The 43306-nt window shown below is 69.8% G+C and carries 36 protein-coding genes and 4 pseudogenes (1 of these 40 only partly in view); 16 read left to right on the forward strand and 24 right to left on the reverse strand.

What is annotated here, in order from left to right; translation table 11 throughout:
• Positions 1 to 539, forward strand: the 3' portion of a protein-coding gene (locus BMZ82_RS04265; RefSeq protein WP_037750376.1) for an SDR family NAD(P)-dependent oxidoreductase. 220 nt of this gene lie to the left of the window's left edge; 539 of the gene's 759 nt are visible here — the last part of the coding sequence; its start codon lies off the left edge, out of view; it ends in the stop codon at positions 537 to 539.
• Here the strand turns inward: BMZ82_RS04265 and BMZ82_RS04270 are convergent.
• Positions 524 to 2335 carry a CocE/NonD family hydrolase gene (locus BMZ82_RS04270; RefSeq protein WP_256251750.1) on the reverse strand — a complete coding sequence of 604 codons (1812 nt, stop codon included), beginning with the start codon at positions 2333 to 2335 and terminating at the stop codon, positions 524 to 526. The two genes, BMZ82_RS04265 and BMZ82_RS04270, sit on opposite strands and share 16 nt — an antisense overlap.
• A 174-nt stretch (positions 2336 to 2509) precedes the next feature.
• Here BMZ82_RS04270 and BMZ82_RS42625 point away from each other — a divergent pair.
• A pseudogene (locus BMZ82_RS42625) lies at positions 2510 to 3328 on the forward strand (alpha/beta hydrolase domain-containing protein); the annotation flags it as partial.
• 141 nt (positions 3329 to 3469) lie between these two features.
• On the opposite strand, the pseudogene BMZ82_RS04275 reads toward BMZ82_RS42625, so the two are convergent.
• The 6 genes and pseudogenes from BMZ82_RS04275 to BMZ82_RS04300 all read right to left on the reverse strand — a co-directional run.
• Positions 3470 to 4924 (reverse strand): annotated as a pseudogene (locus BMZ82_RS04275) (glycoside hydrolase family 3 protein); the annotation flags it as partial.
• A gap of 232 nt (positions 4925 to 5156) precedes the next feature.
• Positions 5157 to 5363: a hypothetical protein gene (locus BMZ82_RS41165; RefSeq protein ID WP_037750391.1), complete on the reverse strand. Its 207-nt coding sequence runs from the start codon at positions 5361 to 5363 to the stop codon at positions 5157 to 5159.
• A 124-nt stretch (positions 5364 to 5487) separates the two neighbouring features.
• Positions 5488 to 5721: a hypothetical protein gene (locus tag BMZ82_RS04285; RefSeq protein ID WP_093771754.1), complete on the reverse strand. Its 234-nt coding sequence runs from the start codon at positions 5719 to 5721 to the stop codon at positions 5488 to 5490.
• A gap of 117 nt (positions 5722 to 5838) precedes the next feature.
• Positions 5839 to 7683 (reverse strand): sulfatase-like hydrolase/transferase, encoded by a 1845-nt coding sequence (locus tag BMZ82_RS04290; RefSeq protein ID WP_093771756.1) that lies wholly within the window; start codon positions 7681 to 7683, stop codon positions 5839 to 5841.
• A gap of 215 nt (positions 7684 to 7898) precedes the next feature.
• Entirely contained in the window at positions 7899 to 8078 is a 180-nt protein-coding gene (locus BMZ82_RS04295; protein WP_093771758.1) for a hypothetical protein, read from the reverse strand.
• Between the two features lie 71 nt (positions 8079 to 8149).
• Positions 8150 to 8663: pseudogene (locus tag BMZ82_RS04300) on the reverse strand (NAD(P)-dependent oxidoreductase); the annotation flags it as partial.
• A gap of 155 nt (positions 8664 to 8818) precedes the next feature.
• Here BMZ82_RS04300 and BMZ82_RS04305 point away from each other — a divergent pair.
• Positions 8819 to 9427: a TetR/AcrR family transcriptional regulator gene (locus tag BMZ82_RS04305; RefSeq protein WP_093771900.1), complete on the forward strand. Its 609-nt coding sequence runs from the start codon at positions 8819 to 8821 to the stop codon at positions 9425 to 9427.
• A 98-nt stretch (positions 9428 to 9525) separates the two neighbouring features.
• Here the strand turns inward: BMZ82_RS04305 and BMZ82_RS04310 are convergent, their stop codons facing one another.
• From BMZ82_RS04310 to BMZ82_RS04320, 3 genes are all read right to left on the reverse strand, one after another.
• Positions 9526 to 10053 carry a tannase/feruloyl esterase family alpha/beta hydrolase gene (locus tag BMZ82_RS04310; protein ID WP_177244373.1) on the reverse strand — a complete coding sequence of 176 codons (528 nt, stop codon included), beginning with the start codon at positions 10051 to 10053 and terminating at the stop codon, positions 9526 to 9528.
• Positions 9978 to 10958, reverse strand: a complete 981-nt coding sequence (locus BMZ82_RS04315; RefSeq protein ID WP_177244374.1) for a tannase/feruloyl esterase family alpha/beta hydrolase — start codon at positions 10956 to 10958, stop codon at positions 9978 to 9980. Before BMZ82_RS04315 ends, BMZ82_RS04310 begins: the two co-directional genes overlap by 76 nt.
• A gap of 150 nt (positions 10959 to 11108) precedes the next feature.
• Positions 11109 to 11723, reverse strand: a complete 615-nt coding sequence (locus BMZ82_RS04320; protein WP_037750410.1) for a TetR/AcrR family transcriptional regulator — start codon at positions 11721 to 11723, stop codon at positions 11109 to 11111.
• 383 nt (positions 11724 to 12106) lie between these two features.
• On the opposite strand from BMZ82_RS04320, the gene BMZ82_RS04325 reads away from it, so the two are divergent.
• Positions 12107 to 12514, forward strand: a complete 408-nt coding sequence (locus BMZ82_RS04325) for an MFS transporter (RefSeq protein ID WP_177244375.1) — start codon at positions 12107 to 12109, stop codon at positions 12512 to 12514.
• Positions 12515 to 12597: 83 nt separating this feature from the next.
• Here the strand turns inward: BMZ82_RS04325 and BMZ82_RS41575 are convergent, their stop codons facing one another.
• The 5 genes and pseudogenes from BMZ82_RS41575 to BMZ82_RS04345 all read right to left on the reverse strand — a co-directional run bounded on the left by BMZ82_RS41575 (position 12598) and on the right by BMZ82_RS04345 (position 16679).
• Positions 12598 to 12777 carry a hypothetical protein gene (locus tag BMZ82_RS41575; protein WP_256251751.1) on the reverse strand — a complete coding sequence of 60 codons (180 nt, stop codon included), beginning with the start codon at positions 12775 to 12777 and terminating at the stop codon, positions 12598 to 12600.
• A gap of 142 nt (positions 12778 to 12919) precedes the next feature.
• Positions 12920 to 13063: pseudogene (locus BMZ82_RS41580) on the reverse strand (transposase); the annotation flags it as partial.
• Between the two features lie 331 nt (positions 13064 to 13394).
• On the reverse strand, positions 13395 to 14372 hold the full coding sequence (locus BMZ82_RS04335; RefSeq protein ID WP_093771766.1) for a formylglycine-generating enzyme family protein: 978 nt from the start codon (positions 14370 to 14372) through the stop codon (positions 13395 to 13397).
• Entirely contained in the window at positions 14369 to 15109 is a 741-nt protein-coding gene (locus tag BMZ82_RS04340; protein WP_093771768.1) for a GntR family transcriptional regulator, read from the reverse strand. Before BMZ82_RS04340 ends, BMZ82_RS04335 begins: the two co-directional genes overlap by 4 nt.
• 46 nt (positions 15110 to 15155) lie before the next feature.
• A complete protein-coding gene (locus BMZ82_RS04345; protein ID WP_093771770.1) occupies positions 15156 to 16679 on the reverse strand; it encodes a sulfatase family protein in 1524 nt (507 codons plus the stop codon).
• Between the two features lie 88 nt (positions 16680 to 16767).
• Between BMZ82_RS04345 and BMZ82_RS04350 the strand changes: the two genes are divergently transcribed.
• From BMZ82_RS04350 to BMZ82_RS04375, 6 genes are all read left to right on the forward strand, one after another.
• Entirely contained in the window at positions 16768 to 17760 is a 993-nt protein-coding gene (locus tag BMZ82_RS04350; protein WP_093771902.1) for a nucleoside hydrolase, read from the forward strand.
• Positions 17760 to 18761: an adenosine deaminase gene (gene add, locus BMZ82_RS04355; protein ID WP_093771772.1), complete on the forward strand. Its 1002-nt coding sequence runs from the start codon at positions 17760 to 17762 to the stop codon at positions 18759 to 18761. Before BMZ82_RS04350 ends, add begins: the two co-directional genes overlap by 1 nt.
• A gap of 154 nt (positions 18762 to 18915) precedes the next feature.
• Complete coding sequence (locus tag BMZ82_RS04360) at positions 18916 to 19905, forward strand: ABC transporter substrate-binding protein (protein ID WP_177244376.1); 990 nt, start codon at positions 18916 to 18918, stop codon at positions 19903 to 19905.
• The gene (locus BMZ82_RS04365; protein WP_093771776.1) at positions 19902 to 20708 is read left to right on the forward strand and encodes an ABC transporter ATP-binding protein; all 807 of its coding nucleotides are present in this window, start codon (positions 19902 to 19904) and stop codon (positions 20706 to 20708) included. Before BMZ82_RS04360 ends, BMZ82_RS04365 begins: the two co-directional genes overlap by 4 nt.
• The gene (locus tag BMZ82_RS04370; protein ID WP_093771778.1) at positions 20687 to 21466 is read left to right on the forward strand and encodes an ABC transporter permease; all 780 of its coding nucleotides are present in this window, start codon (positions 20687 to 20689) and stop codon (positions 21464 to 21466) included. The genes BMZ82_RS04365 and BMZ82_RS04370 overlap by 22 nt, the downstream gene beginning before the upstream one ends.
• A 98-nt stretch (positions 21467 to 21564) precedes the next feature.
• Positions 21565 to 22719 (forward strand): esterase-like activity of phytase family protein, encoded by a 1155-nt coding sequence (locus BMZ82_RS04375; protein WP_218159008.1) that lies wholly within the window; start codon positions 21565 to 21567, stop codon positions 22717 to 22719.
• 287 nt (positions 22720 to 23006) lie between these two features.
• On the opposite strand, the gene BMZ82_RS04385 is transcribed toward BMZ82_RS04375, so the two are convergent.
• The 3 genes from BMZ82_RS04385 to BMZ82_RS04395 all read right to left on the reverse strand — a co-directional run bounded on the left by BMZ82_RS04385 (position 23007) and on the right by BMZ82_RS04395 (position 27200).
• Positions 23007 to 23219, reverse strand: a complete 213-nt coding sequence (locus BMZ82_RS04385) for a hypothetical protein (RefSeq protein ID WP_093771782.1) — start codon at positions 23217 to 23219, stop codon at positions 23007 to 23009.
• A gap of 428 nt (positions 23220 to 23647) precedes the next feature.
• Positions 23648 to 26101 carry a glycoside hydrolase family 2 TIM barrel-domain containing protein gene (locus tag BMZ82_RS04390; RefSeq protein WP_093771784.1) on the reverse strand — a complete coding sequence of 818 codons (2454 nt, stop codon included), beginning with the start codon at positions 26099 to 26101 and terminating at the stop codon, positions 23648 to 23650.
• A 484-nt stretch (positions 26102 to 26585) separates the two neighbouring features.
• Positions 26586 to 27200: a TetR/AcrR family transcriptional regulator gene (locus tag BMZ82_RS04395; protein WP_093771786.1), complete on the reverse strand. Its 615-nt coding sequence runs from the start codon at positions 27198 to 27200 to the stop codon at positions 26586 to 26588.
• 164 nt (positions 27201 to 27364) lie between these two features.
• Between BMZ82_RS04395 and BMZ82_RS04400 the strand changes: the two genes are divergently transcribed.
• The 4 genes from BMZ82_RS04400 to BMZ82_RS04420 all read left to right on the forward strand — a co-directional run bounded on the left by BMZ82_RS04400 (position 27365) and on the right by BMZ82_RS04420 (position 33560).
• On the forward strand, positions 27365 to 28831 hold the full coding sequence (locus tag BMZ82_RS04400; RefSeq protein ID WP_177244377.1) for an MFS transporter: 1467 nt from the start codon (positions 27365 to 27367) through the stop codon (positions 28829 to 28831).
• Between the two features lie 45 nt (positions 28832 to 28876).
• Positions 28877 to 31117, forward strand: coding sequence for a glycoside hydrolase family 3 C-terminal domain-containing protein (locus BMZ82_RS04405; protein ID WP_093771790.1), 2241 nt, complete (start codon positions 28877 to 28879; stop codon positions 31115 to 31117).
• A 287-nt stretch (positions 31118 to 31404) separates the two neighbouring features.
• Positions 31405 to 32607 (forward strand): family 1 glycosylhydrolase, encoded by a 1203-nt coding sequence (locus BMZ82_RS04415; protein WP_093771794.1) that lies wholly within the window; start codon positions 31405 to 31407, stop codon positions 32605 to 32607.
• Positions 32604 to 33560, forward strand: coding sequence for an alpha/beta hydrolase (locus BMZ82_RS04420; RefSeq protein ID WP_093771796.1), 957 nt, complete (start codon positions 32604 to 32606; stop codon positions 33558 to 33560). The genes BMZ82_RS04415 and BMZ82_RS04420 overlap by 4 nt, the downstream gene beginning before the upstream one ends.
• A gap of 72 nt (positions 33561 to 33632) precedes the next feature.
• Here BMZ82_RS04420 and BMZ82_RS04425 read toward each other — a convergent pair whose 3' ends face one another.
• Entirely contained in the window at positions 33633 to 34208 is a 576-nt protein-coding gene (locus tag BMZ82_RS04425) for a TetR/AcrR family transcriptional regulator (protein ID WP_177244378.1), read from the reverse strand.
• Between the two features lie 80 nt (positions 34209 to 34288).
• Here BMZ82_RS04425 and BMZ82_RS04430 point away from each other — a divergent pair, with 80 nt between their 5' ends.
• Positions 34289 to 35056, forward strand: coding sequence for an SDR family NAD(P)-dependent oxidoreductase (locus BMZ82_RS04430; protein WP_093771800.1), 768 nt, complete (start codon positions 34289 to 34291; stop codon positions 35054 to 35056).
• 55 nt (positions 35057 to 35111) lie between these two features.
• Here BMZ82_RS04430 and BMZ82_RS04435 read toward each other — a convergent pair whose 3' ends face one another.
• Positions 35112 to 36416, reverse strand: a complete 1305-nt coding sequence (locus BMZ82_RS04435) for a sensor histidine kinase (RefSeq protein WP_256251752.1) — start codon at positions 36414 to 36416, stop codon at positions 35112 to 35114.
• Between the two features lie 80 nt (positions 36417 to 36496).
• Positions 36497 to 37228: a response regulator transcription factor gene (locus tag BMZ82_RS04440; protein WP_093771802.1), complete on the reverse strand. Its 732-nt coding sequence runs from the start codon at positions 37226 to 37228 to the stop codon at positions 36497 to 36499.
• A 208-nt stretch (positions 37229 to 37436) separates the two neighbouring features.
• Here BMZ82_RS04440 and BMZ82_RS04445 point away from each other — a divergent pair, with 208 nt between their 5' ends.
• A complete protein-coding gene (locus tag BMZ82_RS04445) occupies positions 37437 to 39665 on the forward strand; it encodes an MMPL family transporter (RefSeq protein WP_093771804.1) in 2229 nt (742 codons plus the stop codon).
• A gap of 86 nt (positions 39666 to 39751) precedes the next feature.
• Here the strand turns inward: BMZ82_RS04445 and BMZ82_RS04450 are convergent, their stop codons facing one another.
• The 3 genes from BMZ82_RS04450 to BMZ82_RS04460 form a co-directional block, all read right to left on the reverse strand.
• Positions 39752 to 41101, reverse strand: coding sequence for an alpha/beta hydrolase domain-containing protein (locus tag BMZ82_RS04450; RefSeq protein WP_093771806.1), 1350 nt, complete (start codon positions 41099 to 41101; stop codon positions 39752 to 39754).
• A 26-nt stretch (positions 41102 to 41127) separates the two neighbouring features.
• On the reverse strand, positions 41128 to 42855 hold the full coding sequence (locus BMZ82_RS04455; protein ID WP_093771808.1) for a CocE/NonD family hydrolase: 1728 nt from the start codon (positions 42853 to 42855) through the stop codon (positions 41128 to 41130).
• A gap of 46 nt (positions 42856 to 42901) precedes the next feature.
• On the reverse strand, positions 42902 to 43306 hold a 405-nt coding region (locus BMZ82_RS04460; RefSeq protein WP_143098823.1), incomplete at its 5' end, for an SDR family oxidoreductase.

The following is a 43306-nucleotide window of genomic DNA, read 5'->3' on the forward strand; positions in this document are numbered from 1 at the left end:
TCGAGGCGGCCGAACGGCACTTCGGCCGCCTCGACGTGCTCTGCAACAACGCAGGCTTCGGCGGCCCCCGCAAGCCGATCACCGAGCAGGACGAGAGCACCTTCGACGAAGTCCTGGCGGTGAACCTCAAAGGCGTCTTCCTCGGCATGCGGTACGGCATCGCCTCGATGCTGCGCACCGGCGGCGGCTCCGTGGTGAACACCGCCTCCGCCGCGGGCCTCGTCGGATGGAAGGGACACTCCCTGTACGCCGCTGCCAAGGGCGGCGTCGTACAGATGACGAAGTGCGCGGCACTCGACCACGCGACGCAGAACGTACGGGTCAACGCCGTGTGTCCCGGTATGACGTGGACCGGTCTGGCAGGCGCCACGGCGGACACTCCGGAGCCCCCGCCGGACGCGGTGATGAAGGCCCAGCCCATGCACCGCTGGGGCCTGCCCACCGAGTTGGCCGCCGCCATGCTGTTCCTCGCGAGCGACGAGGCGTCGTTCATCACCGGCGCCGCGCTCCCCGTCGACGGCGGCTACGTCGTTCCCTGACCTTCTGCGGGGGAGCCGACAACCCCCAGGACAAGGCGACTTGGCTGCTCCGGCCCGGTGAGCACGGCGTTGCGGGCGACGACGGCCTTGTCGATGCTCTCCTGGCTGATGATCCCGCCGGTGTTGGTGTTGCGGTCGAACCGCGGGAAATTGCTGCTGGAGACGTCGAGCCGGACGCGGTGTCCCTGCCGGAAGACGTTGGCCGTCGCCGCCATGTCGATGTCGACCTCGTACACCCGTCCGGGCTCCATGAGTTGGGGGTGGCGTAGGGACGTGCGGTAGCGCATGCGGAGGATTCCGTCGCAGAGGACTGCGGCCCTTCCGTCCGGGTGGACGTCGATCAGTTTGGCGGTGAAGTCCGTGTCGAGGGCGTCCGAGCGGACGAACAGGGTTGCCCTGACATAGCCGATGACCGCGGTGTCCGCCGAGAGCGGCTCGGTCCGGAAGGACACGATGTCCGTACGGCCGTCCAGGGCACGCTGGTCGGTGGGGCCGGTGAATCCCCACGCGGGCGGGATCTGCGCACCTCCGGTGGTCGGGACCGGGTCGGACGGGACGTACGTGTACTCCCATGCCCGGACGGAGGCCGGCGGGCTCGTGCTCAGGGTGCCGCTCCGCAGACCGCTCTCGTCGCCCGTATCGCTGTCATCGCCGTCGGCCGCGAGGAAGAACTCGACGGGCCGGGCGTCCGGCGGGGGCCACTCCGCGAAGTCGCGCCACTCGTCGACGCCCATCACGAACAACCTGACCCGGCTGGGCGGGACTTGGGGCGCTGCGTCGTCCGGTGTCAGCCACCGTCGGAAGTGGCGGATGTGCTCGCCGGTCAGATCGGTCGCGAACGCGCTCGCGCGAATCCCGAAGTCGTGGTCGCTGAAGCGGCCCGTGAGTGTGGGTTCGTGGTCCCACGGACCGACGATCAGCCGGGAACCCTCGCGCGCCTCGGCCGAGCCCGCCGAGGCCCGGTACGACTCGAAGTCGCGCAACTGCTGCGCGATGAACAGGTCGTACCAGCCCGCCGTCAGGAGCGCCGGCGGGTTCATCTCCGGTATGTCCCGGGAGAAGTCGCGCGCATCCCAGAACGCGCCGTGGTCGGGACGCGCGACGAACTCGTCGAACGACCCGAGTCCGGCGAGAAGCGGATGCTCGGCGACCGGGGTGTGGTCGCTCAGCGAGAGCACATCGGCGAGCGCGGCGCTCAGCGCCATGACCCGCGCCATGTCACCGCCCCCTCGGCCGAGGGCGCGCAACTCGTCGTTCAGCGACATCAGCGCGTGCCATGTCGTGACGGCACTCAACGACAGCGCGCCGCCCGGGTGGTACCAGAGCCCTTCGTAGCAGCGCATGGTGGCCTGCAACGGCGCGATCGCGGCCAGGGCCGGATGACCGCCGGCGGCAGCCGCCCACTGCGCAATCCCGAGGTAGGACGCGCCGTACATGCCGACCGTGCCGTTCGACCACGGCTGGGCGACGATCCAGTCGATCGCGTCGTATCCGTCGCGCGTGTCGTCCGCCTGAGGAGTGAACTCGCCCTCCGAGCCGAACGTGCCACGCGCCTCGACCCATACGACCGCGAAGCCCGCGTCCACGAGCGCGGTCGCGTGGGGGACGGCCGCGCCGGTACCCGCCATGCCGGTCTGCGGTGACGCCGCGCCGTAGGGGGTCCTGACGAGGAGAGCCGGGGCTGTGCCCGTCGAGGGGCGGAACACGATCGCGTGGAGCCGCGTCCCGTCCCGCATCGGGACGGTGACCTGGCGCTCGTACATGAACGTGCGCGGAGTCTTCGCCGAGGTGTCCATTGAGCGTCCTTCAGCAGGGATTCAGTGGGTCGGGCGCGACTCTAGTCGTTAAATTTTAGTACTGCTAGATTTTGAACTCGCCGGATCCGACACCCGGGGAGAAGCGACCCCCGGGGCCAACCGGCACCCAGGGAGAGACCGACTTCGTACCCGCAGGTATCCGCTAGGAGCGCCATGGACGTCGTAATCCCCGCCGTTCTTCGACGATCGCCGCAGAGCGCCACCACACCCTTCGTCCCGCACGGCACCGACACCCCGCCACTCACCGAGTACGACTTCGTGCAGGAGGAGTGGATCGCGACCGGCGAGGAGGAGGGCCACTCCTACTCCACGACGGTGCTCGTGCGCCGCCCCCGCGATCACGCCCGCTTCAGCGGCACCGTGATCGTCGAGACCCTGCATCTCTTCGGGATCGCGCCGATATGGATCTACAGCGGCGCGTACATCATGCGGAGCGGGCACGCCTGGGCGGAGGTCACCTCGCAGCGGACGACGCTCGACATGCACGTCAAGGCGTCCGACCCGCAGCGCTACGCGTCCCTGCACATCGAGGGACCCGAAACCGGTGACTTCGACGCGAAACTGGACCTCAACGACCGTGCACGCTCAAGGGCGTTGTGGTCCGAGCTGGAGCGCCGGAACCGGGCGTCCAGCACGATCCTCGCGCAGGTCGGCGCCGCCATCAAGGCGTGCCAGGGTCCCTTCGAGGGCGCGGGAGTCGCCCACGTCCTCCTCACCGGACACTCGCAGACCGGCAGCGTCGCCACGTACTACATTCGCGACGCCCACCATGTACAACGCCTCGCGGACGGGTCGTCCGTCTACGACGGCTACTTCCCCTCGGGCTTCCCGTTCGAGCCCTTTCGCGAGGTCGGCGTTCCGGTGGTGCAGATCATGTGCGACGGCGACATCGCCCAGCCGGACTTCGCCTTCCGTCCCGGCTACGAAGGCCGCCGATACCGCCGTGAGGACAGCGACGAGCCCGGCGACCGGTACCGCCTGTACGAACTCGCGGGCGTCCCGCACATGGGCTCCCGCCAAGCGCCGTACGACGACCCGGCGTTGTGGAGGCGGACGCACCCGGACGCGGACGGTCGACTGGCCCTCGCCCGCCGTGTTGTTGCCGACCCAGCCGGTACGTTCGCCGACCACCGCGACGACCACGTCGGCGTCGGCCACGGCGGCCTCCACGACCGAGGCGTCGAGCGGGTCCCCGGCGTCGCGCTCGAAGCGGCCCAACTGCGCGAACTCGATCTTGGAGTCCAGTTCGCGCAGTGCGTCGAGCACGGTGGAGGCCTCGGGGTGGAGCTTCCTGGCCGCGCTCTCGAAGGCGGGATCCATACCGGGCATGCGCGGCTGGAAGATGTCGGTGAACACGAAGGTCGCCGGGTCGATCCCGGGAACCCTGCCCTCCATGACCGCCCGCATGCCGAGGGGCATCTCGGCGCTCGACACCGACGTATAGGCGCCGAAGTGGATCCGCAGCTCGTCGGCGGCAGGCCCGACCACGACTACGCGGCGCTCGCCGGGGGACAGGGGCAGCGTGCCGTCGTTCTGGAGCAGCACCATGGCCCGCGCCGCGATCGCGCAGCGGACCTCCGCGGCCTCCGTGCGGTCCGGAGGCGCCGCCGCTGCGGGCCGCGGACCGACACCGGGAATCAGGCCGGTCCTGGCCTTCACGGCGAGAACCCAGGCCACGGCCACGTCGACGACCCGCTCGTCGAGACGTCCGGCGGCGACCTCGTCCACCAGGTGCGCGTAGTTCGGACTGCCCGGCAGTTCCACGTCCAGCCCGGCGGACAGCGCCTGCACAGCCGCCTCGCCCTCCGTACGCGCGGTGTGGTGGGCGGTGCGCAGCAGGCTGATCGAGTCGTAGTCGCTGACCACCAGGCCGTCGAACCCGAGCGTGTCACGCAGGAACTCGGTGAGCAGCCAGCGGCTCGCGGTCGCGGGGATGCCGTCGATCTCGTTGTACGCGTTCATCATCAACGCCAGACCCGCCTCGGCGATCGACCGGCGGAACGGCTCCGCGTACTCGTCGACCAGCGCCCGGCGCCCGAGCTGGGTGACGGCCTGGTTCAGCGCGCCCTCCGAGGCCCCGTACCCCAGGAAGTGCTTGCCGGTCGCCAGTACGCCGTTCTCCTGCTCCGCTCTCTGCACCCCGCGCACGAACGCGACGGACACCCGCGCGGCCAACTCCGGGTCCTCGCCGTACGTTTCGTGCACACGCCCCCAGCGCGGATCGCGGTTGATGTCCATGACCGGCGAGAACAGCAGCTGGACACCGGTGTCCCGCATGTGCGCCGAGGTGACCGCCGCCGCCCGCCTGGTCAGTTCCGGGTTCCAGGTCGCCGCCTGCGCCCACGAGGTGGGGAACTGCGAACCGGAGGCGTGCAGAAACCCGTTGATGCCCTTGTTGTGGACCAGCGCGCCGATCCCGAACGGGGACACCTCGCGTACGACGGTCTGGATCGCCGCCAGTTGCTCGCGCAAGCTGTTGGCGTCGTCACCGAGAAACCACGCCAGGGAGAGGTGTCCGACACCGTGCGGACGCAACTCCCGGAGGTGCCTCGCGTCGATCACGGCCACCGGCTCGCATCCCGCGACTCTGTGAACACTTCGGAGGCGATCAACCCGCCGAGCTGTGCCACCTTCTGATTCAACATCAGGCGGGAGACCAGGCTGCGAATGCTGCCGGGACTCGATGCACCAGTGGCCATGTCACGTGTCTTTCGTCTGGGCTGGGGCAGGCCGGTTCACGAACGGGGCAGCCTGGACGACGAGTTCGTCGGAGAGCCGCACGACGACCATGACGGCGCGGCTACTCGACGGTGACGACGACGTCCACCGAGTCACATCCCGGCGCCGTCGCGGTGAGGCGAATCTTGCCGGCCGAGGTGGGGCGCAGCACGGCCAACGCACGTCCCTCGTAGGTGTGCCGCTCGGTGGTGTCGAACCGCTCCTCGGTCGAGGGGTCGGCGCTGCCGAAGCCGAGCAGGACTCCGGCCCCGGAGACCTCGACACTCACCGGTCGGTCGGCGGCTGTGTGGCAGGTGCCGTGCGCGTCGGGCGTTGACCCGCGTAGTTCCCGTTGATGAACACGGTGGCGCCCCGGTACACGCCCTCGAACTCGATGAAGATCCGCTTGCCCCCTACTCCTCGGGAACAGAGAAGGTCTTGCGGTACTCAAAGACCCCACCCGGGAAGTACGCGCCGGCTCCGCCCTCCATGGTGGCCTGGTCGTTCGGATCGGCCCGCTCCTGCCCGATCAGCGCGTCGTGGGGCAGCGTCCCTGGCCGGCAGGGAACCGTGTGGCCCGACAACTCGGTGAACGGGTTGACCTTGGGCCGGGCTTCCCAGCCTTCGTTGAAGGATGTGCCGATCATGTGGACTCCGTGAGTTGGCAGGCCTTGCTCCGGTCTCCTGTCGACTGTACGGAGGCCGGTCCGCCATGAAAATCTATCATCTATAAAAGTTTGAGGCCAGGTGTGAGGGAGCCGTGGTCAGGCTCTGCCGACGGGCCCGGTGGGGTGCACGCCGGCGGCGCCGGACACCTTGGCCACCAGGTGGGCCCAGTCGAGCACTCGGGACGAGGGCGTGTAGGTGCCGTCCAACTGCAGGACCAGATAGCGCCCGGCGGAGCGGACGTACTCGTCGTCGCGGATGGCAGCCGCTTCCACGACACCCCTGTGTGGGCGGACCAGTTCGAGATCGATCCTGGTCAGTGCATTGACGGCGGCGAGGCTCACCGGGGAGGGCCGGTCGTCGCCCGTGAGGCCGGCCAGTGTGGCCACGGCCGGTTCGTCGCCCGTCAGGTGGGCGAGTGTCTCGCAAACCGGCACGAGCACATGGGGGGAACTCTCGGTGAGCGCCGATGCCCGTAGCGCGTCGAGGGCGGGGCGCGCGCTGGGGCCGCGGGCGAGCAACCCGATGGCGGCCCAGCGCCGCATGGTGAAGTCGACGTCGCCAAGTGCTGTGGTGAAGCGCGGCACGGCGATGTCGTCGGGCAGCGCGAAGGCGTCGGTGAGATCCAGCAACCGTTCCAGGGGGTAGACCCCGTCGGCCCGGCTGGCGTCGTAACCCGTCATCGGGACACCCTCGGGCAGGAAACCGTTGTCGTGGACCTCGATCATGTGACTGCGCAGCGCGTCGCGCAGCCGCTTCTCCGCCTCGGCGTACGCCGGATCGCCTGAGAGGTTGTGCACCTGGTCGGGGTCGGCGACAGTGTCGTACAGCTCGACGACCGGGCGCGGTCTCCAGAACGCGGACTGGGCCTCGTTCAGCCGGCCCGCTCGGTACTCCTCCTCCCAGGACTGGTAACCGGCCGCCAGCCAGCCGAAGGCCTGGTGCTGGCCGCATGGCAGGTGGGGCATGTAGTTGCGGATGTAGCGGAAGCGTGCGTCGCGCACGGTGCGGACCATGTCGATGCGTTCGTCCATGCGACCTCGCATGCCGAAGGCGAGGGAGGACTCCGGTGCGAACTCGGCGTGTACAAGACTGGCTTCGGACATATGGGATGGAATCTCCGCCCCGGCCAACTCGATCAGGGTGGGCGTGATGCGGACGTTGGACACCGCTGCTGTGACTCTCGTCCCCGGTGCGGGGAAGAAGCCCGCGTATTTCTGCGGAGCCGCCACGATCAGCGGGACATGAAGGCCCTCGTCGTAGCAGTGGCGTTTGGAACGCGGGTTGACCCCGCCGTGGTCGGACGTGTGGATGACGACGGTGTCGCCGGTCAGGCCGTCCTCGTCGAGCTGTGTCAGTAGCGAGCCGACGAATCCGTCCATGTCGGTGATGTGGCCGTAGTAGCGGGCGATGTCCTCACGGATGGCCGGGGTGTCCGGCAGGTACGCAGGCAGGCGGATCTCTGTCGGGTCGACGGCGCTCTCGCGCTGGGAGAACACGGCGCTCTCGTGCGTCGGGTCGTAGTTGAACACCGCGAGAAACGGCACGCCCTCGGGACGGTTGCGCCAGTGCGCCGAGGGTGAGCACTCGTTCCAGATCGCGTGCTCGTCGATGGCCGCGTTGTAGTCGGTCTTCCTGTTGTTGGAGCAGTAGTACCCGAGGTCGCGCAGGATTTCCGGATAGGTGCGCATCCAGGAGGGGACCGGCGCCACGGCGCGCATCTCGTTCGCGGGTGCGTGGCTCTCCGGGCTGATGCCGGTGATCAGGGAGAACCGGGACGGCGCGCAGACCGGTGCCGAGCTGTAGGCGTGCTCGAAGAGGGTGCCGCGTCCGGCGAGGGAGTCGAGGTGGGGCGTGTGGGCCAGTGGGTCGTCGTAGCAACCGAAACGCGGCGGGCAGTCCTCGCTGACGATCCACAGGATGTTGGGGCGTGTGGTGGTCACGTGGCGGATGTCCTTCGTCGGGTGGCAGGGTGCTGCGCTGCTGCCGTTGAAAATCTAGTAATGATAAAAAGTAGAGACTGTATCGCCTTGGTACGCAAGTGCTCTGCGTGCAGTTGCGCCTTGAGCCGCCCGGACGAGCCGTGTGTGTCTCGCTCACGGATCAGGGCGCTTGGGGCTTGGAGTCCTGTGCCACTGTCCGGTTGAGGCCGACGCCGTTACCTCGGACGTCGAACCGGGTCCGGCCAGGCGCGGGGAAGCGGCACCCGCAGGGCTTCTTCCGTGACGGATGTGTGCTCAGCGGCCGCGTGCAGCCGCCCGTCGCGCAGGACGACGGTGGCGTTGCGGAGCATCGTGTCGACGAGTTCGGCGGTGAGTGCCTCGGATGTCCGGCCCAAGAGCCGAGCGGAATCTGTCAGCCAGGCTGGTGCGTGCAGGTAGGGCTCGACGCCGGCGGTGGGAATTCCGGCTTCATCAGCAGCGCGCCCGGTACCGGTCCGCAGCCGAGAAGGTCTCCCGGCGCATGGGGGCGAGTAGGGGGGGCGTACGGACGCCACGGCCTCGTCGTCACCCGCCAGCATCCCCACCAACTCTCCCTGCTCGGCCGGAACACGGGAACCGGAGACCGGGGCCTCGACGTATCTCCCGCCCGCCGCCCGGATGTCGTCCTGCAGGCTGCCCGAGTACTCAACCGAGGTCGTGCCCATGTGAACGACGGTGTGCCTGGCGACACGGGAGGTGAACTCCGGGGTGCCACGCCCCAGGACGGTGTCGAGGGCGGTCTCGTCGGCGAGAATCAAGAGCACGGTGGCGGCGCGCTCGAAGACCTGGGCGGACTGCGCGGCCACCTCGGCTCCGGCGGCGCGCAGGGGTTCGCACCGGGCGGGCGTCCGGTTCCACACGACGAGGGGCGTTCCGGTGCGGACGACGTTGAGGGCCATGGGCTGTCCCATGACTCCGAGCCCGATGAATCCCACGTCCACCACGATGCACCGCCATGTCCGTTCCGAGCCGGGGCCGGATCGTGGTGGCCGCCGGTTATGACAGCGGTTATGACGGCGGACATGGTAGCCGTACCTATGACGGCGGTCATAGGATGGGTTTCCGGAAGGCTCATGGATCGGTGGTGGAGGTCGGGATGGCGGCGGCGGAGACATCCGGGCGTGGGCCGCGTGAGCGCATGGTCTTCAGCGCGGCCCAGCTCATTCGGCGGGACGGCGTCGCTTCCACCGGAATGAGAGAGGTCGCCGTGCACGCCGGGGCGCCGCGCGGTTCACTCCAGCACTACTTCCCCGGCGGCAAGGAGCAGCTGGTCAACGAGGCAGTTGGCTGGGCGGGCCGGTACGCGGGCAACCGGATCGCCCGCTTCTTGGCCGCGCTGCCCGAGCCGACGCCCAGTGGGTTGTTCGCCGAGATGGTGCGCCAGTGGACCGACGAGTACGAGGCCGCGGGCTTCGCGGGCGGCTGCCCGGTGGCCGCCGCCACGGTGGACTGCGCGGAGTCCACCGTGTCCACGCGGGAGGCGGCGGCCACCGCGTTCGCCCGCTGGACCGGTCACGTGGCCCTGGCGCTGGCGGACATGGGTGTTCCACGAGAGCGGGCCGGGGCCCTCGCCACACTCATGATCGGTTCCCTGGAGGGAGCGATCCTCATCGCCCGGGCGGAGCGGGACGTCCGCGCCCTGACGATCGTGGCCCGGGAACTCGGCCCCCTCCTCGACGCGGCGGTGGTGGAAACGGCCGGCTGACCGGGATCCGTTCTGGGATCACCTCGCCCTGGCGTCCAGGGCCGGTCCTGCCTCGTGCCGGTGGTCACTGACCGGACAGGCGAGTCCAGGGGAGTGCGTCACTTGCCCGAGCAACGGAAGTCGGCGCTGTCGTCGGTGCTTCCGTGTCCGCTGTAGCGGGCGACGGCCGGCCAGCGGCACAGCGGACGGGTCACGTCCCCATTCTTCGCGTAGAGGGTGTCAGGGGCGTGGCCGTGTTCGACCCACTTCACGAGATCCGTCAGCGGGTCGACAGGGAAGGCGCCGCGACCGCCGACGCAGTGCTGTACGCCGGGTGCCATGAAGAGGCGGGCGAATCGCTCGGTCTTCGTCTTGCTCTCCATGGTGTCGAGCAGCCGCTTGTAGTAGTCGATGGTTCCTTGCGGCATGATCACCTCGTCGGCCCAGCCGTGCCACATAATCATCTTCCCGTTGGCGTTGCGGAAGGCGCTGAGGTCGGGATCGTCGGTGCCGAGGAGATCGCCGTACTCGTGACGGGACTGTTCGAAGTAGGTGGCGAAGTTGGCGATGGTCAGGGTGTGCCAGTCCCAGTCGGGGTCTTTGGTGAGCCAGTACTTGAACCAGTCGCTCGGCAGTGGGTTGGGCAATCCGTCGGCGTCGGAGGCACTGGCGTAGGCGTACAGGGGGGGGCGCCTCGCGGGATGCCGTACCAAAGCCGCGAGCCGTCAGGGCGGCGCGGTCCGTCCCAGATCCGCTTCATCACGGTGGCGTCCTCGGCCGTGATCCGGCCGCAGGCGGTCTGCCGACCCACGAGCTTCGCCGGGTCGAAGGCACAGGTCTGCGGTTCGATGACTCCGTCGGTGACACCGTCCCGGGCGTCGCAGGCCGCGACGGCCGCTTGGGTGAAGGCCTCGAACTTGCACGGTGGCACGAAGTCGCCCGCTTCGCGCATCACGACCTGCGGCCACATTCCGGCGGGTACGAAGCGCTCGGCGTTCAGTGCGGGGGCGGCGGCCAGGATTCCGTCGTAGTCGTCGGGGTAGCGCTGGGCTTCCATGAGCCCCATCCGGCCTCCGCCGGAGCAACTGTCCCAGTAGGAGTAGCTGGGTGGACGTCCGTAGTAGGCGGTGGTGATCGCCTTGCCCTTGACCGTCATTTCGTGGGCCGACCGGTAGGCGAAGTCCTTGATCAGCGATGTGTTCATCCCGGTCGGGGACCACGCCCATGAGCCGTCCAGGGGGGAGCCGGAGTGCCCGCCGTCCGTGCCTGCGCTCGCGTAGCCCGCCTGCGCGGGGCCGTCTACCTGCTCGGGTGAGAGCCAGCCGCCGTAGCCGCCCGCGCCCGTGCCGTGGAAGCGGCCATTCCAGTTGTCCACCGGGAGCGCCAGCACAATGCCGTTGCTCTCGGGCACCACCAGAGTGACCTTGCAGAGTGCGGGAGTTGTGTCGGTCTGTGAGGCGCTGGTGACCTTGGTACCGTCCGAGAAGGTCAACTGCGTGAGGCTTGCGCACGTTCGGACCGGCCGGGCGGATTCCGAGCCGACGGCCGCCATGGAGTCATGACGCGGTGTCGCGCCGGTCCCCATCCCCAGGGTCAGCACCGCGGTGCGGGGCCGGTCGCGCAGCGCGTTCTTTAGGTTCTTCGAAGAACCTGACCTCGTCGACCCTGGAACAGGGACTCCCGCACTTTGGCCGATGCGGCGTCACTGGTCAGCGCTGCGGGCACCCTCGTTGGCGAGTTCCAACAGGGCGCCGAGAGCCCTGAGGCCACGCGCCATGTCGATGCTCCTGTCGTACTGCCAGAGCAGCTGAAGACCATCCACCGCGGCGATCATCAGCTGGGCCAGATCGCCGGGATCCACCCCGGCGGGGAGTTCACCCAGCTCCTGGAGGTGACTCAGGGAGTCCCGGCCGAGGTCCTGGCTTTGCTCGTAGCGCTCCCGGAAGTACTCGTGAGAGGGGTGCTCGGGGGCCGTGGCGTCCGCCGAAAGGTTCGAGTACAGCGTCACCAGTCCCGGAACGGCGGCGTTGCGATCCACCAGGGCGGCGAGGCGCTCGATCATCGCGGCTGCCGTCTCGGGACGCCGGTGCATCTCGTAGGTCTCCGCGTCGACTTCGTCGCGTCGGCGGAGCACCTCGGTGAGCAGCTGCTCCTTGGTGCCGAAGTGGTGGACGAGTCCGGTGATGCTGAGGTTCGACGCCTCGGAGAGCTCACGCAGGGTGGCTCCGCCGAACCCGCGTTCGGCGATCACTTTGAGGGCGGTGGCGAGGATCTCCTCACGCTTCGCGAGTCCCTTGGGGTACGAGCGGCGGGTCATGGCCCCGAGATTGCTCGACGGCGACATCTTGCGGATAAAAAACCGTAAGGTTTACTGTTTCTCTCCAGTGGCAGGGACGTCGACTTTCGGCCAGCCATGTATCTGGCACCAGCAGACACCTCTTCGTTCAGCGACGAGCGATCGGGGCAACGCATGACAGCGACTTCCTCCACTGACGTGTCCGACAGCGGTCCGTCACCTTCTGAGCCCGCCTCGACCGCCCAGGTGCTCGCGCCGACCGAACCCGGCACCTCCCCGAAGTACCTGCGCGGTCGCGTCCTTCGGCGCTATGCGCTGGGTAAGGAATCGCGCTCGCCGCGTTCTCCAGCATCTGGGGAGGAGTCGGCACGCTGCTGCTCCCCCGCCAGGTCCAGACGCTGGAGGTGGCCAAGTTCTTCACAGGCCGCGATGCCGGTACGGATCTCCAGAAGCTCACCGCGCTCAAGAACGCCGTTACCGCCGGCACGGCGACGGCGACGCCGGATGAGAGCCGGCTGCTGGGAATCCTGGCAGACTTCGACGCCGGCCGGGCGGAATCCCTGGCGCTGGTCGCCTCCATCGGACTGGTCGCGACGAACGTCTGGCAACCGCTGATCGGAGTCTTCTCCGACCGTACCCGGACCCGCATGGGCCGTCGCGCACCGTGGATCCTCCTGGGCTCGCTCGTCGGCGCCGCGTTTCTCGTCGCGGTCCGCTTCGCGCCGACCGTGGCCATCCTCGTGGTGCTGTGGGCCATCGCCTCGGTGGCGCTGAACGAGGCCGTGGCCTGCGCCGAGGTGTCCGGGCGATGAGCCGGTGGCTCGACGCCCGTGACCGACCAACGCGACCGACAGATACGAAGGAGTCTGATTCGAAAATCCAACCTTCCCGCAGGTCACCCCGCGTCCGCTGATTGGAGGGACACTTGATAGCCGAGCATGTTGAGCTGGCTGACCAGACGTCGTGTCTGCCGCGTCCGGCCGGTTCGCTGGAGGAAGTAGTCCGCTCCGAGGTCGGTGTACTCGGCGTCGTTGGTGAGCATGTGCCAGATCGAGGCCAGGATCGTGTGGCCCACTGCGACCAGGGCGCGCTTCTTCCCGCGGCGGATCGCGATCCGTTTGTAGCGGGACGCGAGGTAGGTGTTCTTGCTGCGGGCTGCGGGCTGCGGGCTGCGGGCTGCGGGCTGCGGCCGTGGCGGCGAGGCCGAGCGCGCTCTTCAACCACGGGTCGCCGGGCCGGGACTTGCCGGAGGTGTGTTTGCCGGCGGACTCGTAGTTGCCCGGACACATCCCGGCCCACGAGGCCAGGTGGGCGGCCGAAGGGAAGCGGGTCATGTCCGCGCCGATCTCGGCCAGGATCATCTCCGCCGAGCGGGTGCTGACGCCGGGGATGGTGGCCAGCAGCTCGATCTGCCGCCGAAACGGGGCGAGTTGGCGGGTGATCTCCTCGCTGAGGCGGGCCTCGGATACGCCCGGTTCCTGGTGGACGCGAGCGACCTGGTCCGCGCGGGCCGCAACGAGATCCACTCAACCAGGCCATCAGCCAAACCCGCCGACTCCTCCACGCCATCGGACACGCCATCGAACCCGCCGAGACGCAACTGACCACCCTCGGCGATCTCACCAACCTCACCGCACACCTGGGCATCCCCAAACCGGAGATCAAGACGGCGAGTTATTGATCGGCAAGCCCTCAACTACCCGTCCTTGGGGCAAGGTCCGTCTGAGGTACGAAGTGGCACGGCTGGGCATGGGGCTCCTCGGCAACCGTGCGAAATCCGGTATTCGCGGTTGAGGAGTCGGCGGTGTTGGCCGACCTGGCCGAGTTCCTGTAGCGGTTGCAGTACGAGTCGTGACACAGGAACGATCCGCCCCGCATCACCCGTTGCCGAGGTGCGGGTGTGTTCCGGTCCCAAGGGTCTGCGGACCATTCCCATACGTTCCCGACCGTCTGCCACAGGCCGAAGCCGTTCGGCTCGTAGGTGTGGACGGGGGCGGTGGAAAGCCAGCCGTCGTCACCGGTGTTGCGGCTGGGGAACGTGCCCTGCCAGATGTTGCAGCGCCAGCGGCCGTCGGCGAGGAGTTCGTCCCCCCATGGGTAACGTTTGCGGTCGAGGCCACCGCGCGATGCCGCCTCCCACTCGGCCTCGGTGGGCAGTCGCCGGCCGGCCCAGGCGCAGTATGCCTGTGCGTCGTTCCAGCTCACGTGGACGACGGGATGATCCAGCCTGCTGTCCACATGCGAGGCCGGGCCCTCCGGGTGCCGCCAGTCCGCCCCTCGCACTCCGATCCACCACGGTGTGCCGGGCGCACGGCCCACGACGGCGCCGGGCGGGCCGCTGAAGAAGGGTTCGAAGACGGCCGAGTAGCCGAACGTCTCCGCCTCTGTCTCGTACCCGGTCGCGGCGACGAAGGCGTCGAACGCCTCGACGGTGACAGTTGTCGCATCGATGTCGAAGGCGTTGACCATCTGCGGGCGTGGCGGTCCCTCACGGTCGCCGGGGAACCCGTCGCCGTGGAAATCACCCATCATGAACTCGTGTCGCGGCACGTGCGCCTGCGCGACTGGGTGCGTGCCGTCCGCGGCGGGGACGACCGGGCGGTCGGCCGACTCGCGCGGATGGTCGATGCCGTCCCGGGCGGGTGTGCAGCAGTGGTGCTCGTTTTTCACTGCGTCTCTCTCGAGGACCTGACCAGGACGGTCGCGAAGACCTCGGTGTTGTAGTGGACCTCCGTGCACTCGATCACCGTCCCGTCTTCGCCGTGGGTGTTCTGTCGCGCGCGCAGGACCGGTCGGCCCGGTTGCAGGTTCAGGGCCGCGGCGACCGGTGTCGGCGCGGCCACGGCCTCCAAATATGCCTCGTCCTTGACCGCACGGGTGCCGTGCGCCGCCAGCAGGCTCGGGAGGTTCTGATCGGGGTGGGCCAGTGCTGTGGGATCGAGCCCGTTACCGGCGATGGCCGTCGGCAGGTAGTCGACGAGGTATACGCCGGGGTTGTGGTCGATGACCAGCGTGCGCTCGATGTGCCAGACGTCTTCGGTGGCGACCATCGACTCGGCGACCCACGAGGGCGCCGTCCCCGTGGTTGCGCCGAAGCCGCGGATCTCGACGTCGAAGCCGGCGGCACGGATGCGCTCGGGAAGGGATCCGACGACTCCCACATCGACGTAGATGCTGCGGAACGCCGTCGGACCGGTACCCGCAGGCGGTTCGGCGATGAAGGTGCCGTTCCCCCATCGGCGGGTGACGAGGCCCTCGTGCCAGAGTTGACGGAGCGCCGAACGAACCGTGACCCGGCTGACCCCGATGCGCGTCGCCAGATCGGACTCACCGGGCAGGCGGTCACCCGCGCTCCCCTCGCGAATGAGGTGGAGGATGCTCAGGCGAGCGTGGTCGACGCGGTTCACAGAGAACTCCTCGGGGCGGTCGGCGCAGGCCGGCGGACGACGGCGATCACCAGGAACCTAGCCGGTAGAGCGACCGGGGCGTGTTCGGGTACGTGTCGCGGACGGTGGCCTCGATGAGCCGCGCGCGCAGCTCGTCGCACTCCGCGCGGTACGCAGGGTCCCCGGCCAGGTTGACCCGCTCGTCCGGATCCGCCGCCAGGTCGAACATCTGCTCCCCGCCGCCCTCGAAGTACCGGGTGTACCGGTGCCGTTGCGTGCGGATCGTGCGGGCCCAGCTCGAGGGCGAGATGTCCATGTGGCTGTTGTTGGACTGGACGAGGACCTCGTCGCGCCACTCGTCTCCGGCACCCGCGTCCGCGGTCAGCAGCGGAAGCAGCGAGCGGCCGTGCAGCATGGAAATCGTGTCCGTGCCACCGGGACGGCCGACGGGGAGGGCGGGCGGGTCGATCCGGGCCCAGTCGTAGATCGTCGCGGTGATGTCCGTGTGCTTGACCAGCTCGCGGCGCACCGAGGGCTTCACCGAGGGGGCGGCGATCATCAGGGGAACGCGGATGCACGAGTCGTAGTGCCGCTCCCACTTGCCCAACAGGCCGTGATCGTGCAGGAGTTCGCCGTGATCGGAGGTGAAGACGAACAGGCAGTCGTCCAGGCGTCCGGTCTCCTCCAGGACGCGCCGAAGCCGCCCGATCTCGTGGTCGAGGTGCGCCAGGTCGGCGAAGTAGAGCTGTCGCTCACGGCGCCAGTCGGAGTCGTCGTACGACGCGCTCTTGTACCGCTCCTGCGCGAAGTACGGTATCGGGTCCTGCTGCCATTCGGCCGGGATGGGCTCCGGGATGGCATCGACATGGACCCGGTCGACATAGTCGGCCGGCGGTGTGAAGGGGTTGTGCGGCTGCACGTAGCTGACCTGGGCGAACACGTCGCCGTCCGGGGTGTGACGCAGGAACTCACAGGCGCGGTCGGTGATCCAGGCGGTCTGTGAGACCTCGGCGGGCAGCGGCAGCTCGTAGGCCAGTTGGGCGGTCTGCGGGTAACGGCTCTGCGCGTCCAGGATCTCGTCGCGGAGGTTCTCGTGGTCGGGTCCGTAGTCCTCCAGCTCGGGCACCATCGTCATCCACACCGTCGCCTTGGCCGCGTCGTACCACTGCGGGTGCGTCTCACGGACCCAGTCGAGCCAGGCGCCGGCCCGGGTGTCCTCGGTGTTGTCGACGACGTCGAATCCGTACGGCCGGTAGTCCGGGGCGATCGCCTCCAGTTGGGGAAGGAAGTGGAGCTTCCCGAAGGCCGCGGTGGTCCAGCCGGCGCTCTGCAGCGACTGCATGAACGTCGGCACCGCGGGGTCGAGGCGGTACCCGCACTCGCCCACGCCGTTGGCCGACGAGGAGATCCCGGTCGCGATGCTCGCCCGCGCGGGAGTGCACACCGGGTTCTCGGTGAACGCGTGCCGGAACTCGGCCCCCTCCGCCCGCAGGCGACGCAGTTCGGGCAGGTCGACCACGCCGTCGTCTGCGGCCTCGACCCACTTGGCGGCGAGCTGGTCGACCATGGCCAGGATGATCGTGCGCGGCATGGAAGTCTCACTTCCTGGAGAGGTATAGACGTCTACAACAATGCAGGCTACCGTACACCCGAACCTGAGCCTCACCCTTTGGACCGAGATGACCCGAGTTCACCCCGGCCCGCGCGACGCGGGGCCGATCAAGACGTATCTGGACTGCGACACCGGCATCGACGACGCGATGGCGCTGCTCTACCTGCACCACCGGCCCGAGGTCGACCTGCTGGGGGTGGGGACCGTCAGCGGCAACGTGACGTCGGCGCAGGCGGCGCGCAACACCCTGGCGCTGCTGGAACTGGTCGGCAGCTCCACTCCGGTGGCGGTGGGCGAACGCGACCCTCTCGCCCAGGCCTTCGCAGGGGGCGCCCCCTCGGTGCACGGGCAGGCGGGTACCGGGAACGTCCAGCTGCCGCCGCCGGCGAGGCTGCCCCACGAGCTCGACGCGCCGGACCTGCTGATCCGGCTGGCACGCGAACATCCGGGCGCCCTCAGGGTGATCGCGACGGGTCCGCTCACGAATCTCGCGGTCGCGCTGCGGCGCGAGCCCGAACTGCCGGGCCTCGTGGGCGAGGTGACGATCATGGGTGGTGCCGCACTGGCGCCGGGCAACATCACCCCGGCCGCCGAGGCCAACATCGCGGGCGACCCCGAGGCGGCCGCGGCGGTGTTCGCGGCGGACTGGCCGCTGACGATGGTCGGCCTCGACGTGACGATGCAGCACCGGCTCACCGAGGAGCACCGCGGCAAGCTGCTCACCGGGGAACACGAGCCCGCGCGCGTCATCGGGCAGATGCTCGACCGGTACCTCGACTTCTATGTCGGCATCTTCGGAGTGCGCGGTTGCGCGTTGCACGACCCGCTCGCCGCGGCCATAGGCGTCGGCCTCGTCGTGCCGTCGCTCGCCCCCACCGTGCGCGTCGAGGTCGACACCACCACCGGGCCGGGGCGAGGCGGCACGGTCGCCGATCTACGCGGGCAGTACGTCGACTACCCCGCGCAGGAGGGTGCGAACTGCCGGGTCGTGCTGGCGGTGGACGACGCGTTCGCCGACGACCTGGTGGCGACGCTCCTGCAGATCCCCGGGGCCGGCTGATGACCGACACGCGCGCCGCGTTGACGAGCCTTCCCAAAGCCGAACTGCACGTGCACCTCGAGGGCACCCTGACCGCGTCCACGCGATCACGGCTCGCCGCCCGCCATGGGGCGCGGGACCCGCTCGCGGGCGTGGACCTCGGCGCGGAGTGCCGGTGCTTCGCCGGGTTCGCCCGCGTCTACGCGGAAGGTTCGACGGTGCTGCGCACGGCGGCCGACTTCGCCGACGCCGTGGACGCCTACCTGGCCGAGGCGCACGGTTACGGGGTCAGGCACGTCGAGTTCGCCGTCGATGTCCAGACGCACCACCGGCGCGGCGTGCCCCTGGGCTCCGTGGTCGACGGCGTGTGCGAGGGCATCGACCGCTGGCGGAGCCGAGGCGTGTCGGGCGGAATGATCGCCACCCTTGATCGCCAGGACAGCGGCAGTGCCGAAGACGTCCTTCGTTCCCTCCGGCCACGCCGCGACGACGTACTGGGGATCGGTGTCGCGGGCGACGAGCGGGCGGGCGCCCCGACGGCGTTCGCGAAGGAGTTCGCCGCCGCCCGGGACTGGGGATGGGGGCGCACCGCGCACGCCGTCGCCCCTGACCACATCGAAGCCGCCCTGGAGGCCTTGGGCGTCGACCGGGTCGATCACGGATTCCGAGTCGCCGAGCGAGCGGACCTCGTCGATCGGATGATCGGCCAGGACATCGCGCTGGCGGCCTGCCCGGTGACCAACGTCCTCGTCGGCCCGGTGCCGAGCCTGAGCGCTCATCCGCTGCCACGGCTGATGAGGCTCGGTGTCAGGGCGTCCCTCTCCACCGACGACCCCGCGTACTTCGGCTGTGGGCTGGAGGACGTCTACGCCGCCGCTCTGAACGAGATGGGTCTGCGACTCGAGGAACTCGTCGAGTGCGCGGTCACCTCGGTGGACAGCTCGTTCGCGACCGTCCGGCGAAAATCCGAACTGCGTGCGTCCATCGACTCCTGGCGCGATGCACACATGCCGACGCCCTGAGGCCAAGCCAAGCCAAGCCAGGCGGAGCGGACCGGGCACGCACGAGCCGGTTGCCGTCAGTGCCGACGGAACACACCGATTCTCGCCGGTCCCCGGCCCATGTCACGTAGAGCAGAACTGTGCGCAGCCGCGTACTCAGACAGGAGAACGGAACATGAGACACACGCCGCGTTTGATCGCGCTCGGACTGAGCACGATGCTCGCTGTCCTGTCGCTGGGAGCCTGCAGCTCGTCGTCATCGGGCAGTGGGGACGGCAACGAGACGGTCACTGTCGCGGGCGACGGATACACGCTGGGCGGAGAGGCCTACATCGGGAAGGCGAAGGGCTACTTCTCCCAGGAGAAGCTGACGCCCAAGGTCCAGACCTTCGCCACCGGTCTCGACGGCATCAAGGCGATGATCGCCGGCCAGGTGCAGTTCTCCTTCGGCCTGGACTTCGCCGCGGTGTCCACCGCGACGAAGAACGTCGCCATTCTGGGTACCGTCGGTGCGCCCAGCGCGGCCGGCGGCTACAACCAGATGTTCTTCAGCAAGGGCATCACGTCGCCGGGCCAGCTCGCCGGCAAGAAGATCGGGGTCCTGGCCGGAACCGCGCAGGAGTACGTGACCGACAAGTGGATCGAGAAGAACGGGCTGGCCGGCAAGGTCCGGACGGTCGAGCTGCCGGGCCTGTTCGAACTCGTCGGCGCGTTGAAGTCCGCACAGGTCAACGCCGCGTTCGTGTACGCCGACGGCGCCACGTCCGCGCAGCAGGACAAGAACCTCTTCCGCTACGGGGACGACGCCGGCCTGCTGAAGGTCCAGGGCATCTACCTGCTCACCCTTCGCAAGACGGTGACCGAGCATCCCGAACTGGTGGAGAAGATGCTTCGGGCGCTGAAGAAGACGACCGATTTCATGGCCGCCGACCCCGATCAGTCCGGTGAGATCCTCGCCAAGGCCGTGAAGGGCGGCGACGCGAAGTCGCTGGCTGCCCAGATCAAGCTCGACAACCCGGCGCTGAACCAGACGGACGCCCAGACAGCCGCCCTGTTGCAGATCGAGACGTTCCTCAAGTCGAGCGGCAAGATCACCGACGACGTCGACGTCAAGGCCGGCATGGACCTCGGGCCGCTGCACAACGTGCTCGGGTCGAAGAAATGAACGAACCGAACATGACGAAGTCCGGGGCTGCGGCCCTGAGCCTCTCCAAGGTCGGCATCACCTTCGGCAACGACGAATGGGTGCTGAAGGACGTCGACCTGGAGGTACCCGAAGGGCAGTTCTTCGTCCTGGTCGGCCCGAGCGGGTGCGGCAAGTCCACGCTGCTCAAGCTCTTCGCCGGCACGCACGCGGCCTCGCAGGGCGAGGTCCGGGCACAGGGCAGGCCCGTCGTCGCGCCCGGGCCCGACCGGGCGGTGGTGTTCCAGGGAGTCGACAGCCCGCTGATGGAGTGGCTCACCGTCCGGGGCAACGTCGAGTTCGCCCTCAAGCTGTCCGGCGTGCCGCGGAGCAAGCGGCCGAACATCGCCACGGAGTATCTGGAGAAGGTCGGCCTGCTGCCCGCCGCCAAAAAATACCCCGACCAGCTCTCGGGCGGCATGAAGCAGCGCGTGCAGATCGCCCGCGTACTGGCGGTGGAACCGCAGACCATCCTCATGGACGAGCCGTTCGCGGCACTGGACGCCCAGAGCCGGCGGTTCCTCCAGCGCGAACTCGTCCGGCTGTGGTCCGAGAACCGGCGAACCGTCCTCTACATCACCCACGACGTGCGAGAAGCCGTGCTCCTGGGCCAGCGGATCGCCGTCATGACGGCGCCGCCGCAATCAGGGATCAAGACGGTCGTCGACGTGCCACTGCCCTACCCGCGAGACGAGTTCGACAGCGCCTTCGTCGACATCATGCACGAAGTGGACGCGGCGATCTCCGAGGAGGTGACCAAGCTGTGGGAGCGCGGCGCGGTGTGAAGTTCCTGCTGATGGGCCTGTCGGCGGTCAGTGTCGTGGCCGGGCTCGTCGCCTGGCAGCTCGGGGCGCGCGGTGCCGACCCGACCCTGTTCCCGACTCCGGACGCGGTCTGGAAGGCCACCCACGAGGCGGTCTCCGACGGCTCGCTCTGGAGCAACATCGCAATCAGCGTGCGGCGTGTGCTCGAGGGCTGGCTGCTCGGCAGCGCGATCGCGATCCCGCTGGGCGTCCTGGCCGGCACCTCACGGATCGTGCGCGCCATCCTGGATCCGTACATCCATTTCTTCCGCGCCGTCCCGGCGCTGGCGCTGGTGTCGCTGTTCCTGCTCTGGTTCGGCATCGGCGAGACGTCGAAGGTGTACCTCATCGCGTGGGCCTGCATCTTCACCGTGATCGTCACCACGGCCGAGGCCGCCTCAGGAGTGTCACGGGACAAGATCGACGCGGCGCGCTGCTTCGGTGCCAGCCGCAGCCAGACCCTGTGGCAGGTGATCGTGCCGGCGACGGTGCCGGGCATCTTCACCGGAATGCGACTGGGGCTGTCGACCGCGTACCTCGTTGTCGTCGCCTCCGAGGCCCTCGCCGCCAACAGCGGTATCGGCTGGCTGGTGTGGAATGCCCGCACCTACTTCCGCACGGACCAGATCTTCCTGGGCGTCTTCTGTTTCGGCGTGCTGGGATTCGTCTCCGACCGTGTCTGGCGGCTCCTGGGGCGCACGGTGTTCAGCAGGTTCCTGCGCGCGAGGGGCACCTACTGATGCCTTCGCCCAGGCTCCGCCCTGTGGTCACCATCGGTTCGATCGACGAAGACGTCAAAGCGAATGACGAAGACGTGAAGGCGAACATGGAGGAAACCATGCCGACGCGCCGTACCGCGCATCGCCACATGCCCACCCGCGGCCGGTCCGCCGCCGCGCTCGCCGCTCTCGTTCTCGCCGCGAGTGCCGCGGTCGTACCCGCGTACGCCACCGAGACGCCCGGCACATCGCCGTCCGCTGCCCGCGCATGCGCTCCCGACGCCCATGTGACGGGCTACAGCGACGCGCTCGACAAGCGGACCCTCGACGGTGTCGGCATCGGCGGCCTGTCGGCACTCGCCTACGACTCCCGAAACCGGGCCTGGGCGTCCGTGATGGATCACAGCCCGTCCGCCCGGCTGTGGTTCTTCACCCGCCCGGAAGACCCGCGGGCCACCGGCACGCTGGTCCTGAGGCAGCCCGACGGAACGCCCTATGGGAACAACTTCGACGGCGAGGGCTTGACCGTGCTGCCGGGCGGCGACTACCTGGTCTCCTCCGAGACCGAGCCGTCCATCCGGATCTTCGGCCGCGACGGCGTGGAACGCGACCGTCTGGAGGTGCCGGACCGGTTCCGCGTGGCCCCGGACGGCGAGGCGTCCTTCAACGCCACTCTCGAAGGACTCACCGTCTCTCCCGACGGAAGGTCCGTCTACGCGGCCATGGAAGGGGCTCTCAGCGGCGACGCACCGGCCTCCGGCGAGGCGCGCGACCGGCGCATACTCGTCTACCGCGCCGACCGGCACGGGAAGTACCGGCTGGACCGGCAGATCGGTTACCAGGTGGACGCCGGAAACCGCGTCGCCGAGGTCACCGCATACGGCAGGACCGGACTGCTGGTCCTGGAAAGCTGGTGGCAGGAGGGCGTGGGCAACAAGATCAAGGTGTACGGCGTCCCGGACATCCGTCGGCCCGTGGACGTCTCACGCACCGCGAACCTGTCGACCGTGCCCGCGGGAGAGCTGGCCACCAAGAAACTGGTGGTCGACGTCACCTCCTGCCCCACGGGCGGTGCGACCAACCCGGGCCCGCAGATCAACCCGCTGCTGGACAACTACGAAGGCATGGCTGTAACCCCCCTACCTGGGCGGCATGGCGCCGCGACACTGCGCCTGATCAGCGACGACAATCTCACCAGTACCCAGGTCACCCGCCTCCTCACGCTAACGGTGCACCTGCCGACCGCCGCGAAACAGGTGATCGCCGCGCATTGAACTGGGATGGGCGGAGCGGCATGATCGCCGCTCACGACGAGCGGACGGGCGCGACGGCCTTCCGTCGCCGTCCGCGCCGTCCGCGCCCGGCCGACCCTTGACGACGAGGCGCTCGTCCGGCGCGGTTTTGTCGCCTCACCCGTGGACCGGCTGGCCGGCATCGAGGACCAGCCCGAGCCGATCCGGCGATCGTCGCGGCCGGGCGGAATCTCCCTGCGGCGCGTCGCCCGCCAGTCCGTCCATCCGGGTGTCCCCGAGGCGGCTGTGGCGCCGGGCGAGGTGGACGCCTACCTGGCGGGCTCCGCGTCGGCGGAGAGTCTGCGGTCGGGACGGCCGGTGCTGTAGAGGTGCGTGCCGGTCACGTCCTGGGCCCGCCGGATCAGTTCGGGCTGCCAGGTCGCCGCCTGCGCCCAGGACGTGGGGAACTGCGAACCGCAGGCGTCCAGAGAGCCGTTGATGCCCTCGTTGTGGACCAGCGCGCCGATCCCGAACGGGGACACCTCGCGTACGACGGCCCGGACCGCGGCCGGTCGCCCACGCAGGCTGTCGGCGTCGTCACCGAGGACCCACGCCGGGGAGAGATGTCCGACGCCGTGCGGACGCGGCTCCCGAAGGCGGCTCGCGTCGACGGTGGGGCTGACGCCCGCGCCGTCCTGGTGCGGTGCCGACAGTTCGGGGCGAACAAGCCGCCGAGCCGGGCCACCTTCTGTTCCAAGGTGAGGCGCGAGACCAGGCGCCGGACATCGCCGGGACTCGATGCACCGGTGGCCATGTGGACATGTCCTCACGTTCGGAGGTGGTCGTTCGTCAGGCCCGCACCGGCTGTCGTGACGGGGAGGACCGAGCAGCCGGTGCGGGCATGCGGGCGAAGTCCCTGCCGTCGGCCGTCAAGGACACGGCAGGGACCTGCGTCTGAACGCGGGTACCGCTACTCGACGGTGACGACGACGTCCACCGGGTCGCAGCCCGGCGCGGTCGCGGTGAGGCGGATCTCACCGATCGCGGTGGGGCGCAGTACGGCCTGGGCGCGCCCCCCGTAGGTGAGCTGCTCGGCCGTGTCGAACCGCTCCTCGGTCGACGGGGCGGCGCTGCCGTAGCCGAGCAGCACTCCGGCCCCGGAGACCTCGACGCTCACCGGGCGGTCGGCGCCGTTGTGGCAGATCCCCTGGTCGTCGGTCAGGGCCAGGGTGACGTAGGCCAGGTCACCGCCCGTCGCCCGGACGACCGGACGCTCGGCGGTGGCGGTCAGCCGGACGGGCCCGGTGGCGGACTTCAGGCTCATACGGCCGACTTCGAGTCCGTCCCGGTAGGCGACGGCGAGCAGTTCGCCCGGCTGGTACGTCGTGTCGAACTCGGTGCGGAAGCGGTGCTCCTCGCCGACCGGTCGCCGTCCGAGCGAGTCGCCGTCGAGGAGCAGCTCGACCTCGTCGGCGTCGCTGTAGACCTCGATCGCGACCGGTGATCCCTCGAAGCCGGGCCAGGTCCAGCTGGAGACGCTGTCGCTCCACGCCCACGGCGACACCGCGAAGGTCTTGCCGTGGTGCTCGGGCCTGCGGACCGCGATGTAGGGCTCGGTGCGCAGGCCGAAGACGATCTCGCGGTAGTAGGAGGCGGGGCGGCGGTGGCCGGTGATGTCGATGTCTCCGCAGTCGGCCAGGAGGTAGGGGTACGGCGCGGTGTGCGAGGGCGGAGGCCCGTCCGGGGTGACGTACTGGGGGCGGCCGATCCCGACCTCGCCGAGGTAGTCCCAGCCGGTCCAGGTGAAGTCGCCGATGACGTGGCCGTGCTCCTTGACCAGGTTCCAGTTGCCGTCGATGCGGGTGGGGAAGGTCTCGGTGCCGAGGATGATCCGGTTGGGGAACAGGTCCTTGTCCAGGGCGTAGCGGGCCTCGGCGTAGTTCATGCCGGCCACGTCCAGGACGGCGAAGGATTCGGCCGTGCGCACGGTGACCAGCTCGGAGGAGCTGACCGCGTTCATCGCGTCCCCCGCGTCGGCCATGAGGGCGTTGATCCCGGTGCTGTCGTCCGACGCCTGCTCCGGAGCCTGCTGTCCCAGCAGGGCCAGCTCGGAGATGACGGAGAGCATGCCGTTGATCGCGTTGGTGACGTAGCGGGTGGGGTCCAGGGAGCGGACCTTCTCGGCGAGCTTGCGCCCCCACGCGGCGCCGAACGGCGAGCCGGTCTCGGGGATCTCGTTGCCGATCGAGTAGAGGATCACGCTGGGGTGGTTGAAGTCCTTGGCGACCATCGCCTCGATGTCGCGCTCCCACCACTCCGGGAAGTTCAGGCTGTAGTCGAACTCGCTCTTGCCCGACGTCCACACGTCGAAGGCCTCGTCCACGACGAGCACGCCCAGGCGGTCGCACGCGTCGAGCATCGCCTTGCTCATGGGGTGGTGGGACATGCGGATCGAGTTGAACCCGGCGTCCTTGAGGAGCCGGACCCGGCGTTCCTCGGAGTGGGCGAAGGTCGCCGCGCCCAGCACCCCGTTGTCGTGGTGGACGCAGGCGCCGCGCAGCTTCACGGTCTCGCCGTTGATCCGCAGGCCGTGCTCCGGGTCGAGCGTCAGCGAACGGATGCCGAAGGCGGTGGCCGTGCTGTCCACCTCGCCGGCCTCGTCCTTCAAGGTCACCTTGCAGTCGTACAGAGCCGGCGACTCCGGGCCCCACAGGGCCGGGCCACGCACATAGAGACGCTGCCGGGCGGTCGCGGGCTCGCCGGGCAGCACCGTCAGCTTCGCGACATCCGTGGCGACGACGGCCCCGGAGGCGTCCCGGATCTCCGTGACCACATCGACCGTACGGACCTCGATCGAGTCGTTCTCGACCCGCGACGCGACCTCGATCACCGCCCGCTCCCCGTCGATGTCCGGGGTGGTGACCCGGACCCCGTCGGGCGAGATCCGGACCACCTCGCCGACGAGCAGCCAGGTGTCGCGGTAGATGCCCGCGCCGGTGTACCAGCGCGAGTCGCGGTGGGCGCGGGCCTCGACGCGGATCTCGTTGTCCTCGCCGAAGCGCAGGAAACGGTCCGCGTCGATGTAGAAGTGCGAGTAGCCGAAGGGGCGCTGCCCCGCGTACGACCCGTTGATGAACACGGTCGCGTCCCGGTACACGCCCTCGAACTCGACGAAGATCCGCTTGCCCCGGTACTCCTCGGGAACGGCGAAGACCTTGCGGTACTCGAAGACCCCACCGGGGAAGTACGCCCCGGCGCCGCCCTCCATGCTGACCTGCGCGTTCGGAGCGCTCCGCTGCTGCCCGATCATCGCGTCGTGCGGCAACGTCACCGGCTGGAAGGGAACCGACTGGCCCGACAGCTCGGCGAAGGGGTTGACCTTGGGCCGGGTCTGCCAGCCTTCGTTGAAGGACGTGCCGATCATGTGGACTCCGTGAGTTCGTCGGGCCTTGCTCCGGGCATCCGTGTCGGGCAGCCGCCCTCATGACAATCATGGCACTCATGACATTTCGGACCACCGCTTTCCACAGGGTGGCCCTGATCCCGGAATTTAAAATCTAGCATCCGAAAAATTTAGAATCCAGAGCGACCGCGTGGGCGCGCGCCTCGGATGAAACGGGTCCGGATCGAGGGGTTGGGGCCATCCGGGCCGCCCTGGTGGGAGCGCCGAGTGAGGGTATGCGATGCCGTCCGTCGCAGACGGCGCTCGTCTCCATGGCGCCCGGACGCAGGCGTGCCGGTCCGCCTCCCGTCGGATGCGCGGGTTTCTCGCAGGCCGGTGCGAGCGAGTGGGGGAGGGGGCGTCGGACGGGTGGCACTCGTTCCCGCCCGCGCGCCTCGTCGGCCCGGTCGGCGTCGTGATCCGCCGCCGGAGCGCCGACGGGACCCGGTGCGGGCGGGCTGGATCCTCACTCGTCCGTGCCGCGTACTCCCTCGCCGGCGAGCTTGAGCAGGAGGCCGAGCGACCTGAGCGCGCGCGTCATGTCGATGCTCTTGTCGTACTGCCAGAGCAGTTGTAGGCCGTCCACCGCGGCGATCATCAACTGGGCGAGATCGCCGGGATCGACGTCGGCGGGGAGTTCTCCGCGCTCCTGCAGGCGGCTCAAGGAGTCTCGGCCGAGATCCCGGCTTCGGTCGTAGCGCTCTCGGAAGTACTCGTGAGAGGGGTGCTCGGGGGCGGTGGCGTCCGCCGCGAGGTTCGCGTACAGCGTCACCAGTCCCGGTACCGCGGTGTTGCGATCGGCCACGCTGGCGAGGCGCTCGATCATCGCGGCCGTCGTCTCCGGAAGCCGGTCCGTCTCGTAGGCGTCCGCGTCGATCTCGTCGCGTCGGCGGAGCACTTCGGTGAAGAGTCCCTCCTTGGTGCCGAAGTGGTGAACGAGTCCGGTGATGCTGAGGTTCGACGCGTCGGCGAGCTCGCGGAGGGTGGCCCCGCTGAATCCGTGTTCGGCGATCACTTCGAGGGCGGTGGCGAGGATCTCCTCGCGCTTCGCCAGCCCCTTGGGGTACGAGCGGCGGGTCATGTCCCGAGATTACTCGACACTCTCAAGTTCTTGCCGGGAGAAACAGTAACGCTTACTGTTTTGGCGACGCGTCGGCGACGGTGACGATGCTGCCGTTCGATTCAGTCGACTGCCGAGCCGCAGGCCGAACCTCTTCGTTCAATGACGAGCGGTTGGAGCAACTCATGACCACGCCTTCCCTCACCGACATGTCCGGTGGTGATCCGCCACCCGCGGAAGCCGCCTCGACCGCGCAGGTGCTGGATCCGACCGAACCCGGTACCTCCCCGAAGTACCTTCGTGGTCGTGCGCTTCGTCGCTATGCGTTGTGGTACGGACTCGCGCTCGCCGCCTTCTCCAGCATCTGGGGAGGGGTCGGCTCACTGCTGCTCCCCAATCAGGTGCAGACCCTGGAAGCCGCGAGGTTCTTCACCGGCGGTGACGCCGGTGTGGACCTCCAGAAACTCACGGCGCTCAAGAACGCCATCGCCGCCGGCACGGCGACGGCCACACCCGAGCAGAGCCGGCTGCTGGGCATCCTGGCCGATTTCGACGCCAGCCGGGCACAGTCCCTGGCGCTGGTCGCGTCCATCGGCCTGATCGCGACGATGGTTGCGCAACCGCTGATCGGCGTCTTCTCCGACCGGACCAGAACCCGATTCGGCCGTCGCGCCCCGTGGGTTCTCCTGGGTTCGTTCGTCGGCGCCGGCTTCCTCGTTGGGGTCCGCTTCGCACCGACCGTGGCCGTCCTCACGGTGCTCTGGGTCATCGCCTCGGTGGCGTTGAACGCGGCTGCCTCGCCGCTGGGGGCGACTCTCGCCGATCGCATTCCCGAGACCCGACGCGGCAGCATGTCGGCGTTCGGCGGCTTCGGATCGTTCCTGGGCGGCGTACTCGGCAGCGTCGGTGCGGGCGCGGCCCTCTCGACGCTCGGTCTGGACAGCTATTTCGTCTTCGCCGCACTGGTCGTGCTGTGCGTCGCGCTCTTCGTGTGGCGGGTGAAGGACGGCTCCTCGCTGGACCTGCGTGTGCCGAAGTTCGAGTGGAAGTCGTTCCTCCTCGGCTTCACCTACGCGGTGCGTGACCGGGACTACCGGTGGGTCTGGGTCGCTCGCATCCTGCTCACCTTCGGGTACGGAGTCTCCGGGGCCCTCGGCCTGTACATGCTGCAGAGCTATGTGAAGCCCGCTCTCAGCCTGGCGGAAGCGACGAAACTCGTCCCCCTGTTCGCCTTGACGGCTCTGCCCGCCACCCTGGTGGCGATCGTCATCGCGGGCCCGCTCTCCGACCGGTTGCAGCGTCGGAAGTCCTTCGTCTTCGCCGCCTCGGTCCTCATGGCGGCGTCCATGGCCATTCCCCTGCTCTCTCCCACGGTTCCCGCACTGTTCGTCCAGGCCGTCGTCGCCGGATTCGCCTTCGGCATCTACATCCCGGTCGACCAGGCGCTGGTCGTCGACGTGCTGCCGGACCCCAACGCCTACGGGCGCGACCTCGGTGTGGCGAACCTCGCCACCAACCTGGGCCAGTCGCTCGGACCGGCCCTCGCCGGAGCGGTCGTGACGATCACCGGCGGATACACCTTCGTATGGGTGGCCGCGTTCGCGCTGGTCGCTCTCGCCGCGATCTGCATCCTGCCCGTCCGCAGACGCTGAACTCCTGCCCGCCCTCCCAATCCACTGAACGGCTTTAGGGGACCCATGTCCGACATCACGACCGCCCTCGACGAACTGACCCTCGAACAGAAAGCCGGTCTCGGCAGCGGGGCGGACTTCTGGACCACCACGGCGGTCGAGCCTGTCCCGTCGATCCTGATGACCGACGGACCGCACGGTCTGCGCAAGCAGGAGGGCGCCACCGACCATCTGGCGCTCTCGGGCAGCCTCCCGGCGACCTGCTTCCCGCCGGCGGTCGCCCTGAGCCAGACCTGGGATCCCTCCCTGGCGTTCCGCGTGGGTGAGGCTCTCGGCCGCGAGTGCCAGACCGCGGACATCCAGGTGCTGCTCGGTCCGGGCGTGAACATCAAGCGTGACCCCCGAGGGGGGCGGAACTTCGAGTACTTCTCGGAGGACCCGCTCGTCTCGGGCGCCCTCGGCTCCGCCTGGGTGTCCGGACTGCAGAGCATGGGCGTGGGCGCGTCGCTCAAGCACTTCGCCGCGAACAACCAGGAGACCGACCGGATGCGGGTGAGCGCCGACATCGATCCGCGCCCGCTGCGCGAGATCTACCTCCGCGCCTTCCAGAAGGTGGTCGAGGAGGCGCGGCCGTGGACGGTGATGTGCTCCTACAACCGTATAAACGGTGTGCACGCGTCCCAGAACCGCTGGCTGCTCACCGAGGTGCTGCGCGAGCAGTGGGGGTTCGAGGGGCTCGTGGTCTCCGACTGGGGCGCCGTGGCCGATCGGCCGGCGGCGGTCGCGGCAGGACTGGACCTCCAGATGCCCGGCAACGACGGTTTCGACGACGCCAAGGTCGTCGCCGCGGTGCGCGACGGGAGTCTGGACCCCGCCGTCGTCACGGAGGCGGCCGCCCGCGTCGCGCGTGTCGCCCACAAGGCCGCCGAGGCACGACGCCCGGGCACCACGTGGGACGCGGAGGAGCACCATGACCTCGCCCGCGAGGTCGCCTCCCGGGCGATCGTGCTGCTCCGCGACGACCAGGGGATCCTGCCCCTCGATCCCGCGCGACGCATCGCCGTCGTAGGCGAGTTCGCCGCCCGGCCGCGTTACCAGGGCGGGGGCAGCTCGCATGTGAACGCGATCCGGGTCGACGTGGCCCTCGACGAGATCCGCGCCCGTGCCCCGCACACCGAGGTGTCGTACTCCGCGGGTTTCTCGTCCGACAAGCAGGCCGATCCGGCGGCGCTGCGGGCGGACGCGGTGCGGGCGGCGGCGGACGCCGACGTGGCCGTCGTCTTCCTGGGCCTGTTCGACAGCCAGGAGACCGAAGGCGTGGACCGCGCCGACATCGAGCTGCCGGCCGATCAGCTCGACCTGCTCGAAGCGGTGACCGCCGTACAGCCGCGCACGGTGGTGGTGCTCTCGCACGGCGGCGTCGTGCGCCTCGCCCCCGTCGTCGCCGGCCCGTCGGCCATCCTCGACGGCGCGCTGCTCGGCCAGGCCGGCGGCAGCGCGCTCGCGGACGTCCTGTTCGGCGTCGTCAACCCGTCCGGACGCCTCACGGAGACCGTCCCCGAACGACTCCAGGACGCGCCCTCGTACACGAACTTCCCCGGCGAGCGGATGCACGTGCGCTACGGCGAGGGAATCCTCGTGGGCTACCGCTGGTACGACGCCCGCGAGATCGACGTCACCTTCCCGTTCGGGCACGGCCTGTCCTACACGACCTTCGCGCACGAGTCCCTCACGCTCGACGCGGACGGCGACAACGTCACCGCCCGCGTCACCGTCCGCAACACGGGCGAGCGGGCAGGCCGTGAGATCGTCCAGCTCTACGCGTCCCGGGACGGCTCCGCGATCGCACGCGCGCCGCGCTGGCTGGTGGGCTTCGGCGCCGTCGACCTCGACCCGGGGGAGTCGGGTGAGGTCGTCGTCACCGTGCCGAGGCGGGAGTTCGAGTACTGGGACGAGGAGCTTCAGCGCTGGCTCGTCGAGGGCGGCGAGTACCGCGTAGCGGCGGGCGCGTCGAGCCGGGACATCCGGCTGTCCGCCACGGTCGAACTCCCCGGGGAGACCGCGCGCTACCGGCTGGGACCGGACTCGTCGATCGGCGAGGTCCTGCGGGACCCGATCGCAGGTCCCGCCTTCCAGGAGGTCTTCGCGGCGATGTTCGAGCAGTTCTCGGCAGCCGAGGAGACCGACTTCGCGCCGATGCTGGATTCGCTGCCGTTCGGGCGCTTCCTCAGCACGACGGGTTCGGCACTCCCCGACGGCCTGGTGGACGACGTGCTGGCGCGCGCGAACGCCGCCAACGGCTTCTAGAAGTTAGTGTTCCCGCGAGCCCTCCCCACCGGAGCCGACCTCGCCGGCCTTCCGCCGACGCTCGTGATGGACACCGACCGGGACAGCCTTCGGGCCTCCGGCGACCGCGTCACGTCCGCCCCGCGGGCAGCCGGCTCCGTGCTCGACCGCATGATCATCGACAAGACCCCGCACGGCTTCCTCGACCACCACCGAGGCCGTGCCCTGCGCCGAGGTGTCCGGGCGACGAGCCGGTGGCTCGACGCCCGTGACCGACCAACGCGACCGACAGATACGAAGGAGACATCATGAGCCGCTTCGCACCCGACTTCCTCTGGGGAGCGTCCACCGCGCCGCACCAGATCGAAGGCAACAACATCAACAGCGACTGGTGGTCGCGCGAGCAGGTCACTCCCGGCATGGCACTCAGCGGTGACGCGATCGACAGCTACCACCGCTACGGCGAGGACATGCGACTGCTCGCCGACGCCGGCCTGAACGCCTACCGTTTCGGCATCGAGTGGGCGCGCATCGAACCGATCCGCGGCCACTTCTCGAAGGCGGAACTCGCGCACTACCGCCGCATGATCGACACGGCGATCGGGCTGGGGCTCACCCCGGTCGTGACGCTGCAGCACTTCTCCACCCCGCAGTGGTTCGCCGACGAGGGCTCCTGGATGGTCGAGAGCTCGATCGACCGCTTCGCGAGCTACGTCACCGAGGCGACGTCCATCCTCGAAGGCGTCGAGTGGGTCTGCACCATCAACGAGCCGAACATGCTGGCGATGATGGGCGCGATGATGAAGGCCACCGAGTCCGGTGACGCGGACTGGCAGAGCCCGACGATCGAAGGCGACGTGCAGATGGTGCTGCCCGCCCCCGACCCGGAGGTCGGACGCCGCCTCGCGCGCGCCCACGACGCGGCGCGCGCGATCCTCAGGGAGCGTACCGACGCCAAGGTCGGCTGGACGATCGCCAACCAGGCGCTCACCTCGAAGCCGGAGCACAAGGCGAAGCTCGTCGAGGAGCGCTACGTCCGGGAGGACCTGTACCTGGAGGCCGCGCGGCAGGACGACTTCATCGGCGTCCAGTCCTATTCCACGCAGGAGGTCGACGAGAACGGCCCCGTGCCGCACGCGCCGCACCCCGACAACACCCTCGTCGGCAGCGCGTACCGGCCGGACGCCCTGGGCATGGCGGTGCGCCACGCGTGGGACGTCACCGGCGGCGTCCCGGTTCTCGTGACCGAGAACGGCATCGCCATCGGCGACGACACCCGCCGTATCGCGTACACGGGCGAGGCGCTGCGGCACCTCTCCGCGGCGATGGACGACGGGGTCGACGTCCGCGGCTACCTGCACTGGAGCGCGCTCGACAACTACGAGTGGGGCCACTGGGAGCCGACGTTCGGACTCATCGCCGTCGACAGGGAGACCTTCGAGCGGCAGCCGAAGCCGAGCCTGGCCTGGCTCGGCGGCGTCGCGCGGTCCGGAGAGGTGCCGGCGTCATGACGGAACACCACACCGGGTACGGGCTGAGTCCCGAAGCCCAGGCCTGGCTGGAGATGCTGAAGGCACGCCCGCAGGTGCCCGCGCCCGAACCGCACGACCTCGAGGCATGGCGTGCCGTCGTCGCGGGCGCCTCGGCACCCGAGTACGCGGACGCTCTCGGGCTCGCGACCACGGGCGCCGTGGACACGGGCGTCCCGGTCGAGGTCCACACACTCGACCTGCCGAACACGGTCGTGCACGTCGGCACCCCGGAAGGCCTCGCGCCGGACGACCGGCGCGTCCTTCTCAGCGTGCACGGCGGGGCGTTCACGTGGGGCGGGGGTCCGGCGACGAAGTCCGCGGCACGATTCGTCGCGGGTGCCTACGGAGTCACCACGTGGAGCGTCGACTACCGCATGCCGCCCGACCACCCCTACCCCGCGGCTCCGGACGACTGCCTCGACGCGTACCGGACCCTGCTGAAGAGCCACGACCCGGCTTCCATCGCGGTCGGCGGCCTGTCCGCCGGCGGAAACCTCGTGGCCGGCCTTCTTCTGCGGCTCCAGGAGGAGAAGTTGCCGATGCCCTGTGCGGTCGTCCTGAACTCACCCGCGGCCGACCTCACGCTCTCCGGCGACACCCTCGTCAGCGATGCCTCCGGCGAGGTCGACGGGCTGATGAACAGCCTGAAGCTGTACACGGGCGATCACGACCCCACGGATCCGGACATCTCGCCGCTCTTCGGACGGATCGGCGCCGACTGGCCGCCCACGATCCTGTTCAGCGGCACCCGAGACTTCCTGCTCTCGGACACCGTCCGCATGCACCGGAAACTGCTGGCGGCCGGTGTCCGGACCGAGCTGCACGTCTTCGAGGCGGCACCGCACGGGATGTTCGGAGGCAGCGCCCCGGAGGACCGGATGCTCGTCGCCGAGGCCAGGCGGTTCCTGGAGGCGGCGTGGAACGAGCGATGACGAGGGGCGTTCCACACCTCTGAAAGCCCGGGGCCGGCACGGGATGCTCCGTCGCCGGCCCGGGTGCGGTCGTCAGCCCGGTCGCCCTCGGTCCGTGAAGAGCGCTCGGTGCACCAGCGTGCGGACGCGGTCGTCCGTCTGCTCACGGTGGACGACGTCGTCGTCCGCCATCGCTCCGGCCGCCATGGGGAAGGCCAGCATCAGGTCCTGGACGTCGACCTCCGGATGGACGAGCCCCGCCGCGCGGCCGCGTTCGAGGTGCGGCCGGAACGCGGACACGGTCCGGGCCGACAGGCCGGTCAGCCATGCGACGTCCGCGCCGGACAGGGCGTGCGCGAGGCTGCGGTTGTCGCGCTGCATGTCGAGCACGAAGTCGAGCAGCCGCACCACGCCGTCCGCACGCTCGCCCAGGGCGTCGGCGTGCTGCTCTATGCGCGCGACGTTGTCCTCGTAGACCGTCGCCGCGAGTTCCTGGCGGGTGGCGAAGTTGCGGTAGAGCGTGGTCCGGCTGACGTCGGCGGCGCGGGCGATCGCCTCGAAGGCGACGCCCGGACCGTGCTCGGCGAACGCCCGGTGGGCGGCCGTCAGCAGCCGCTCCCGGTTGCGGGCGGCGTCCCGTCGTTTCGTGTGCTGAACGTCCTCTGACATGCGACGCAGACTACTGGCCATTATCCGTACGCACATGTACGTTTCTCGGGTCGTAGCGCCCAGACTGAGGGAGATTGTTGATGGAAGGCCTCGAGAACAAGGTCGTCGTCCTCGCCGGAGCGGGTGGGCTCGCCACCGCCACGGCGCGGTTCCTGGGCGCCGGTGGTGCCCGGATCGTGGTGAGCGATGTCGTCGAGGCCTCGGCCGAGGCCACGCTGCGAGCCGCCCGTGACGCCGGGGGAGAAGGCGTCGCCATGGTCGTCGACATCTCGGACGAGGACCAGGTCAAGAGCCAGATCGACCGGGCGATGAAGGAGTACGGGCGGATCGACGGGCTGTTCAACGTGGCGGCCAACATCCATCCGGAGGAGGTCGCCAAGGACACGAACGTCGTGGACATCGACCTGGCGGCCTGGCAGCGCACGATCGACGTCAACCTGACCGGCTACCTGCTGACACTCAAGCACGCCCTGCCCCACATGATCGCGGGCGGCGGCGGCTCCGTGGTGAACACCGTGTCCGGTGCCGTCTACGCCGGTATGGCGGACAAGGTCGCGTACTCGGTGACCAAGGCCGGGGTCACCGCGCTGACCCGGCATGTCGCCCGCAAGTACGGCAAGGACGGAGTACGCGCGAACAGTGTCGCGCCGGGTCTGGTGATGACGGAGGCGACCAAGCTGAACCTCCCCGAGGAGTTCCGCGACAGGATCCTCACGGGCACACCGGCACCGCGGCACGGAAAGCCCGACGACATCGGTGGCACGGTCGCGTTCCTGCTGTCCGACCTGGGCGAGTGGATCACCGGTCAGGTGCTGTGCGTCGACGGCGGCACCACGATGCGCGCCTAGCCGTCGCCCAGCCGTACGCGCGCCCGGACGGAGCGCCGCTCACGGGGCGGGCCGCTCACAGGGCGGGCAGGCGCACCTCGATCAGGGTGCCCCCGCCTTCCGGTGGGCTCTGCGCGCGGACGGTGCCGCCGTGCAGGTCGGCGACGGCCGCGACGATGGACAGCCCGAGGCCACTCCCGCCGCGGGCGCGGCTTCTGCTCTTGTCGGCGCGGTAGAAGCGGTCGAAGACGTGGGTGAGCGCCTCGGCGGGGATGCCGGGGCCCTCGTCGCGTACGCGCAGGACGGCGTCCCCCTCCGCCACCGACAACTCGACCGAGCAGGCCGCTTCGGGCGGCGTGTGCATACGCACGTTGGCCAGCAGGTTGGCCACGACTCCCCGTAGCTGGGCCTCGTCCCCCCGTACCGTCACGTCGGCGGTCACGGTGACCGTCCAGGGGCGGGCGGGCTGCACGGCCGCGGCGTCGCGGCAGGACTCGGTGACCACCCGGCCGAGGTCGACGGGTTCCAGGTCGGCCGGGTCGTCCTCGTCGTACCGCGCCAGCATGAGCAGCGACTCGACGAGGCGCGTCATCCGGTGCACCTCGGCCAGCACGCGGTCCATGGCCTCGTCGACCGCCTGGGTGTCGGGAAGGGCTCCGAGCTGGTAGAGCTCGCCGTAGCCGCGGATCGACTGCAGGGGCGTACGCAGTTCGTGGGAGGCGTCGGCGACGAACTGGCGCAGCCGCTCCTCCGAGGCGTCGCGGGCGCCGAACGCGGCGTGGATCTGGTCCAGCATGCGGTTGAGGGCGTCGGTGAGTCGGCCCACCTCCGTCTTCGGCGCGACGCGGGCATCGACCAGACGCAGGGCGAAGTCGCCCGCGGCGACGCGGTCCGCGGTGCGTGCGGCGTGCTCCAGCGGGCGCAGCGAGCGGCGTACGACCAGGACGCCCAGCACGCCCAGGACGACGTCGGCGAGCAGCTGGACGGCCACGACGACCTGGACGGCGTGGCGGACCGCGGCCTCGGTCGAGGCGGTGTCGACGGCGGCCACGGCCGTCCGTCCGTCGGCGAGCCGCGCGGTGACGAGCCGGTACTCCGCATGGGGCGCCGACGTGTCGCCCGGCACGGTCACATGAGTGCCGGAGGGCGGCGGCGGGTCCGGATAGCGCGGGCCGGGGCCCCGGGGGCGTCGATCGCCGCTGAGGAGGGCGATGTACAGATCGTCGCCGAACCTGGCCCACCCGTAGCCGGTGGGGCGTCTGCCCGAGACCTCGATGCCGACGGAGTCGCCGGTGGCCATGCCGGCGGTCGTCGCGGTCAGCCGGTGGTCGAGTTCGTCGTACAGCGAGGACCTCAGCACGGTGAACGTCACGATGCTCATGACGGTGAGCACACCGTTGAACAGGGCGATGAGCAGGATGCTGATCCGGGTGCGAAGTGGCCGGTTCCGCCACCAGGTCCTCAGCACTCCGCGGCCCGGAGGCTGTAGCCGACGCCGCGGTGGGTGTGGATCAGCCGCTCTCCGTGGCTGTCCACCTTCCGGCGCAGATAGCTGATGTAGGTGGCCACCACGGTGTCGTCGCCGTTGAAGTCGTACGACCACACGTGTTCCAGGAGCCGGGCCCGGGTGACCACCGTGCCCTGGTGGAGCATCAGGTACCGCAGGAGCCGGAACTCCGTGGGGGAGAGGTCGATGACGGCGCCGGCCCGGCGCACCTCGTGGGTCAGGGTGTTGAGGGTGAGGTCGGCGACGCCGAGCGTCGGGTCGCTGGGGCGGTGCGCGCGGGTGCGGCGCAGGACGGCGCCGATGCGCGCGTTGACCTCGTCGAGGCCGAAGGGCTTGGTGATGTAGTCGTCGCCGCCCGCGCTGAGTCCCCGTACGAGGTCCTTGCGGGTGTCGCGGGCGGTGAGGAAGACAACGGCGACCGGCAGGCCGTCGGCGCGGAGCCGGTTGAGGACCTCGAAGCCGTCGCTGTCCGGCAGCATGATGTCGAGCAGGACCAGTTCGGGCAGGAACTCCCGGGCCTCGGCCAGCGCCTCGCGGCCGGTGGCGGCGGTGCGCACCTCGTACCCGACGAACCGCAGGAACCGGGTGACGGTGTCCACGATCGCCGGTTCGTCGTCGACCACCAGCAGCCGCCCCCGCCCCCGCGGCTCCTCCGGCCGCGTGTCGGCGGCCGCCTCGTCGTTCATCGGTGAAGCCTTTCCGTACGTCCGGTGATCAAGGGTGCCCGACGGTCCGGGCGCCTTTCATGGGAGTTCCGTGTGAGAAGCGTCCCGGACGGGGCCGAACGGCGTTCACGGCCCGGGAGGGCTCATAACGTCGCGGTTGTCGGGCCCCGCGTCTTCACCACGTGTGCCGGGCCCTCCTGTCTGCGCGTCCACTTTCCTGGGAGTCTTCTTGTCCACGTTCCTGTACCGCCTGGGGAGGTTCTCCTACCGGCGCAAATGGACGGTGATCATCGGGTGGCTCGTCGTGCTGTGCGCCCTCGGCGCGTCGGCCGTCACCCTGATGAAGCCGTTCACCTCCACGACGAGCATCCCGGGCACCGAGGCCCAGAAGGCCTCCGACGCGCTCGCCCGGGAGTTCCCGTCGGGAAGCGACGGCATCACCGGGCAGATCGTCTTCCGCGCGCCGAAGGGCGAGACGGTGACCGCCGGCCCGGCGGGCGACGCGATCCGCACGGCCACCGCCCGGATCGCGAAGACACCCGGCGTGGAGTCCGTGACCACTCCCTCGGCCGAGGCGGGGAACGTCTCCCGCGACGGCCGTACCGGTATAGGCCAGGTCACCTTCACCACCGAGCAGGCCGACAAGATCGCTGCGGCCTCGGTCAAGGAGATCGAGGCGGCGGCGGAGCAGGCGCGGTCCGACGGGCTGACCGTGGCCCTGGGGGGCCAGGCCTTCAACCCCGTGGAGTCGGCCGCCGGCGGCGCCGGTGAAGCGGCCGGCATGCTGATCACCCTGATCGTCCTGATCCTGGTGTTCCGCTCGCTGCGCGCCGCCGTCGTCCCGCTGGCCATGGCCGTGGTGGGGGTGGCACTGGGCGTGCTGTCCCTGCTGACGCTCACCAGCGTCGTCGACATGGACAGCACCGCGCTGATGCTCGCCGTGATGCTGGGCCTGGCCGTCGGCGTGGACTACGCGCTGTTCATCGTCTCCCGGCACCAGACGCAGGTCAGGGACGGCATGGACCCGGAGGAGTCCGCGGGCCTCGCCGTGGGCACCGCCGGCTCGGCCGTGCTGTTCGCCGGCGCGACGGTGGTCATCGCACTCGCCGCCCTGACCGTCGTACGGATCCCGTTCCTCGGCATCATGGGACTCGGGGCCGCCCTCACCGTCGTCGTCGCGGTGGTGCTGGCGCTCACCCTGCTGCCCGCCGTGCTCGGCCTCCTCGGCCCGCGTATCGCCTATAGCCGTGTCCCGGCGCTGCGCAGGTCCGCGCGGCGTTCGCTGGACAAGCAGCGCAGCGGTGCGGTCGGCGCGGGGACGCGCTGGGCGCGGCTGATGGACCGGCGCCGCTGGGCCGTCCTGCTGCTGGGCGTGGTCGGTCTCGGGGTGCTGGCCGTGCCCGTCGCCGATCTGCGGCTCGGGCTGTCGTTGCCCAGCACGAACGCGGAGGCCGTCCGTGCCAAGAAGATGACCGACGAGGCGTTCGGTGCCGGCTACAGCGGCACGCTGGTCATCCTGGTCGAGGGCGACGGGGCCAAGGCCACCGGGTCGGCGGCCAAGAAGATCGCCGAAGCGGCGGCGGAGCTGCCGGACGTCGCCTCGGTGGCTCCCGCCAGGCTCAGCGTCGGCGGGAACGCGGCCATGGTCGGCGTCGTACCGCAGAGCGGCCCCCAGGACGAGCGCACCGAGCAGTTGCTGCACGACATCCGGGCCGCCCGTGACGGCATCGAGAAGTCCTCGGGCGTGGAGATCAACGTCACCGGCTCCACCGCCGTCAGCATCGACGTCGCCGCGAAGCTCACCGCGGCGCTGCCCGTCTACTGCCTGGTGGTCATGGGCCTCGCGGTCCTGCTGCTGACCCTGGTGTTCCGCTCGATCGCCGTGCCGCTGAAGGCCGCGGTGGGCTTCCTGCTGTCGCTCGGCGGCTCGCTGGGCGTCCTGGTCGCCGTCCTGCAGTGGGGGTGGCTCTCCTCCGTGCTCGGCACCCAGGCCAGCCCGACCATCATCAGCTTCCTGCCGATCCTGCTGATCGGCATCCTGTTCGGCCTGGCCATGGACTACGAGGTCTTCCTCGTCTCCCGGATGCGCGAGGAGTACGCGCGCGGCAAGACCCCGGTGGCGGCCATGGTCGACGGCTTCGGCCACGGCTCGAAGGTCGTCACCGCCGCGGCGGTCATCATGGTGAGCGTCTTCGGGTCCTTCATCTTCGCCGACATGCAGATCACCAAGGGCATGGGTCTGGCCCTGGCGGTCGGCGTCCTGCTCGACGCGTTCGTCGTCCGCATGTGCCTGGTGCCGGCCGCCATGTCCGTCCTCCAGCACGCCGCCTGGTGGCTGCCGCGCTTCCTGCACCGGGCGCTGCCGCACGTCGACGTCGAGGGCGAGCAGCTGACCCGGCAGCTCGCGCCCCCGGCGGAGGCCGGCCAGGACAAGGACCTGCTCGCCTCGCACCGCTAGAACCGACGACGGCGGGAAGCCGGAACCGACGACGGCGGGAACGGACGTACCTCGTCCGTTCCCGCCGTCGGCCGTTCTCCGTCCCGCTACGAGATCTCGACCTGCCGCGCCTCGCGCCGCAGGTCGTCGGCGTCCTCCGCGAGCAGCCAGCCCGCGTCGATGAGCTCGGCCAGGCGACGGTCGAAGCGCTCCAGGTAGTCGGTGGAGTCCTGGTACAGCTCCCGCAGCTTCGGCTCCTCGAACGACTCCTCGCTGCCGATGGTCAGGAAGCTGGGAGTGCCGTCCGGGTTGGTCGGGTTGGGCCGGTACGTGGAGTGCGGGACGTCCAGCTGGGCGCTGCGCACCCCGCCCCGGGTGTTGCCGTGCTCGTCCAGGGCGAAGTAGCCGTCCGGGCCCACTTCCAGGCGGTCGGCGCGGGGCGGCACGGTGCCGTTCGCCACCCACTCGACCAGGTGGTGCAGGCCCATGCTGAACAGCTCGAAGTGCGGCAGGCTGTTCATCTTCGGGCCGAAGGTGAAGTCGCCCACCGGGAAGGTCGCCTTCCACAGCGCCATGTCGTTGTACGGCGCGTGGCGGGTGCCCATGTGAGGGATGCCGGCGAGTTCGTAGAGGCGGAACCGGTCGCCGGGCTCGTCGCTGTCGTCACGACGGTACTGGCGGCCCTCGTAGCCGGGGAAGAACGAGAAGTCGGGGACGGAGACGTCTCCGTCGCTCATGACCTGCACGACGGGTACGTCCACGTCGTGGAAGGCCGCGAGGGGGAAGCCCGACGGGAAGAAGCCGTCGTAGACGGGCGAGCCGTCGGCGAGGCGCTGCACGTCGTGGGCGTCCTCGATGAAGTAGGTGGTCACACTGCCGGTCTGCGAGTGTCCGGCCAGGAGGACCTGGGCCGGCTCCGCGCCCGCGAACGGTCCCTCGGGCGACCTCAGGGCGGCGCCGACCTGGGCGAGGATCGTGCTCGCCGCCCGGTTCCGGCGCCGCAGCTCGGTGAAGAACGCCTTCGACGTCTCGCGGTCCAGGAGGTTCAGGTTCATGTCGAAGTCCGCGCTGTCGGGTCCCTCGATGTGCAGGGACTCGTAGCGCTGCGGGTTGGACGCCTTCACATGCAGGTCCAACGTGGTCTTCTGCGCGGTGATCTCCACCCACGCGTGGCCCGACCGCACGATGTAGGGGCCGCTGTAGATCCAGATCGGCGCGATCCCGTGGACGTGCAGCGGCTCGGCGATCACCGTGCCGCTGAAGCGTGCCCAGTCCCGGGGCCGTCGTACGAGCACGGTCGTCGCGTAGGGGTGGCCGTCCTCCTCTCCGGTGGCGATCCACTCCTCCTCGACGTAGTCATAGGTGTCGAGGGACGGCACATGGGTGCCGTAGGGGGCGAACGACGCCGAGCCGTCGTCCGGTGATCGGCGCAGGACCGCGGGGGTCACAGCATCCATGGTGCTCCTTGATGGGCGGGGGGTCGTCAGCGGGGGATGATCGGGAGAATCAGGCGGGAGGGACGCGGCTCGTCGTGGAAGACGCGCTGGATGGCCGGCACCGTCTTGTCGGAGGAGGCGTGGGTGATGCGCTCGCCCGTGTTCGGGTTGAGGTCGAAGGTGGGGAACTCGCTGGAGGAGATGTCGAGCCGGATGCGGTGCCCGGCCTTGAAGACGGTGCTCGTCGACCACAGGCTGATGTCGTAGCGGTACGCCACTCCCGGCGTCCGGGGCTCCGCCACCCCGTGTCCCGTGCGGACCACGCCCTGGCAGACGGTGACGGCACTGCCGTCGGGGAAGACGTCGACCAGCTTCGCGGTGAAGTCGGTGTTCTCCACGGACGACGACGCCCACAGCTCCAGCGCCACCGGGCCGGTGACCTCCACCTCGGCCTCCAGCGGCGGGGTGGAGTAGACGAGCACGTCGGACCGCAGGGCGACGGCGTCGAGGTCGACCGGGTCGTTGTAGGCCGCGCCCGTCCGCAGGGAGCCGGGCAGGGGGTCGCTCGGGTCGTACACGTACTCGTCGGGCTGCTCGGCGGCCGGCGGCTCGGTCGACAGGGTGCGCTCACCGTCGGCGTTGCGCAGGTGGTACGGGGTCCACTCGGTGCGGGCCAGCGGCCATTCCCGCTCCTCGCGCCAGACGTTGTCGCCCATCACGTACAGCCGGACCGGCGGCTCCTGCGCCTCGTAGTCCGGCAGTTCACCCTTGAGGTGGTGGGCGAAGAACCGCATGACCGGGGCGTCGGGGCCGAAGTCGACGAACAGTCCGGCGTCCGGGTCGGCGTCGGGCCGCTGCTGGACGCAGTTGTGGTTCCACGGCCCGACGACCAGCCGCTGCCCCGCACGGGTCTGCGCCAGCGTGGTGTACGCGTCCAGGTTGCCCTTGGCGAAGAAGTCGTACCAGCCGCCCAGGTGGAAGATCGGCAGGTCGATGTCGTCGGCGTGGGCGGCGGCGCTGATCTGCTGCCAGTACGGGTCCGAGCCGTCGTCGTGGTCGCAGTGGTCGCGGAACCACGGTGCGAGATCCCGCAGTTGCGGGACGTCCCGCAGCGGGCGGTGATCGAGCATGCCGTAGGTGTCGGCCACCTCGAGCCGGACCATCTCGGCGAGTTTCGCCGGGTCGCCGAGGCCCCGGCCGTCCATGAGCCGGCCGGCGGCGGCGAAGCCGGGCAGCGGCGAGGGTACGCCCCGGCGGTCGGCCTCCTCGGTGGTCATGAGGCCGCTCCAGCTCAGCGCGAGGCCGAGGTGGAGCACGCCGGGCGCGTAGTACCAGGCGCTGTCACTCCAGTCCCAGCTACAGGTGAACGGGGCGAGCGCGACCAGGTGCGGCGGCCGGGCGATGGCGGCGGCCCACTGCGAGAAGCCGCTGTAGGACATGCCCCACATGCCCACCCTGCCGTTCGACCACGGCTGGGCCGCCGCCCACTCGACGGCGTCGTAGCCGTCCTCCACATCCGGCGCGAAGGGATAGAACTCGCCCTCGGAGCCGTACCGGCCCCGGCAGCTCTGCACGATCACGGCGTAGCCCTGCCGGGCGATCGTCTGCGCGAACATCGCCGAGATCCCGTCGTGCGGGGTGTACGGGTAGCGCTGGAGCAGCACCGGGTGCGGGCCCGGGCCGGCCGGCCGGAAGATGTCCGTACGCAGTCGGACGCCGTCGCGCATCGGGACCATCACGTCGTTGTCGACGACGAGTTCAACGGTGTCAGCCATGTGGTTGAGCCCTTTCCCTGTCGTTCTCACGGTCGTTGAGGGGCGGTCAGCGCAGGGCGCTGCCGATGCTGATCCCGCCGTCCACGTCGAGGACCACGCCCGTCACGTACCGGGCCGCCTCCGAACACAGATAGGCGGCGGCCTCGGCGATGTCCGTGGGGTCGCCGATGTGCCCCATGGGCACCCGGGAGGCGAGCTTGTCCCGGGCGGCGTCGTTCATCGAGGACAGCATCGGGGTGCTGATGAGGCCGGGCGCGATGGCGTTCGACGTCACGCCGTGCGGGGCGCCTTCGAGGGCGATGGTGCGGGCCATGCCCACCACACCGGCCTTCGCGGCGGCGTAGTTGACCTGGCCGAAGTTGCCGCGCCAGGACATCGAGGAGAAGGACAGGATCCGGCCGTAGTTCTGCCGCTTCATCTGCGGGAACACCGCCCGGCAGCAGTGGAACAT

Source organism: Streptomyces sp. yr375, from assembly GCF_900110755.1.
Taxonomy (GTDB): Bacteria; Actinomycetota; Actinomycetes; order Streptomycetales; family Streptomycetaceae; genus Streptomyces.

Coding starts and splice junctions, on each gene's coding strand:
- BMZ82_RS04390 (WP_093771784.1), bottom strand. CDS start 26,101: ATGATCGGCACGTCCTTCAACGAAGGCTGGCAGACCCGGCCCAAGGTC.
- BMZ82_RS04345 (WP_093771770.1), bottom strand. CDS start 16,679: ATGCCGCGCACGATCATCCTGGCCATGGTCGACCAGCTCGCCGCCAAG.
- BMZ82_RS04415 (WP_093771794.1), top strand. CDS start 31,405: ATGAGCCGCTTCGCACCCGACTTCCTCTGGGGAGCGTCCACCGCGCCG.
- BMZ82_RS04435 (WP_256251752.1), bottom strand. CDS start 36,416: ATGAGCATCGTGACGTTCACCGTGCTGAGGTCCTCGCTGTACGACGAA.
- BMZ82_RS04405 (WP_093771790.1), top strand. CDS start 28,877: ATGTCCGACATCACGACCGCCCTCGACGAACTGACCCTCGAACAGAAA.
- BMZ82_RS04350 (WP_093771902.1), top strand. CDS start 16,768: ATGACCCGAGTTCACCCCGGCCCGCGCGACGCGGGGCCGATCAAGACG.
- BMZ82_RS04425 (WP_177244378.1), bottom strand. CDS start 34,208: ATGTCAGAGGACGTTCAGCACACGAAACGACGGGACGCCGCCCGCAAC.
- BMZ82_RS04315 (WP_177244374.1), bottom strand. CDS start 10,958: ATGGCGGCCGTCGGCTCGGAATCCGCCCGGCCGGTCCGAACGTGCGCA.
- BMZ82_RS04320 (WP_037750410.1), bottom strand. CDS start 11,723: ATGACCCGCCGCTCGTACCCCAAGGGACTCGCGAAGCGTGAGGAGATC.
- BMZ82_RS04455 (WP_093771808.1), bottom strand. CDS start 42,855: ATGGCTGACACCGTTGAACTCGTCGTCGACAACGACGTGATGGTCCCG.
- BMZ82_RS04430 (WP_093771800.1), top strand. CDS start 34,289: ATGGAAGGCCTCGAGAACAAGGTCGTCGTCCTCGCCGGAGCGGGTGGG.
- BMZ82_RS04375 (WP_218159008.1), top strand. CDS start 21,565: ATGCCGACGCGCCGTACCGCGCATCGCCACATGCCCACCCGCGGCCGG.
- add (WP_093771772.1), top strand. CDS start 17,760: ATGACCGACACGCGCGCCGCGTTGACGAGCCTTCCCAAAGCCGAACTG.
- BMZ82_RS04395 (WP_093771786.1), bottom strand. CDS start 27,200: ATGACCCGCCGCTCGTACCCCAAGGGGCTGGCGAAGCGCGAGGAGATC.
- BMZ82_RS04360 (WP_177244376.1), top strand. CDS start 18,916: ATGAGACACACGCCGCGTTTGATCGCGCTCGGACTGAGCACGATGCTC.
- BMZ82_RS04305 (WP_093771900.1), top strand. CDS start 8,819: ATGGCGGCGGCGGAGACATCCGGGCGTGGGCCGCGTGAGCGCATGGTC.
- BMZ82_RS04270 (WP_256251750.1), bottom strand. CDS start 2,335: ATGGACACCTCGGCGAAGACTCCGCGCACGTTCATGTACGAGCGCCAG.
- BMZ82_RS04365 (WP_093771776.1), top strand. CDS start 19,902: ATGAACGAACCGAACATGACGAAGTCCGGGGCTGCGGCCCTGAGCCTC.
- BMZ82_RS04440 (WP_093771802.1), bottom strand. CDS start 37,228: ATGAACGACGAGGCGGCCGCCGACACGCGGCCGGAGGAGCCGCGGGGG.
- BMZ82_RS04420 (WP_093771796.1), top strand. CDS start 32,604: ATGACGGAACACCACACCGGGTACGGGCTGAGTCCCGAAGCCCAGGCC.
- BMZ82_RS04400 (WP_177244377.1), top strand. CDS start 27,365: ATGACCACGCCTTCCCTCACCGACATGTCCGGTGGTGATCCGCCACCC.
- BMZ82_RS04285 (WP_093771754.1), bottom strand. CDS start 5,721: ATGATCGGCACATCCTTCAACGAAGGCTGGGAAGCCCGGCCCAAGGTC.
- BMZ82_RS04450 (WP_093771806.1), bottom strand. CDS start 41,101: ATGGATGCTGTGACCCCCGCGGTCCTGCGCCGATCACCGGACGACGGC.